Here is a 57,671-nt window from a genome sequence, read left to right as displayed (position 1 = left end):
GGAAAATTTGTTGCCCCAATGTATGATATTATAATAGACGAAATTCAAAAATCAGAAAGTGGAAAAGTTTTAGATGTCGGATGCGGAAACGGAAATCTGTTCATGATGCTTCCAGATGAAAAATATGAACTGCACGGCATTGATTTTTCAGAAAATATGATTATAGAAGCAAAACACTACTGCAAAACAAAAGCATCATTTACAGTTGCAGATGCTGAAAAGTTACCATTTGAAGACAATACATTCGATATTGTTGTTTGCAATGCTTCATTTCACCACTACATTCATCCAGACACCGTTTTAATGGAAATGCAACGTGTCTTAAAAGATGGAGGGAAGCTACTGATTGGAGATCCATACGTACCAAGTCTTGTAAGACCATTTATTAATGTATTAACAAAGTTTTCAGAAAACGGAGATTATCATTTCTATGGATTGGAAGAAATGAAAAAATTATTTAGAAAAAATGGATTAACACCAGTTTCTGCCCTTAAAACTGATGAACACACAGCTTTTCATATAGCCGAAAAAATTTAGAAAAAAAGTAAAATAAAAAAAGAGAAATAAAGAATTATTTCTTAATGGATTTTATTGCGCTTTGTGCACCTTGTTTAACAAAACCGCTTTCATCATCAAGCAATTTTTCAAGTGCTGGAATAGCTTTTTCATCACCGATGTTTCCAAGTGCCCATGCCGCTGCACCCCTTACTCTCCAATCTTCATCATCCAAGATTTCAATTAAAGGATCAACAGCAGGTTCACCCATACGGCTTAAAGCAGTGGAAGCTTCCCTTCTTACTAATTTATTGTTATCTTTTAAAGTTGAAACTAAAGCAGGTATTGCCTTTGGATCACCGATTGCACCAAGTAAAGTTGCTGCATGCAATCTGATATTTTTCTTTCTGTTAGATAATGCTTCAATTAATGAATCTAAAGATTCTTCTTTCCTTAATTCTAACTCTCCAACAGCATCCTCAACAACAAAGTCATCTTTGTCATTTAATAGTTCAATTAATTCATCGATAGTTCTTTCCATTTTAATCCCTCACAAATTCAATAGGAAAATCTATTATTAAATATGTAGTTACTTATTATTATATCCATTGAGATATAAATATATTTCGATAGTATACGAACAAAATTTAATTCAATTTAAATAGAAAAACATCAATATTATTAATAGTACAAAAAATTGTATTCAGGGAAAAATAATGTATAATATTGCAATTGTAAGTGGAGACGGAATAGGCAAAGAAGTCATGGAATGCTGTGAATATTTGCTCGATAAATTAGACTTAAATTTTAGTTTTGAATATGGTGAAGCCGGTTTTGAATGTTTTGGAAAAAATGGAACAACACTACCTGAAGAAACATTGAAAATAGCCAATAAAAGCGATGCAGTATTATTCGGTGCATCCACATCAACACCCGGCCAGCCAAGCCCGATTATCAATTTAAGAAAAGAACTTAATGTCTATGCAAACATCAGACCAATAAAATCATACAAAGGCGTCAACTGCTTGCGGGACGACATTGACTTTGTAATTGTAAGAGAAAATACAGAAGGCCTCTACTCTCAGGTTGAATACAGTGACGGCGAAAAAATGATTGCTGAGAGAATTATCACCAAAAAAGCTTCCGAGAGAATTGCAAAAGCAGCATTTAACCTATGCATAAAAAGAGGACAAAATAAAGTCACTTGCGTTCACAAAAGCAATGTATTGAAAAAAACAGACGGCATTTTTAAAGAGAGTTTCTACAAGGTAGCCAAAAATTATCCGCAAATCACTACCGAAGACTTTTATGTTGATGCGATGGCAATGTATCTGATTACACAACCTCAAAACTTCAATGTAATTGTTTCAAGCAACTTATTTGGAGACATTCTTTCCGATGAAAGTGCTGGTTTGATAGGAGGCCTTGGTCTTGCACCCTCCGGAAATATCGGCGATCACAATGGATTGTTCGAACCCGTGCACGGTTCAGCACCTGATATTGCTGGGAAAAACATTGCCAATCCCTGTTCCATGATATTATCAGCCTCAATGATGCTTGACTATTTGGGAGAATGGGAAATCTCAAATAATATTAAAAACGCCGTTGAAAAGGTAATAGCAGATTGTAAAATCAGAACTCCAGACCTTGGAGGAGACTCAAGCACCATGGATGTGACAAAAGCTATTGTTAAGGAGTTAATTTAATGTTAAATATTACTACTTTTTTAGATGCAAATTCAAAACGTTTAGACAAAGATGTTTTATATAACCCAACAACAGGAAATAAATATAATTCCTGTGAAATTCTATCAATTGTTTCCCAAATCGGAAGGGATTTAAAAGAATTAGGTGTGAAAAAGGAAGATAGAGTTTTAATATATTTGCCAAACTCAGAAGAATACCTATTTTCACTTTTTGCAATATGGAGAATAGGCGCAATAGCTATTCCAACCAATAGAGTATTTACTGCTTCAGAGCTTGAATACATCGCAAGTGATTCAAAAGCAATATTAATGATTACAGATGATGATGCTCAAAATATAATTGACATTAACACTTACATTCCACAAAATATTATTGAATTTAAAAATTCAGAAATCCTTGAAGCTGAAGCGACAGACTGGGATGATTTATGCCAACTCCAGTATACTTCAGGTACCACAGGCAAACCAAAAGGAGCAATGCTTACCCATGGAAACTATTTTACCGCAATCCACAATGAATGCGATGTTTTAACCTTAAAACAGGACGACGTATTTTTAGGAATTTATCCTATGGCCCATGTTGGCCTATCATGGGCAATATCAGCACTCAGAGCTGCAGCTTATTATATTTTAATAGAACAGTTCAATATGGATGAATATTTAAAGTTATGTGAAAATGAAAAAGTTACAGTTTTAAGTGGAATGCCCCCAGTAATTCATTCACTAACAACAATGGATGCTCGAAAACACCTGAAAACAGTTCGTGAAATCATTTCCGGCGGAGGGCCGCTTCACAAAAAGATATGGAAGGATTTCCATCAGACTTATCAAATACCAATCATTAATGCATATGGATTATCAGAAACTATTGTAATCGGAACAGGAACAGTCATCAGACCTGAAGATTACTGGGAAGCAGACAGATTTGAAAGCGTAGGCCATCCAGTTTGTTTTTCAGAAGTGAAAATTGTAGACGAAGCCGATTCATCAATAAGTTTGGAAAACTACCAGCAAGGAGAAATTGCCCTAAGGGGTCCTGCAATTGCAAAAGGTTATTGGGGAAATGAAGAAAAAACCAAAGCATCATTTTTGGAAGACGGATGGTTTTTAACAGGAGATATTGGATATCTTGATGAGGACAATCGTTTATTTATAACTGACAGGAAAAAAGACATGATTGTGATGAGCGGATGGAAAATATACCCAACAGAAGTTGAAGAAGTCCTAATCAAATATCCTGCAGTTAAAGAAATAGCTATTTTTAGTATTAATGACTGCCACAGAGGCGAAATACCTGTTGCAGCAGTTGTTTGGGAAAATGAGGATGACGAAGAAGGATTAATCAGCTATGCTCGTGAAAATTTATCCAGATATAAAGTTCCTAAAAAGATATTTGCACTTGACGAACTTCCAAGAGTAAATGGATGGAAATTACTTAGAAGAGAACTTAGAAAAATGTTCAAATAACCATATTCCTCCCCAATTAACATTAACGACAAGCACATATTTACAGAAAACTAATTTTTAAAAGATAGTGATATATCTGCAGATACTCAAAGTGAATTAATTTTTAATATTGTTAATGTTAATGAGTACCTCAGTTGATTAAAATCATAGTAGTGGAATAACATTAAATTAAATTAACAACTGCATTAAGAATAATGGCTCCAATTGCAAGTATGAATTATAGGTGCAAATGTTACAAAATTAATTCTATTTTGGCAAGTACAATGAAATCTCCATTTTGGAAATGAAAAAAGAGCTATGAGTACATTAAAAGTTCCAACCGGATTGTTTTCAAATATATGAAACACAATCATTAGTTGGAAAAAATATTCATTATTTTAAACGAAATTCTTTAAAATCGTCCAGTGAAGGACTATCCCCCACCAGGAATGGTATATTTGTCATTGATCCCATAAAATATCCCATCCCCCCTTCTTTTTTCACTTACATTTAAGAATGCATTATTGAATATTATGTTTAATAGTTTATAACCGTCCTTGTCAATGAAATCTGTTAGAGCAGTGTTGTTTTCTCTAATATTCAATGCTTCTTTTTCAATGTTAAAGCATGCCGCAAATATTATTTGTGTTGAATTTTCCTCAGCAGATTCGGGAGGATATTTTTCGGTTAAGTCTTTTGATTTTAAATAGTCCTGGAAGCTTTTCCATCCTTTTTTAATCTCTTTTCCTTTGCCTGTTAATTTACCATTTTTTAAAATGTCTTTATAGTTTTCACCATCGAATCCATTTTCATTTTTAATAGCATTAACAAATTCATTAAAGTCTTTTTCAAATTTATTAGCAACAGAAGTGTTATTGGTTTGTTTTGCCATGGCTTTTAAGTTGAATTTTTTATTTTTATTCATGTTTTTAAGTAGGTTGATTGCTAATGTTTCAGAGGTTTTCAATTCTCCTTTATTTGCTATTCTAAAAGTTATTTTTTTCATGACTTCCATGTCTTGTGGAGTTAATTTTTTACCCACCTCATATGAATCGTCCAAATCAATGGCACATTTGATTTGGTCTTTATTAATCAAATCAAGTATTGTGAGTGATAATGCATTCACACCAACACCTTTATTTTTTGAAAATAATATGGATGTCATAGGATATGAATCATCACAAGGTGGATTTTTAATTGTTTCATCAACTTGATTTTTATTGTTTAACCCTAACATTTTACTCAACCCCCATATTTTTATTCATCTTCGCATTTTAAAGATTCTTCATAAGATTCACGAATCTCTTCAGCTAATTCGTCATTGCCTTCAATGATCGGCCCGGTATAATCGCAATCTCTGCAAACACATTGTGACCAATTTTGAGGTATAATCCAGTCAACATTTCTAGATCCGCATCTTGGACAAATTTTATGCATTTTCATTTTTGAGTCTCCCATAATTTTTTATGTTTAAACAGTTACAAATAGTATTTAAAAGATAATATATAAAGTTTTTCGAATGTAAGTACCCACTTACACAGTAAAATAAAAAATTAAATGAAATTAATAAGTTATTTAACTAAAAAATCATTTTAGAAAAATGTTTAATAAAAAAAATATAGATGGAAAATCATCTATTTATTAAAGTTATCTTTTAATTGCCGGAATCAGCAATATGAATAGTGATATAATAGCTAAAAATATAAGATTTCCAGTTTCATACATCTTAGCAGATGCAATTTTTTCAAAATTGTCCTGTGAATCCTCATGTTCGACTACATCCATCTCTTCAGACTCAAAAGTCCTACTATTTTCATTGACAGAATCTGTTGAAATATATGCCTCATTAACCTTTTCGCCAACAGTCAATGCTTTAGTGACAATCAATAATGTTACAATACCATCATCAACTGACAAATCACCAATGTCCCAACTACCAGTTTTCGGATCAAATGTTCCTTTACTTGCAGTATGGCTAACATATTTTAAACCATTAGGCAACTTATCATGAATCTGGGTGTTTTTAGCCACATCAGGACCTAAATTGAGAGCACTTAAAATCCAGGTAACATAATCTCCCACATAAGCCTCCTCTTTATCTGCATCATTATCCAGTACTAAAAAAACATTTTCTGAATTGTTCTGCTGACTACTGCTGGATAAAACTGGTGAAGATTCACTTTCCTGCAGAGTTTCTTTTAAAGCAGATGCGTTTTCTGATTTCAAACTATCTGTCTGATTTTCATCAATTTCCTGAGCGTTGATAACTCCAATTGATAAAATGAAAATAATCAGAACAACAGGAATTAAAATTGAATTACTCCTTATTGTAAAACACCCCCTTTAAATCATAACCTCTGAAATTAATTTTTGATTGTTATCACAGTACTGTTTAGCCCCAATACTCTTGAATAATCAATTTTATCTGCAATTTTATTTAAAACACTGATGTTATCAAATTTGAGATCTTCATTCTCGACTACTGGATTGAAGTCAACTCCAGTGTCTTTAATTGAAATCAAAATATTATCCTCATTATTTTTAACTATAACATCAATTGTATCAACATTTTCATTAGTGTTTATAATATTTACAAGCATTTCTTCAATAGCCAAACTGACCAAAGTTGCAGATTTGTTTCCTGAGAGATAATCCTGAACTTCACGGGACAGATTAACTGCCTCCTTAATATCGCCGTTAATCGTATGCTCAAAGACATTATCGTCTCCGTGTTTGTTAATGAAAAATCCTGCATATTCTCCGTCTGTTTTCTTGTTGAAGTATCTTGAATAGGCAAAAATAAACAATATTGTAATTGCCTCAGCAATTGCAAATGAAATCCAAATTCCATTTCCGCCAATTGCAAATGACAGTACGAATGCCAAACCGATTGGCAATACAAATCCTTCAAGCAGCGAAATAATTGTGGATAACTGATTTTTCTGAATGGCTTGTGCATAGAAAGTATATAAAAATGTAATGGCTGTTCCAACATAACTTACTGCAAATATCCTGATTGCATTCAATACAACAGGAATGTCGGATGGATTTTTAACATTATACAGGAGCAGTAAGGATTGCGGACAAACAATAAATAAAACTGACAAGGCCAAACTTGCAACAACTACAATCTTTAAAGACCGATTAATAATGTAGTTAACGCCTGAAAAATCCTCTTCCTTAAAGTAAACAGATACAATTGGAGACATTGTCTGTGCAGTTCCGATTAAGAATATATACAATATAAATAAACTGTTATAACAAATACCAAAAGCAACAATACCGGATTTTCCAATATACATACCTAAAAGAATGTTAATAATGAACAATTTCAAAGTCAGGTATAATTGGGTGGATGATGATGAAAAACCGGATTTCACGATTTGTTTTAGATAATCAAATAATGCATTCAATTTCATTTTTATAAATCTTAATGTACGTTCTGATTTAAAGAAATAGTATGAGATGATTATTGAACCTACAGCATATCCTGTTGAAGTAGCTAGTGCAGCGCCTGAAAGTCCCATGCCAACAAATTTGATGTAAATAATATCACAGCAGATATTAACAATATTGGCTATTAGTATAGCTCTAAATGGCAATGTTGGAATACCATCTGCTCTTATAAAGTAAGATAAACTCATCATATAACATAAAAAAGGCATTCCAATAATCAATGCAATGAAGTATTGATTGACACTAGAAGTTAAACCAGGTTGTGAGATACACAATAGTTGTGAAATATTATTTGAAAAGAGCAATCCGATAACCGTAATCAATATTCCTATTGATAAAAGAGATGTAATGGCCACCGAAAAGTAACTGTTACTTTTCTCGTCATCGAATTCCGCTTTTGCAACAGAACAGAGTACGCTTCCTCCCAATCCAATCATCCAGTAGATAAGATTAACAAAGGTAATGACTGGAGCCACACTCTGAATAGGAGCCAGATTTCCGGCTCCAATTAGAAAGCTTACAATCAAACCATCTACAAACAGACAGATATTGCCTGCCATTGATGTGAATAAGGTTGGAAGAAAAAATTCCTTAAATTTTATTCTTAACAAATTATAGTTTCTCTCATACATTCTTTTAACCTCTAAACACTAAAGAAATCTAAATCATCCAGGAATTTAACAAAATTGTAAATGTATTCTTCAGATATGAATGGCCATTTGATACCTAAACGGTACAAAGCCTGGACAGTATAAGTATTGTCAACGGGCATCCAAATCTTTTTAACTTTACCGGAACCGATGGATGTGATTAAACCGGATACACCTTCCTGTTTAGATTTATCTGCAAGTGCATCATCTAATGCATTTTGATAATCGTCTTCCTCACTAGGTTCAATATCTAATCCCAATGGTTTTATAATGTCGATTATGTCTCCAAAGCAAATGCTATGGTGGTCGTAAGGATGGAATACAGTACATTCCTTAGGTGTTTTTGATAGGTTTACAATAGCCTTTGCAGTCATATCAATTGGGGAGAACTCCACATTATTCATTAGCATAGAATAAGGCATTTTTCCAATAGTCACAAATGCCTTTAAACGATTGATGAATCCGTTTGATTCAAAGTTAATCTGGAATTCACTGTCTGAGCTTCTGGCCATCAAGTTTCCAACCCTCATGATTTTCACGTCCAAATCATCGTTCACTGCAGCTTCCAATACAGCGCGTTCGGCTAAAAATTTGGAACTGAGGTACTGGTTGTCTACAGCCTGACCTATAAACAGATCGTTCTCGGTAAATTTAACATCGACAGGAGGATAATTGTTTATGCTTTCACCGGCAATACTGTATGTTGAAACCTGCACATATTTTGCATTTTTCATCTTTGCAAATTTAAGTCCATTTATCACTCCTCCAAGGTTAATGTCTTCAATATCGGTTCCTGAAGAAAAGTGTTTCACATTAGCAGCACAGTTAACTACTGCATCAATCTTTTCGGAAACGAGTTTTTCAAAGTCTTCGAAGCTTGTAATATCTCCTTCAATAACATGGAGCCTTTTGCCAAAGAGATCTTCATATTCATTGGAGAAGTAATAGAATAACAGTGATTTTAATCTTTCCTCTCCGCTTAAAACTTTATTTGCCCTAATAAAACAGTAAACCTCACCAGTTTCATTTTCCAGCAATTCTCTCAGGACATGTATTCCTAAAAATCCTGTAGCTCCGGTTAGCAGAACATTGCCTAGACTATCTTGCATTTCACCATTTAGGATTGTTTCAAGATTATTCTTCTTAAGCAAGTCATTAATTTGAGAATAATCATATGACAATTCTGTTTTCTTCTCTAATGTTTCATCAGATAAAATAAACTCTGATAATGCTCTTGGAGTTGGATTTGAAAACACGTCTCCATAATTCAGGTTATAGTTATGGTTTAAGGCTTCCATTGTAATTTTTGTAACAAGCAGGGATGTTCCGCCTATCTCAAAGAAACTGTCAGTGGCACTTACTTCATCAAGCCCTAAAATTTCAGCAAATAAGTTTGCAAAGAATGCTTCAATGTCATTTTCAGGAGCAACATATTCAGTAATTAAAACAGGTTCAGGCAAGTTTCTCAAATCGGTTTTGCCGTTAACGGTTTGAGGCATTTCATCAAGTTCCATATAGACTGTTGGAACCATATAATATACCAGTTTTTCAGCAAGTGATGATTTCAAATCTTCGATATCAATCGAATATCCGTTTTCTTCACGATTTTCATCTTTATAATCATCGTGAACTGTGAAATAAGCACATAAGTGGTCGTTGCCTTTAATTTTTTTAACAACCACTGCAACAGATTTGATTCCAGGATATTTTGAAAGGCCTACTTCAATTTCACCAATTTCTATTCTCAAACCTCTGAGTTTAATCTGGTTGTCCATTCTTCCGAATACATAATAGTCGCCGTCTTCAGTAACTTTAACAAAGTCTCCTGAACGGTAGAATCTGATTCCATTAATTACTTCATAGGCTTCTGCATTTTTCTCAGGACGGTTTAGATATTCCCTTGAAACACCTTTTCCTGCAATATATAGTTCTCCAATGACATTTGGAGGTAATGGATTTGAATCAAAGTCCATAACCCTTTCATGAACATTGAACAGTTCCTTTCCGATATGGATATCTGAACTTTCAAGCAACTGACCATTACAATAGACTGTAGTTTCGGTCGGACCGTACATGTTGAATAGTTTTCCATTTGAATTTTCACTGAGCAGTTCATATAACCTTTGGGAGAACGGTTCTCCTGCATGGATATATACTTTAAATCCGTACATTGTTTCCTGCATTGCTTCAATTTCCAGATACTGGAGCAGACGTGAAGGGGTTGCAATGTAAACATTGGCCCCGCTTCTGTGAATCAAATCCATCATTTCAATCGGATCTTTGTATTCCATATCATTGGCAAATACCATAGGAACTCCATTCAATAGGGAACCCATCAGTTCTTGCTGGAACACATCGAAAGCGACAGTTGTTGTGGATAAAACCTTATAATCTTCTTTTTCAAGATTGTGTACCAATTCATAGGTACAGACATTTCTTGGGTCAGGATATACAAAGTTTGCAATGTTTCCATGCTCGAGGATTACTCCTTTAGGAAGTCCTGTTGAACCTGAAGTGTAGATGAGGTAGGCCATGTTGTTGGCATGCACGTCCGGATTAGGATTTGAAGTGTCTTCATGCTTAAGCAGTTCATTGACATCCAATAGGTTTTCAGAATACCCACTTAAATCAATGCATTTTTTCTCAATTACATCATCCACAATAATGAATTTGGATTCACTGTCAGTCAGGACATGTTCAATTCTTTCAGAAGGATATTCTGAGTCAACCGGAATGAATGCGGCACCGGATTTTAAAATACCGAATATGGATGCAATCACATTACTGTTCCTATTCAATATGAACATTACTCTGTCTTCAGGACCGACACCTTTTTCGATAAGGCTGTGGGCAATCCTATTTGCTTTCTTGTTTAATTCATCATAAGTGAATTCACCGTCAGTGGCATATAGGATAATCCTGTCGGGGTGCATTTCCACCTGATTTTCAAATATCTTATTCAGTCTGTCTTCCGGAATTTCATCATATTCCAAATCATCAACGCCCCAATCATCATTTTCAATGATTGAAATATCCTTCATCAAGGTATTTTCATCGAATGTTTGGAACTTGTTTAAGACAATGCGGATACAATCAAGGAAAGTATCAATTAAAGTATCGGAGTACAATTGATCGTTGTATTCACAGAAAATTCTGTATTGGTTATCTACTTCAACCACATTTAGACTTATTTTAAATTTCAATCCATCATAATCAAGTGATTGTCTTTCAACATTCATTCCACCTATTTCAATATCTTCAATGATTTTTCCATGATATGCATATAATATCTCTGGTGTGATGTCGAATTCATTTGAAATTTCAGTTAATGGATATGAAGAGTAAGCCAATACATTCAGCCATTCTCCATTAACATATTCGAAGTATTCATTAATTGTCAAATCTGAATTTAACTTTAAAGCTAAAGGCAGGGTTTTCACCATCATGGCAAGTGTTTTTTGTTGGTTTGGATTGAACCGGCCATTTGTAATGGTTGCAATCAAGGTGTCTCTTTTATAAACAAATTTGTTTAAAACAAAAGAAGTTGCAGCAAGGAATAAATTATTTTGGCTGATGTTTGATTTTAAACAGAATTCATCAATAGCTTCTTTATCCAAGAAAATATCCTCAACTGCAGCTTTGCCTTGAGATTCATCACCATTGATGTCCTGTGCGATTACTGTCGCATCATCAAATTCTTTGATTTTGTTAGAGAAGAATAGTTCGGATTCTTTGTATAGGCTTGATTGTTCTATTTTGATTTCGTTCAATGAATATTCAAATCCATCAAGTTCTTCAAGTTCATAATCCTTGCCATCGTAGATTTTAGCAATTTCATCAAATAATATGTTAAGTGAAGTTCCGTCAACGATAATATGGTGGAAATCAGCCAGAAGCATTGAATCTCCAACTATTTTGAATCTAAAGAGAGGTCCTTCTTCCAGTTTGAATGGCTGTACAAATTCATCCAAATCAACTTCCCCGACCATTTCAATCATGTCATCGACTTTCAAGCTATCCCTTCTCTGCTGGTAAACTTCTCCGTTTTCCATTACAATTCTTGTCTTTAGATAAGGGTGATTATCAATCGCTTTAATTATTGATGATTTTAGTCTTTCAGCATCGATACCTTCATCGAATTCCATTTTCTTTGGAAGATTGTATGCAGTGTTTTCAGGGTCTTTGATACAGTCAAAGTAAACTCCAAGCTGATTTGAAGTCAATGGATATAATTCTTGGATATCTCCTTTTTCGTCATCGGCAATGTTAATTTCAGAAGCTATCTTTTCAATTGTCTTATAGCTTAAGATTTCTGTAACATTCATTTGAGCATTCAGATTGTTGTAAATTGCTGAAGTCAATTTAATCACGGACAGTGAAGTCAATCCTATGCTGAATAAATCAGTATTTACACCAAACTCATCAATGCCTAAAATTTCAGAAACCATATTGAACAGTTCCTTTTCAATATCAGTTCTTGGTTTTACGAATTCATCAACATCAATTTTAGGATCAGGCAAGTTTTTAAAGTCTGTTTTTCCATTTGGTGTTTTTGGGAATTCTTCAAGTTGTGTGAAATATGATGGAACCATATATTCAGGTAATGAATCGGTCAGGTGTTGTTTTAAATCGTCCATATCAATGGCCGCAGTTGCTGTGAAATAAGCGCATAAATGCTCAATGGAATTGATTTTTTTAACCACGACTTTTGAAAGAGTGATATTTTCATAGTTTGCAAGGGCTCCTTCGATTTCTGACAACTCTATTCTCAAACCTCTGAGTTTGATTTGAGTGTCGTTACGTCCCAATACATATAACTCTCCATCATAGTCTTTTTTACCTAAATCTCCAGTGTTATAGTAGGCAATATTATTTAATTGCATGAATACCTTTTCAGTCTGTTCCGGATTGTTCAAATATCCTCTGGCTATTCCGGCACCACCTACATAGATTTCACCGGATGCATATGGAGGTAACTGATTTCCGTCAATATCCATAACCTTATCCACTACATTCAGCATTTTCCATCCTGCAGTAACTTTAGGAGAATCAATTAGCTTATAATGTGATGCTATTGTTACTTCTGTCGGTCCGTATGAGTTGTAGATGTCTGCTGTAGTATATTTTGACAGCCTGTCAAATAGTACTGGTGGGAATCCTTCACCTCCCACAACAATAACATTGCAGTTGCCGACAACTTCCTGAATCTCTTCTAACTGCAAGTATTCGAGCAGTCTTGTCGGTGTTGAACCAAAACCTTCAGCATCAGTTGTTTTGAATAGTTCAACCAGTTGCAAAGGATCAATGGCCTGTTCATCATTAGCGAACACTACCGGCAGACCATTCAATATTGTACCGAAGATTTCCCTTAAAAATACAATGAATGAAACGGTGGAAATTGAAATGAACTTATTGCACTTATGATTCAACTCATAAATTGGAACATTTTCCTCCACATTGGCAATATAGTTTGAAATTCCCCTATGGGTAATCATCACGCCTTTTGGTTTTCCGGTTGATCCTGAAGTGTAAATTAAGAAACATAAATTGTCAGGAGTCAAATTAACATCAGGATTGGAATCATCATCTTCTTTGAGCAGTTCGTCAACATTGATTCTGTTTGAGCCGTCATATTCAATTTCTGATGAGGTGATGACAAATTTGGAATCACTGTCTTCAAGGATTTGGTTGATTCTGTTTTTCGGGTAATTAGGGTCGATTGGAATGAATGCTGCTCCAGCTTTGATGATACCAAAAACAGCGGCAATCAAATCGCTGTTTCTTCTCATCATAAACATTACTCTGTCTTCAACATCGACTCCTCTTTTGATTAAAGCGTTGGCAATCTTATTTGCTTTTTTGTTTATCTCATCATAAGTCAAATCACCGTCTTCTGCATAGAGAATTGTTTTATCCGGATTTTCAATAGCGATGTTTTCAAATATTCTGTTTATAATTCCTTCGTTTGCAAGTTTAATTTCAAAGTCTTCATCCAATTCCAAAGTCTCACAGATGGAAATATCTTTAAGCAATTCGTCCTCTGATGAGAACTTGTCAAATAAAACATCCATTGCTTTAAGGAATTCATCCATCAGTTCTTTTGAATAGAATGATTCATCATAGCTAATGTTAATCTTACCGCTTTCAAAATTGAATACCAGCTTATAGTCTTTGACATCATACTCATCTTCAAAGAATAATATTTCACTTTCAAAGTCTAATTTTCGATTGTTTAAAAGCGGATAATTCTTATATTCTTCAAATGATTGTTTGAAATCATCCAAAAACTCACGAACAGAAAGGTCGGTGTTAAAGTGATATCCTGCCGCAACACGATTGTATGCAATCAGAATGTCTTTTGAAAATGAAAATTTAACAAGATTAAATAAGAATGTTGCAAGCAATAGCTTTTCTTTTGATAAACGGTATTGATTGGCAAGATTTTTTAATTTATCTATGTCTATTGGTTTTGATATTATTTTATAGTTTACTTCATCACCGCTCACGTCAGGTGAAATGGCGGTTGGATTATCAAACGAGTTGATTAGATTATTGTAGTAATTTTCTGCCTTGAAAAACTCAACTACATTAACATCATAATCCCTGCATTTTTTAGATGAATCTTTACTGACTTGTTTTACCAAACTTTTAAGTCCTGAAGCCATTGCATCTATTTCATTTGAGCTGAAACAGGATTTGTCATATTCTATAAATATTGATTGCAATCCTTTTTCATCCGAATAGTTCTTGTTTATTCTGAAGTGAAGTGGGAATTTGATGTCCTTTTGTAGTGTTAGGAATTTTGAATCATAATCTGTGGAATTTGAAACAATTGAAATCATGGAAATGCAATCAGGATCAATTCCGACATTTCTCAAATCTGTTGTGTACTCACTGAACTGCAGTTTTGCATGAGATAAACCCTCTTTTAAAACGGATTTTGAATATTCAAGCAATTCCTCAAATGTTAAATCCTCATCATATTCAAGTCTTAATGGAATTGTGTTTACAAACATTCCAAGTGCATCATCCTGATTAAAGTATCTTCCGTGAACGGAGGTATTCAGTACAATGTCTTTAAACTGTTCATTGTCTTTTTTGGATTTTGAGAGGTATAAAAAATTAAGTGCCAATGCAGTGACAAAAGGGGAATATCCCAAATCTGGGGCCTTATCCAAAAGGACTTCAAAGTATCCAAGTTGCGAATCATCAAATGAATACCAATCCTGTGAATAATCCTTTAATGTATCAAGCCAATATTTCTTATCATCACTGGCTTCATCGGATTTCAAATAATCCAATTCAGCATTTACATATGTTTCATATGAATAATCTATTGGAACATATTCGGCATTGTTTTTTTGAGCTTCAATGTATTTTTCAATTTCCCTTGGAACGATTGAATAAAGTGAAGTTCCATCAAGCAGTATATGCTGGACAACCCCAATAAGAATGCATGAGGAATCATTTTTTAAAATGGCCCATTTGTATAGTGGGCAATCAAAGGTATCATCAAAGGGGTTTTCCAGATAATCTTTGATAAATTCATCAATGTTATCTGAAACATCGAATGTTTCAACATTCACCTCTCCATCAGTATAATATTGTTTAAAGTCCCCTGACTCATCATGTTTGATTTGCAAATTCAAATAATTCTGGCAAATAAATTCAACAGCCATTTTTACATTTTCAAAATCCTCAAAATCATAATCTTTTCTAAATTTCAGATAAAATGAGTCATTGTGAGGATTATTTATTTCAGAAAACAACAACATTTTCTGAGACGAAGATAAATCAAATAAATTCATTCCAATACCCCTGTTTTTTAATTTTAAAACTAATTATATTTATATTAAACAAAATATTTAAAATTAATATAAAACTAAAATAGTATTAGGGATTATCATGAATATTATTAAAAATTATAATGAAAAAGAATTAACATTATCTGTTGATGGTCGTATTGATACAATTACTTCTAAAGAGTTGGATAATGAAATTAATGAAGAGTTAGGCAATTTTGATTCTTTGATAATTGATTTTACTGACTTGGAATACATTTCAAGTGCAGGACTAAGAGTTTTAATTGCCACCCAAAAGAAATTAAAAGCAGACGATATTCCGTTTATTATTAAAAATGTTAATGATGCTGTTAATGAAATATTCAGAATGTCTGGTTTTGACAAAATCCTGAAGATAGAATGAATTCAATTACTCTGAAACCAGAATTAAACGAATTATATGTTTTAAATGAGTTTATTTTAAATGAACTTCCCGAAGAAAACCTTCAAGTCAATTTCATTGTTGAAGAGATATTCGTCAATATAGTCCATTACTCAAATACAGAATTCATTACAGTTAATGTTGAATATGAAAAACCAACATTGATTTTAGAGTTTATTGACAACGGAATAGAATTTAATCCTCTTTTAAAAGAAAATCCGAATCCTCCAAACAATCTTGACGAAGCCCAAATTGGAGGTTTAGGCATTTTTTTAACTAAAGAAATAGCTGATGAACTTGATTACCATTATATGAATGGTGAAAATCACTTGAAGATAATTAAAAAAGTGGAATGATGAAATCCAAACTGAAAAAAATAGGCATATCATTTGCAATAATGATATTGCTTCATTATGCGCTTTCTCCAGACATGTTTTGGAGCCTTGGGATACAAAGTCCTCATGTGGGATTATTATTTGTTTTAGGTTTGTTATTCGGACCTTATGGTGCTTTAGGTGCAGTATCAGCAAATATTATACTGGATTTATTGGATGGATTTACACTTATTGAAATACTTCCTTCAGCCATTTTTACTTTTGGAATTTCCTATTTGGCATACAAACTTTGGTACACTGGCTTTAGAACTGATAAAATTACAAAACCCTCATTAGATAACATGTACCATCTTGGTATGTTTTCATTAATCATGATAATATGCGGACTTATTTATTCTGCGGTGCATGGGACTTTAATGGGATTTATTATCGGCCATGAAATAGACGAATATGTTTCCGTCGTTTATTTTATGAACTTTATTAATATAGGATTTATCTTTGGAATACTATTCATTTGGATTTCTAAAAAAATCGATTTTATAGAAACTCCAAAAATATCCAAAAAGAAAGTTAACAAAAAGTTATATAAAATATTATTTTGTTCATTAATGATAGTAACCATTTTCACAGTAATTTCCTTTGTCCTGAATGTAAATGAAAACATTCTGCTTGGGGAACTAATACTGACTGGAAGTTTATTATTCGGTTATCTGACAAAACCTTTTGTAGATGAAATTCAGCCAAACGTTGAAAATACAATAACAGAAAAGATTATAAAAAATTTTCTCATAATAACATTAGTAATTGCCATCATGGGACTGGTAATTTCTTTTTTAAGTCTTAATTTTATAACACATCTAGATAATGACAACATCTACTTAATTTTAATGCCTGCACTTATACTTACTGATACAATCATAATTTTATTCTTTATTCCAGGACTCCTGATTTTAAGATATATTGAAAATAAGGTAATGAAACCGATTTTGGCATTTTCTGAAATCGAAGGATTCATTAATGAAAATGAAAAAATAGAAAGTGAAGGTTTGGTGGAAATCTATTCCAAATACATCAATGAGCAAAATGAAATCGGAACACTCGCCCTTTCATACACCGAACTGATTGAACACAACAATAATTATATTGAGAATATCCATAAAATTGAAGGTGAAAAGGAGCGCATAAAAGCTGAACTTGATATTGCAACAAAAATTCAGGCCGCAAACTTGCCAACCAAATCAATCGAAACTGATGATTTCAAAGTTAATGGTTATTCCCAACCTGCAAGAGAAGTTGGAGGAGACTTCTTTGACTACTACATGATAGATGATGACAATTTAGCCATCGTAATTGGAGACGCATCAGGTAAAGGAGTTCCAGCAGCAATTATTGCAATGATTACACAGGTAATCATCAGACAGATATTATATCATTATCAAGATCCGTCAAAAGTTTTACGCCTGCTCAACAATCAGCTGTGTGAAAAAAATTCCGAATCAATGTTTTTAACATTGTGGCTTGGAATCTACAACCGAACAACTAAAAAATTAACATTTTCCAATGCCGGACACAATCCTCCATTAATAAAAGAAGATGGTAAATTTAAATATTTAGAAATTGATACTGGAATCGTCTTAGGAATTATGGAAGACTTTGACTATGTATTGGAAGAGATTATTTTGGAAGATGAAATAGTATTATATACCGATGGAATAACCGATGCAAACAATGAAGATGATAAAATGTACGGTGAGGACAGACTTTTAAACTTCTTCGACGAATTTGAAGGTGAAGTCGATCCAATCAGACCGTTATTAAAGGACATCCATAATTTTACTAAAGATGCAGAACAATTTGATGATATGACATTATTATACTTAAGGATAAAATGATTAGATTAGCTTATTGTAATGTTGAGAATTTAGATTTAAAAAAAGCTTACGGCTTAGTTTCCAAAAATCGCCAGGAAAAAATTGATTTTTACAGATTTGATAAAGATAAAAAACTTAGTTGCGGAGCATATCTTCTTTTAAAAAAATTATTGAGCGAAGAAAACATCAACGACCCAATCTTTAAAAGCCAAAAATATGGGAAGGCATACATATCCAACTATAAAAACATTCATTTCAATTTAAGCCATTCCGGAAAAATTGTTTTGTGTGCAATATCAGATAAGGAAGTTGGAGTAGATGTTGAATATATTGACCCAGAAATTGATTTAAACATAGCTAAACATTATTTTTACAACAGCGAATATGAAAATATCATGAATGCAAAAAACAAATCAGAAGAATTTTTCAAATACTGGGTTTTAAAGGAAAGTTATATGAAATATACTGGACTTGGAATGAACCTGGAGCTGAAAAGCTTTGAAATAATAATTGAAGATACAATCAGACTTAAAAATGATAATAAAAACTTAAAATTCAACCTATTTAATATAAAAAACTATAAAATCGCAACAGCCAGCCATTATGAAGTATCCGAGTTAATTGAAGTAAATATTGATGAATTGTACTGAAAAAAATATCCGAAAATATTTCATTATATAATCCAAATCTTTTTTTGACCCCATAAATTAATTATTTTTTAATAATACTAATTCATTATTCTTTTTTTATAATTTTAATATGCAAGTGAGCACTTACATTCGAAAAACTTTATATAATGTACTTTTAATAAATACTAACAATGAAATGAACCTATTTCATTAAAATAACTTACGGAGGGCTGATATCATGAAAAAATTTAACTTAATATGTTTATTAACAGCATGTGTTTTTATTTTCATAGCAATTTCATGCGTTAATGCTGCTGACATCAATGATACAAGCATGATTGCCCATCAAGACAGCACCATGTCTGTAAATAATCATGTTAATACACCTACAACCGACCAAACACCAATTAGCGAAAAAGTTGATTTAACAAAAGACATACCAACAAGTGTAACCGTAACCAATGATAACAAAAGTCCGAACCACAATTCAAATATTAATCAAACAAAAGATCAATCAGGTTCAATGACTGAGTTAAAAAATCAATTAAAATTCATCAAAAGCGGAAGCACCTACACTTTCAATAAAGATTATCATTTCATATATGGAAAAGACATAATTCACGCAATCGTTATTATGGGAAACAATGTAGTTATTGACGGTAACGGCCACATTATAGACGGTAAAAACTATATGGACCACTTTTTTATAAGCGACAATAATGTTACAATTAAAAATCTGACCATAATACATTTTAAAAATAAATTCAATAGTCCTATTGTCTGGAACGGAAACGACGGAACCCTCAGCAATTGTAGTATCAGTGAAAATTCCGGAGTCATGGGCGGAGCAATAGAATGGAACGGAAAAAATGGAGTAGTCACAAATTCCAACTTCAAAAACAACACAGCTCAAAAAATAGCAGGTGCTATTTACATCAAAGGCGAAAATATGACCGTTCAGAATACAACATTCATCAACTGTGCATCAAAGATAGTTGGTGAAGCTATTTACGTGACACCTAACGTCAAACAATGGAAAGTAACCGGCAAATTCAACAATGTACTTCCAATTGTCGATGGTGGCGAAACAAATATTGACTTAAGCGTTTTATCCAAAACATGTGGAACAAACCTTAATGGAAACCAAATTGACCTTGTTCCATTATTATACAAAGCATTAGTAACTGGTAAAGCAAACTATTTAGACAACAACACCCTATTCTACGGCAGATACATTAATAACAATACCTACGAATTTGTCGTGCACAGAATTTTTAAAAATGAAATCATATACGAAAAACATTTCACTTTCCAAAATGTGAAAAATCAAAATGACATTTGCAATAATCTTATCTCAAATCAAAATCACATGAGCCAAATGCTAATTAAAAACGTGAACATTTGGGATTCTAGCCAATATGACAATGCAGTCGCCATTACCAGCAGTGTTTTGAATAATATTTTAAATTCAATACCTGCCAGTGAAAGAGGATCAGTCGTAAAAGCATTGAACATAAACTTCCAACAGACTTTAACAATTGGTTCAAAAGCAACCTGGAATCCAGTTTCAAGAGGTTTTGATGTATTAAACATCAACGGACACCACTCCAAAATCACTGGAGGATCAAAAAGTGATGAAGAAATCAAATTTGCAACACTTAAAGACGGCAAAATAATCTCAATATCCGATTTGACAGTTGATGGATTCAACACCGCCATTGAAAATTTAGGTGGCACATATTACTTAAACGGAGTCACACTCTCAAACAATAAAATGGATTATATGATTCAGAGGGATTGGGGTGCTGCAATTATCAACACAGGAGAATGCATCTGAACAACTGCTCATTCCTAAACAATTATGCGAAAAACGGTGGTGCAATCTTCAATCAAGGTACTTTAAGAATAAACAACTGCGGATTCCACGGCAATTATGCTTACGGCGAAGGAGATAATATCTGCAACGGAAAAGGCGGTAAAGTAATAGTTGATGGAAAAGACTGCAGTGACGGCACCGGAATTGTTCACTATGCCGAAAGTTATAGCGCAACCAAAACCAAATGGATAACTATAGGGGGCACAATATTAAGCATAGGTGCAGGTATTGCCGCAGGAATCCTTACAGCAAATCCAGTAGCAGGTTTTGCAGTAGGCGCAGCAGTAGGTGCTGGAATAGGTGCACTCAGCGCAGGATTAATTATAGAACACAAATTTGATATAAACTATGATAGAGCTACACTTGCTGCAACTTTAATAATCAGTGATGCATTAAGTGGTGCATTTGGAGGCTGTGCAGCAGGATCAATGAGATTAGCAATGACTTCAGCTACCTATGATGGAATTAACCCTGAATTCACATATTTGGAGAAATATTAGGTAATGTTGTTAAAATAACTGAATGTAAACAAAATGAAATGGAACATGGATACAACTAGTTTAGTTAAAAATCTGTTGATTGGCGCTTCTTTAAGCGCCAACATTACGGATTTATGCCCTCAAACATTATATTTATTAAATCATCAGCATAATAATTTGTTTCAAAATCAAGGTCATGATTATATATTTTCCACAATATAACAGACTGGAACAACATACCAAAGCACATAATAGCCAATGATTTAGGATTGACTTCCCGAATTACGCCTTTTTCTATTTTCAATTTGAAAAATGCTTCCAATTTATTCAATATTACATCAGTGATATCTGAAATTAAGATTTTTTTCTCAGGAATCTCCCTAACTTCTTCCATAGCTACCCTAAGTATACTGAAATCTTCATCTGAAAGATTTAAAATACCGAAAAATGAAATTTTGAGATATTCTTCAATTCCTTGATCCTCTTCAAACTCAAAGATTTCTTCCAACTGATTAATAAATAAGTCAAGATAATAATCTTTTGTAGATTCAACCAGATTATTCTTATTTTTAAAATTTCTAAAAATAGTTACTTCATTCACACCAGCTTCGGCAGCTATTTTTTTGGTAGTTGCCTTAGCAAAACCTTCCTCTTGAAGAATTTTAAATGTAGCTTTGATAATTTTTTCGTCAGTACTGCTATACTCTTTCATAATTATAGTTAAATTTTTAATAATATATATATAAATCAGTATATTTTTTGGTGATTTTTTCAAAAATTATTTGATGTAAAAGCCAAATTAATATTAAATATATTAATTTTGAAATATTATTTCATGAGAGATTTGTCCAATCTTGTGGAAAATAGAATCATAATCCCGGATAAACTAATTGATTATGGTTTCAATCATGATTATATTTTTGAAAAAATACTTTCCCAACCTAATTTCAAAGCTGTAATAACTTATGAAAATGATACTTTAACGGCCAGAGTAATTGATTTGGAGTTAGATGAGGATTATGTTTTAGTGGATGTCAAAACACCAATCGGAAGATTTGCAGCAGAATTAAAAATGGAATATGAAAGCATAATTGAAGACATAATTGACAAATGCACAAGACCCCATGTTTTTAAATTCCCACAATCAAAAAGATTGATGAAATATGTGGAAAATAAGTTTGGTTGCGATTTGGAGTTCCTATGGAAGAAATTCCCAAAGGATGCCATTTACAGAAACAAATTTAACAATAAATGGTTTGCTCTTCTGGTTGCACTTGACAAAACAAAAATCGGCCTTGAAGGTGAAGGAGAAATTGAAATAGTTGTTCTAAAACATGATAATGCATCCAAAGTCATTGACGGTGAGGTAATTTTGCAAGGATATCACATGAACAAGAAATACTGGATAACCATTCCACTGGATGAGAGAATAGGTGATGGGGAATTATTTAGACTAGTTGAAAATAGCTATAGTCTAATATCATGATTATTTAAAAATCATGGTCCCGATACCATCAGTGGTAAAGACTTCCAAAAGCAATGAGTGTTTTTTACGCCCATCAATGATGTGACAGGATTTAACCCCATTTTCAATAGCCTGAACACAGGTTTCTATTTTTGGAATCATACCTCCAGAGATAACGCCCTCCTCAATTAATCCAGGAACCTCATCAATTCTAATCTTTTGAATCAATGAATCTGGATCATTAGGGTCTCTTAAAACACCAGGAACATCAGTTAAGATAATTAACTTTTCTGCACCCATTGCACTTGCAACTTCGCCTGCTGCAGTGTCCGCATTCAAGTTAAGGCTTGTTCCATCTTCGGCAATACCTATAGGAGATATTACTGGAATATAATCATTGTCAATAAACATTTCAAGTAGATCAGTATTGATACAGTCGACTTCACCTACAAGACCCAAATCAACGATTTCCTCATCGATTCTGCTTGCTTCCTTTTTGTGGGCAAATATCAGACTTGAATCTTTTCCTGATAAACTGATTGCATCACCGTCATGTTTGATAAGTTCTGAAACAATTTCTGTTGAAATTTTACCGACCAATACCATTTCAATAATTTCCATTGTTTCTTCGTCAGTTACACGAAGTCCTTTAATGAATTTAGGTTCCTTACCTAACTTATCCATTGATCTGGAAATTTCAGGACCTCCTCCATGAACAATGATAGGTTTCATACCTACATATTTGAGTAAAACTGTATCACGAGCTGTAGATGACTTTGCCTCGTCATCCACCATTGCATGTCCACCATACTTAATTAAAATTTTTTCATCATGAAACTTTTTGATATAAGGTAAAGCTTCAATTAAAACATCTATATCTTTCATTTAATCACTAACAATAATATTTTATTTAATAGTTTATAAAATTAAGCATATGGATGAAGTTGAAAAATATCTTCTCGAACTTGGCGTGAGCAAAGTCGGTTATGCTGATGTTGATGGACTGGCCAGTGAATTCATTGATCTTCCAAATGGAATCAGCCTTGTTTTGAAATTGCCCAAAAAAGCAATGCAGTTAGTTGAAGATGAAGACTATAAAGAGTACTGGAAATGTTTTCATGCCCAAATTGCAAAATTAACCGAAATAGCCCTCAAAGGTGAAGAATACATTAAAAATCTCGGATACAATGCATTTGCCCTGACAATGAGCCGCAATGAATGTGATATGGAAAAACTATTGAGCATTCTCCCATATAAAACAATAGCTACAAAATCAGGTCTTGGATGGATTGGAAGATCAGCACTATTTGTAACACCCGAATACGGTTCTGCAGTAGCTCTTGGAGCAATATTGACAGATATGCCACTGGAATTCGGCGAACCTGTTACAGATTCAGAGTGTGATGATTGTGAAAACTGCCAGAAGGCATGTCCTGTCGGTGCAATCAATCCTCAAAAATGGAACGACCGATTGAATAGGGAAGATATTATAGATATTGAAGTTTGCGGCGAATACATCATTGACCAGTATAAAGCAGGTCTCGGTTGTACAAAATGCATGAGTGAGTGTAAACTCACTCAGGAATATTTAAAAAGAGAATAAAATGAGCATCTAAATGCCCATTTTGAATTTAAACCTGTATTCCTGGTTTACAATTTCCATTCCAATAAAGGAACCTTTCAAGATATCAGCAACTTTCTGCAAGTCACTAGCAGTTATTTCACTACCATTACCAATTGGAGAGAAAAATGTTATCTCATCATCGGTTATGAGGTAGTTCAACAGTTTTGTGTTTTCTTTTTGGTATTTTTCAACAATTGCTAAAATTTCTTCTTCAATTGATTTGTCAAGGTTTGCCATATTATCACCTTTAACTATAATTAATCAGATTAGTATTTAAAGTTTTATACTTGATTTTGGTGTTGAACTTCCCCGCCGTGTAGACGACGGGGATTCGCAAACCCCATAATATTATTAATTTTGGGGGATTTTTACTGCACCGTCGTCCCGACGATTTTCTAATCCTTTATCAAGGATGTTTTTTGCCGCATTAACGTCACGATTGTGATGAGCGTGACAATGCGGACAGTCCCAGTCTCGTATTTTAATATTTCCGAGTCCGCTGATTTTTTTGTTTCTTTTTTTACAGTTGCTGCAGATTTGAGTGGATGGAAAATTACGTGGAACTTTAACAAATTCCACATCTTTATCTTCGCATTTGCGTTCTAATTTGTCTAAAAAAGATCTTGGTGCGTTTAATTGTATGCCGTGACTTAAGCATTTGTTGTGTTTCCACGATATGACGTTTTCATTTTGAACTGCAACAAAAGAACTGTTTTTAACAATATACGCTACATTTTTATTGTAATAGTCCTCTCTTTTGTTTATTAGTTTGCGCATCCATTTGTTGTATAATCTGCGTGATTCCTCATATCTTATAGAACCTGGTTTGCGGCGGTCCATGTCTTTTTGATATCGTATGATGTTTTCTGTTTCCTCGTTTAGGTCAAGATTGGGTATCTCTTCACCATTGGATATGACAGCTAGTTTACTGCATCCGATATCAATTCCCACTTGCATAAGCGGACCGGTTATTGTTTCTGGAATGTGTATGTATTCTATGTTGAAAACTGCATAATAAGCATCGTTGACTCTTTTAACTGTAACATGTTTGATTATTACACTGGAATCGTTTGGGTCGCTTCCTTGTATTAGTAGTTCTTTGTATTTTTTGCTGGTTTTGAATTTTACTATTCCTAATTTGGCTAGTTTTATTTTGTAATATCTTTTTTTGTCTTTGGTTATTCTTACGTTGTTATTGTTGTTCATTATACGAAATGTGAATTTTTTTACTTTTTTACGTGTTTTTAAAACTGGATAATTTGATTTTAAATCATGATTATAAAATCTGTTAAAAGCGTTTATAAGGTCTCTTTGTGCTTGTTGTCTGCTGCTTGATTCTGCTTTTTTTAAAAAAGGATATTGTTGTCTTAACATTTTTAAAATTACACTGCATGAACTGTCATTGACTTTTACTTTATCATCATAACCATGTTGAATCAGTAATCTTCTAAAATTGTTTATAAATTCCAGTTCCTCATCATATATGAATCTGTATATGCCGATGTTGGACTCGATTTTGTTAATGCTGGCTGTTTTTTCTCCATTATCATTTTTATCCATTTTAGTGGGATAAATTCTAATTTCAATATTTTTATTAACAACCTCCATATTTTCAAAACCATCCATCCGCAGTTTTCAATCATTTAATAAAAAAATCACCTGATATTTTTTTACAAATGATATACTATTATTTCTAATGTAATAATATATAAACACTTACAGAGAGCACATGAAAAGTAATCCCCTCCAAAAAAAATGATTAAAAATGTATACCTAAAAAATATTTTAAGGAACAAAAAAAAGATAAAAATACATTATTTTAAGAAATAATCGCCAAAAATAACTATTTACACTAGTATACCCCATGTGCGATTCATCCTCGACTTAAAGAAGTCGAGGTATTCTCGCTTTTTTAAGATAAAAAAGTAACCTAAAACTTTTCACCAAACAGACAAACACCAGTTAGAAAACTCCATATAATCAAAGTATATACGGATAATCGCTCAAAAACAGGCATGTAAATGCTTTCGATATTGAAAAACATTATCCAAAATACAATAACACCAAAAATGCCTAAAACAAGTGTGATTTTTTGATAAAATCCAAAATCATTAATGGACCTTGAAATGAGAACAATTAAAATATTGCCTCCTAAAATTGCCATTACAGCACCCAATGTATGATAACCTGAAGTTAATGGGTTTCCGCCATGAATCAAACCGACAATAATTACTCCTAAAGCAGTTATTAAAGCAAGAATAGAACACACCATTTTATTTTTAATAATATTGTCTTTAAATTTGTAAAAATAGCCAAAAATGAGTGTTAAACCAATTAAAATAAAAGCGGAGTTCATAAGCCAAAATAACGGAGAATTTCCATTAGGAATGCCCAGCTCAGAAATGGTATGAAAAATGTAAGTATTAGTCAAAGAAGCTTTAAAGAAAGTTGCGGAAATAGCTTCAGCTATAATGTAGTATAAACTGCCAATTATCAAAACAATTCCGGCAACTTTATGCTTCATAATCTAAATTCCAAATTTTTTATTGAAGTATTTTTCTTTTACATCAAAGTTCAGCTCTTCAATGTCTGCACCGTCAAGAGCCCTTTGCAATATTTTATAGGCAGTCTTTTTAGGTACAGTAGTATTTTTAATATTTGATTTGACCCAAATCTTATCGAATCTTTTCTTTAAGCTGCCAAAGTCAAATCTCTCAGTAACATTTTTCAAATTAATGATATTTGCATAATTTACCGGATCATATGATGCATAGCTTTGGGAATCCATAACGATAGGATTTAAACCCAATATGTAACGCTGTAAATCATAATCAAGGAAGGACTCATAATCCCCTTCATATGCATAAACATGAGCCTTTGCAGAAAGGGCATCAATAAATACTAAAAATTGATTTGCCATCAATGCTCTTGAAGCAATTTCATCACAGAATTTGTGTGCAGTCTGAATATTGTCTTGAGAAGAACTTGCAACATAGGTTTCATAATCCTCAAACCTGAATGCTACAAGCGCAAACATGTATAAATCTATCCATTCATTTTCTTTCAGGAATTCATATGCCTTATCAGTTAATTCCAGATTATCATATGATTCTTCCTTATCAACAGCCACACTTAAATTTCTCGCATCCCTAGCTTCTTTTAATACGGGCAATACTCTTTCGACCAATTCCTGCTTTTTACCAGAAACTTTAAGACCATTATCTCTTAAAATGTCTTTCAGCTCGGAAACAACATACTTTTTGGATATTGCTTCAGCAGTTATTTCAATATTGGTTGAAACCTCAACATCCCCTTCAAGATAACCTTCACTAACCAAATAGTCAATGCATTCTTCAGCAGATGAAAATGTTCCAAATTGACCTTCATTTATAATATCTTCAAGTTCATAACCGCTGTTTAAAAAATTTAAAACATTAAAAACTTCTAATTTTTTTTCACTCACTTAAACACCTTTTATATTTCATCAGCAATACTGAAAAATTGCCGAATGTTATAATCAAGCTTCCAATCATGAAAGCATATAAGTTTGAAATAAATATCAAAATAATAGCTATGCCAACAACTGTTGCCATTATCATAAGTAATATATCTTTTTTGGTTAATTTAATGTTTTGCCTATAATATTGTTTGTTTGCCATAATTGACAAGTAGAAAATTACAAGAGATATAATCATTAGCACACTTGCAAAGTAGTGATTAACTTCGCCGGAATGGATTAGTTCCAATGCGACTGTAACAAGATTAATGCTTATTACAATGAAATAATGGCTAAACATCAGTCTTAAAGACCTATCAACCCGGTGATGTTCCATCAGGTTATGAATTTGGATTACATAAGACCCAAACATTGTTAAAACAATGAAAAATACCAGAATCGGGATAAAGTTGAAATTTGTAGTGTCGAAGAAATGAGTTAGTCCTACAATTGCCTCACCGAATGTAATGATTGTCAATAGCTCGAATCTCTCAACCAGATGCGGAAAACTGATGATACTATTATCAAATTTACCTCTGATGAAAAACGGCAGGAATGCACCAGTTAGAACAGCCACAACATTTATCCAAATCACATACTGTGACATGTTGAAAAATATGGTCAATAATGCAATTATATAAATTGTACAGACGACAGCTAAAATTGTTATTGAATTACCTGCAGCACCGACCATGGACTTTTCTTCATATGCCTGAATCGAATAAAGAACAACAACTGTTAAAAGTAAAATCAGCATTGCCAAATCAAACGGAAATGCCATTGAAGCCCAATCATGTGAAATTGTATTTGCCATGTAGATTACGGCAATCATATTAACGCAAGCAAGGGCATAATCAAACCACTTCCATTCACCATATCTGTTGACATAGTTTGTAAAGTAAAGCCAAGCCTGAAGAATTACAAAAGACGTAATAAGGTAAGCAAAAAAGTTGTTGGGAGATATAACTCCATTAACGGGTTCTGCAATCAATGCAGTCAATTTTGATATTGCATACACAAAAATTAAATCATAAAACAATTCAATTAGCTTAACAGGTTTAACTTTAACTTCCATTTTTATATCCCAAATAGTTGATATAGAATTATTTATCTGAAATTATAATTAAATGTTGTTTTGAACAACAATGACAATTTCATTTAGAAATTTTGAAAAAAGAAAAAATTAAGGATTGCATGCCTCATCAGCAGCACCCATGACAACACTAATTTCATCTGACAAATTTATCTCAGAAATATTTTTGTTTGAATCGAGTTTTGCAGTATAATAAGCTTGAGCATAATTCATTGTAAGGAAATTAACATCCTTAAAATCAATTATAAAATTATCTTCAGGTAGTTTATTTAAAATCTCAATTAACTCCACTGCATCTTCACTGGATTCAAGATGTGTACCAAATTCAGCACCTACATTAATAAGCATTTTAACACCTACAATAATATTTAAAATTCATCATTAATATAATTAGATAATATGAAAACCTGCCCAAAATGCAATAGAAAATTAAAAAAAGTATTCCACGGCGAACCGACAGAGGAACTGGCCATTGAATCGTTTGAAAATGAAGTGATAATAGGAAACTGCTGTAATCTAGACAATAACTACTATTGCGAATATTGTGATGAGTTTTTCTGCCTATAGTCCCAAAATGTCCTTATCGGGATTGGCATTCTTGAATAAGTTTATTTTTACATCGCTTTTCCAAGTGAATTTCAAAAGCCCCTCATGAACTGTTTGCAATTCTTCATCTGAAAAACCATCCAAATAATAGATTTTACCCCTAAGGCCAACATTCATCCTGAACTGTATGAAATGTCTGCTTACCATTACCGAAAAAGGATTATAGACAACTATATCGTCAGTGATATATTCAACCAATCTTTCTGTCTCGAATATGTCCTGAGTAATTACTTCAACATCATAATTTGGAAATTTCTCATGAATTAAGTACTCATAATCCATCCTATCACCATGAATAAATATTAGTTTAATCAATATTTAAATTATGGTTAATAAAAATGTGGAGTTAATGAGAGGGGAACCTGAAAAAGCTGTAAAAAAATTAGCTATTCCAATCATGATTTCAATGATTTTAACCGCATTGTACAATATCGTTGATGGAATTTGGGTAGCCGGACTCGGTCCGACAGCTATTGCAGGTATCGGATTTGTAACACCAATTTTTATGGTGTTGAACGGAGCAAGTGTCGGACTTGGAAACGGTGCAACAAGCAGTATTTCAAGATTTATTGGAGCAAAAAACCACGAAAAAGCTAATGAATCAACAACACATTCCTTAGTAATCTTTTTAATAGCTTCAATAATTTTAACAATTATTTTTATATTGGTGCAGGAACCGCTACTTAGAAGTTACGGTGCAACAGGCCAAACTTTAAAAGAGGCATTGGCTTATGCAACACCATTATTTTTAGGTTTGATTGCATTCATGTATTCTAATGGGTGCAGCGGAATCCTTCGTGGTGAAGGAGACATGAAAAGAGCAATGTATGTTGTGGTTGCTACTGTCATTTTGAATGCAAGTTTAGACCCTATATTCATTTACACATGCGGACTAGGATCTGCCGGAGCATCACTTGCAACAATTGTAAGCTCAGCAATTGCAGCTGCCATAATGTTATACTGGATTTTAATCAAAAAAGACACTTATGTTAATGTTAGCCTTAAAAATTTCAAATTTAACTCACATTTGACAAAGGATATTCTAAAAGTTGGAATCCCATCATCACTTGATATGTTAATAATGGCAATTGCAATGTCAATATATCTAATTGTAATTTCACTTGTTGGAGGAGATTACGGGATTGCCACATTCACATCAGGTCAGAGATTATACTTATTTGCAATAATGCCGCTAACAGCAATCGGATCAGCAGTTATTGCAGTATCAGGTAGTGCATTTGGTGCTAAAAATGGAGATTATCTTTCAAGGACACACAAATATGGTGCCAAATTTGGTTTAGCACTCGGAACAGTAATAACCTTGATTTTAGTAATATTTGCAACCCCATTGGCCACATTATTTGCATATACTCAAGAAACCGCCAATTTAGTTCCGGGAATTGCCCAATATCTCCAAATTGTATGCCCAACATTAATTTTAACAGGTATCGGAATACCATCCAGTTTCTTTTATCAGGGAATTGGAAAAGGTACCTACAGTCTAATGTTTACAATTTTAAGGGAAATCATCTTCGTGGTTCCGTTAATATATCTATTCGTATTTGTCTTTAATATGAACCTCATTGGAGTTTGGTTAGGACTATGTATCGGAAGAGCCATTGCAAGTGTTATAAACTATGCATTTGCAAGATACGAAGTTAAAAGAACACGTGCAAAATTTGGAAACTGATTCCGAATTTTTTTATTTGAAAAATATAACACCATTATTATAAATCAGATTAAAATTACAAACTGACCTAAAAATTGATTTAATCACCTTAAATTGCTTTAAAAAATTACTGCTTACTTTATTAACTTCTAATTCATATATAACAATTACAAAATTAATTAAAAAGGTTATACTATGGATAGAAAAGATTACGAAGTTAGAACAAAAGTTATAAGAGAAACATTTAATGATGAAAGGCAGTTAATTTGTATTGAGGATAAAGATGAACTCAAACTTGATGAAAATGTATACTCCGGAGGTGACATTTTTATAACAGATGATGGAGAATTTATTGATTTGGAGTTTCAAACAAAAGATTTTGATGAAAATGAACTTGTAAAATATGTTGAACTCGCTGAAAACCTTTACGAAAAACACGGAAAAAATATTACAATATATTTAATATGTCCAAAAGGAATTAATGTCAGCGTTAGAGAATGTGACATAAAATCAGAAGCCACATTTACAATCAAGTTAGCATGCATTCCCGAAGATCCATGCGAAATGGTTTTAAAACATATAAAAGACAAAATAAAAAGAAATGAAATACTCAATGGCGATGACCTTCACGCATTGTCAATGCTTCAGGTAGTGTGTAGAAAAGAAGACCGTAATTATTATAGAAGAGAGTATTTTAAAATAATTAATAGATTACAGTATTAATTATTTATTCCATTTTAAAATTGTTTTACCAAATTTAGAAATATAATCTTTATCAAAGGCTTCTTTAAGGTCATCCAAAGAGTTTATTTCACATATGTTGGTAATAAGTTTTTCCAGATAAGTGAACAATCGAGGATTTTTGGAAAGGATATTAACAACACCTACAAAATCCTCCCTTTCAGATCTGCTGTTTCCCTGAACAGTCAGTCCTTTTTCTAAAACTAGACGAGTATTAACCGGAATAGGATATTCGCTTACGCCAAATAAATTTATTGTTCCCTGTGGATTTATTAGATTTATTATCTGATCAATAGCGGTTTGTGAAGCACTTGAACCTACACATTCAAATCCGTGGTCAACAGTCAAACCATCAGGCACATCATGAATTCTATAAACTTCATCAGCAAAGGAAAACAAATCCAGATTATCCTGATGTTTTCCAAAAATTATTACCTTAGAATCTGGAAACTTCTCTTTTAAAAGCAATGTTGTGATGAAACCCAAGTTTCCATCACCCCAAACACCCAAAACATCTTTTGGAGTAACACAAATCTCTTCAAATTTTGAAATCCCCTGATAAGCAACAGAAATCAATTCTATAAATGCTGAAACATACAGATTAAAATCATCAGGAATTTTAACAACCCTGTCTGAGTCAAGTTTAATCAAATCAGAGGTAAAACCGTCAAATCCGCTTCCTCTAAATTTAGATTTATATGAATAATTCGGCCTACAAACATCATCTCCAAAAGGAGTGTTTGGAATCATTACTACCCTATCACCAGATTTAAAATTATTCTCACTGTCAAAGACAACTTCTCCAATTCCTTCATGAATTAATGCCATCGGCAATTTTTTATCTAAAATTTCAGCAGGCCTTGACCCCTGATAATATCTTTGGTCCGCCTGACAAATTGACAGATATGTCGGCCTTACAACTACACCGTCCAGTTCAATCTCATCAATGGATTCTTCAAAAAATTTTGGAGACTTTAATCTGTAGACAATATTAATCATGATTATCCTCAAGTATTGTATTTGCTAATTTTAAATCATAAGGGTATGTAATTTTAATATTTGTTACTTCTCCATCAACTAGATATACATCTTCACCTTTCAAAGTGAATATTTTACATGCATCTGTTAGAATATTAATTTCATCTTCCGTTAAACTACACATTAATGAATTAAGTTTGTTTATATTAAAGCTCTGTGGCGTTTGGCCTTGATAATAATATGACCTCACAGGGATATTTGAAATTGTCTCACCATCCACACTTTCAACAATAGTATCAGTGGCCGGAACGACAGTATCGCATGCGCCATATTTCTGTGCAGCATCAATATTATCCTCAATGATTCTATGGGTGACAAATGGCCTTACAGAATCATGGGTGATAATAATTGAAGAATCATCTATGCCGAAATTCTCTTCAATATAATTGATACTGTTAATTAAGGTATCATTTCTTGTTTTTCCACCTTCAATAACTACAATATTATCATTTTCACCTATATAATCTTTGATTAAATGATTTGTATGATTGATGAAATTTTTAGGCGTTAAAACAATTATTTTATCAATTTTATTATTTATTACAAACTTTTCAATAGTATGAACTATAACTGGCCTATCACCTAAAGTTAAAAATTGTTTGGGAGTATCAGTACCACCCATTCTTGATCCAATGCCTCCAGCCAAAATTGCTGCAAAAATCATCCAAAATTACTCCTTTTCAAATATTATCATATAATGAGACTTGCCACCGGGAATTTCAGCCCCAATTTCCTCATTTAAATAAACCTTTTTAAGACCATGACTGTTAAATTGCTCCTCCACAATACTTGAAGGAATTTTAACATCTAATGGAGGACCTATCTGCATTTCTACAGGTTTAAAATCCATTATGGCTATTTTTCCGTCATCTTTAATAATTCTTTTTAGCTCCAAAATGACATCATCACAATTATCCCTAAAACCATGAAATACATTAAGCATTAAAACAACATCAACTGATGCATCTTCGACATCAGGAATCTCCTTAGATAAATCTGCTTCGATATTAACCAAATTTTCAATGTTGTTTTCTTTTTTATAATCATTTAAGTTTTTTATGGATTCATTATAACTATCTACTGCATAAACATTACCGTCAGGAAGATAACTATCAATTGCTTTAATAGCAATATAACCGTCCCCACAACCTGCATCCATAAATGTCTCATTACCTTTGAAATTTAATTCATTTAATATTTCATCAGCGTTCAAGAAACTTGCACTTGACTTTCCGTGGTGTTTGTGTTCCATATACATCACCAACATTTCCTTAACTAATACTCTTTAAAAAATAGTATATAATAATTTTCAATGAAAAAAAGAAAAATTGGAGTCATCCACAAATTTAAATTAAATACTAGGAGTAAAGTGAAGTCCAAAATAATTGAAATTAAAAAAAAAGAAAATGATAATTAATCATTTTCCAAAAATAATTAAGATTCAGAAGTCTTTTGGTCAAACCATCCTTTTTTACTACCAATATAATATATCAACAATGCAGAGATTACTGCAACTAGTATATCTGCAAGAGAATCAAACACAGACACTGCTGATGAGAGAGTTCCCAATCCAAGTACAACAACATAGAAACCCATCAAGTTATTTACTGAATGAAGTGCAGCTCCAGCTTCCAACCCATTGGTTTGCCATGCCAGCAGACCAAAAACTAAACCGCTGATTAATATTGTAATTACACCAATTATATTGTATGGATGAAGCATAGCAAAAATTAATGCCTGAACAATAACTGCCAAGATTGGTATTTTAATCCATGATCCGAAAGTCTGCATTAAAAGACCACGGAACATATATTCTTCCGCAATACACTGCAGAGGAATAAGAATCACAGATACTACCAACACTATCTGGGAAACTTGCCCGGCATGACCTTTTGGTCCGTGGATAGCAAGGTCTACTACTGTATAAACAGCATATACTATTAACGGAATAATCAAACATTTAAAATATATTTTCCAATCCCATCCTCCACGTGATGAGGAATAAGAAGAAAATGGTCTGTCATGAACAAGTCTAGAAGCAATATATAATGCTGGTAGAAAAGCAGCAATGGACAAATATGAGAAATACACAGAAGCATCAGAGCTATTTAAAGTATCATATCCTCCCATAACGGCATTCAAGAAATTCATAGGCCCATATATTGTGCTGAAAATAGCCATCAGTATAAATTGAAATACAAACAACAACACAAACGAAACAATGATTGTGAGAATTGGCCTATACCAACGATATTTTTCAAAAGTTCTTCCAAAAGTAACATAATCTGGAAATTTATTTGTATCTTTTTCAAACATGATTAATGTTATTTTGTTTAGAACATATAAAAATTACCAATCAAAAAATAATTTTAATTGAAAAAATAGTCAAAAAATAGATTAATCATGTTATTATTTTTTAAACATGATTAGATAGTGAGATTTGCCTTCAGGAATGTCTTCCCCAATTTCTTCATTCAAATAAACTTTTTTAAGACCATGTTTATTGAATAATTCTTCCAATTCATCCGGAGAACTCCTCACCTTAGTTGGAGGACCATTAGGGACATCCCATGCTTTATAATCCATGATGGCTATTTTTCCATCTTCAGAAACAATTCTTTTAAGTTCACAAACAGCTTCATCAAATTTTCTTGATGCTTTAAACCCATGGAATACATTGACCATCAAAACTATATCAATTGAAGAGTCATCCACACCAGGAATTCCTTCAGTAATATCAGCTTCAATATTGATTAAATTTTCAACATTGTTTTCTTTTTTATATTTTTCCATATCCTCAATAGAAGCATCATAAATATCTACTGCATAAACAGTTCCTTTATGATTATAGTCTTCTAAAACTTTAATGGCATTGTGACCATCACCACAACCCGCATCCATAAATGTCTCATTTCCTTGAATATCCAATTCTTTTAATATTTCATCAGAATCCAGGAAAAAAGCACTTGAAAATCCATGAGCTCTATGTCCATTTTCAGGCATCATCATATTTTTCACCTAAATAATAATCTTTAAAAAATAGTATATAATAATTTTCAATATGATGAATTGTATAAAACGATGTAAAAATAGTTAAAAATGATAAAAAAAAGTTATAAGAGGATTATTTTTTCCAAGTTTGTTTAACTCCTCTTCCTCTTTTACTACCAGGTTTAGTATAACTTCTTTTTTGTCTGGTTCTTCTGTTAGTTCCTTTAACTTTTGCCATATTTTCCCCTCCTTACAATTGATAATAATAAAATTAGAATTATATATAACAAAAAAATATTTGTTTTCAAGATATTTAAAGCTTTTCTTTAAGTGGTGTATTCAGCATTAATTTTAACATAATCGTAAGTTAAATCACAACCCCATGCAGTAGCCTCACCATCACCTAAATCCATGTCAATATTGACAGTGACATTTTTGGACTGCATTATTTTTTCAGCCCTATCAAGATATGGAGTATTCTCAAATGCCAATATTTCACCATTTTTCACAAGATTTACCTCATCCTCATCATCTGCAATAGCTATTGTCACTATATCCGGATTTAAATCACAACCGGAATAACCTATGGCAGACACGATTCTTCCCCAGTTAGGATCACCACCGAATACGGCAGACTTAAAAAGACTTGAGGATATGATTGACTTTGCAGCAAGTCTTGCATCATTTGAATCTTTTGCACCGCAAACATTAGCTTCTATGAATTTTGTGGCTCCTTCACCATCACGAGCCATTTTTTTAGCCAGATCGATGCAGAGATAATTTAATGCCTCCTGGAAATTGGAATCTATTTTTCCGCCTTTTACAACTTCAACACCTGATGACCCATTTGCCATCATCAGACATGTGTCATTTGTACTTTCATCACCGTCAACAACAATCATGTTAAAGCTGATATTAGCTGCCTGTTTTAATGCTTTATTAATTTCTTCAGAAGGAATAATAGCATCAGTTACGATAAAAGAAAGCATAGTGCCCATATTCGGTGCAATCATCCCGCTTCCTTTTGTAATACCTGCAATTTTTACTGTTTCACCAGTTGTTAAAGTGACTTCAACAGCACACTCTTTTGGAAAAGTATCTGTAGTCATGATGGCCTTTGCAGCCGCAAGAGAATTTTCAGGACTGTTTCCCAGTTTGGAAAGTGATTCATAAGCTACTTTTGAAATTACATCAATTGGCATTTCACGTCCAATAACTCCAGTTGAAGATATTGCAATTTCACTTTCTGGAATTTTTAAATCCTTGGAAACTAATTCAACCAAAGTTTCACAATCTTTAAATCCCTGTTCACCTGTAAAGCAATTTGCATTTCCACTATTTACAAAAACAGCGGAAATAATTCCATTTTTTAACACATTTTTGGTATACTTAACCGGAGCTGCAACAACTTTATTTGAAGTGAATACGCCCGAAGCAGTACTGTTTGGACATAATATGATAGTAACTCCAAATTTGCCTTCTCTTGCTCCAGATACTTTAAGATTTTCAATGGCAGAAAATCCCCCATCAAGATTTCTAATAAAATTCATAATTATCACAAAATAAGTTAATGGGAACCGTCATCTTCATTAGAATATTTAGGTTCTCTAATAATGCCCAGTGACTGATTTTCATTATAGTCAATCTGGTCAGATTCATTGTAAGTAACCCCATTAGAATCATTGAGGTTGCTTGTCATTTCAACAGTGACATTTTCAACCTGAGTAGCATTATCCACACTTCCATCATCAAAGCTCAAGGTAACACCAATTCCTGCACCAATGATAAAAGCTACTAATGCCATAATCACGATTAAAACTGTTTTACTACTCCTTTTTCCTTTTACCTGTTGTTTTCTTGGAGGAGCATGACTGCGATTATTAATTGATTTGAAAATACGTTTATTATTTTTTCGACGTTTGCGATTAGATGAGCCATTTCCTGCTCTTAACACTCTTTTATCGTCTTTTTTTCGTCTCATATTATTTTTCTCTTTTTCTTAATTTCCTATGCGACAACTGCATAAACCAAAGCCAGTATTATTCCAACAAAACCGAACATTCCCAATCCTAAAATTGACATAACATATACGAATATGAATACGAATATGAAAACACCAATCAATTTGGATTTTTCATTTTCCACAAGGTTAATTAATGTTCTGGTAAATTCAGATGGGATATTGTATGCATACAGTCCATTAGCCAATTCAAAAACAACTAATGATAATGGAGATGTTGCTTCTATATCATCAACCAATTGGGCTCTCTCACCTGCTTCACGTCTGCTTCTGCCAACACCCGCCCTAATTTTTGCACCGTTATCAAGTGCAAACCAGGCAGCGTCCAATCCTGCACGAATAGCCAAATCTTTTGATGGGAATCTTGCAATAAAATCATCCCCACCTTCCCTATAACCTTCCAGTTCACCATCACACTCTGATTCAATGAAATTCTTTATTCCGGTCATAAGTTCAACAAGTTGGTTCCTACCATGTTTATTAATGAATTTGGTAGAATCGATCAAATCAATGAAAAGATAATTTTCCAAATCGACAGGACGAGATTCCTTAAGTAAAAACGGTTCATCAAAGACCAATGCATATTCCCCTCCAAGTTTTGTAAATGCAATACCCGGAAAAGTTCCAATACTTTGAGTATAATGAATAGCTCTTTCAATTGAAGCAGCACCAGTCATTCCAACAGCTGAAACAACTTGATTACCTTCAGATAAACCAATACCTATCAGTTCAATAGCTACACGAATAGCGTCATTTTTACTTAACATTTTTGCAACAAGTTCAGTTGCGGTTTTTTCGACAATATCTCCTTTTTCATTTTGAATAATCTTATCAAATATATTAATTAAATTAGATGGATACTGAAGTTCAACATAAAGATAGCGGTCACTACCCATAATAATATTGCTTACCAATGCGTATTCTTCTATTTTATTTTCCGCAGGAGTCAATTCATGAAATGTATAATCTGCAGGGATGTTTTCCGCACCGACATCACGAATAAGATTCTGCAAAATAGAATCTGAAGTGATTTCTGCCTTTTCAAGTTCAAATAGGATAGTTTGAGTATAATTGAATAGCTCCACGTATTCAGTCTCTAAATTATTGGTTGGAAAAAATTTTGTTCCAACGGCAATAGGTTTTAGTTTAGTAAATAAACTAATAAAAGACTTAGTTAAAAAACTAGTCATCGAAAGCATCTCCTTTCTCAAGTTCTATTTCAAAATCACCTGGTTTTTCTAAAAGCATATCCGGTTTGACAGATACGAATGGAAATTTCCAAGAACCAAGTCTTCCAGCAATAGTACTTGCAATATTTCTTGAGTTCTTTTTGATGAATACCTCATCATGGGCACTTACACGAACTAAAATATTATAAGGAGCATTTTCAGTTACTTCATCAGCAAGTAAAATATTTAACTCAAAATTACCTGGTTTAGTAAATAAATCATTACGTACAGCAATCAAAGGTTTTTTCTCAAGACCTAACCTGTCAGCAACAGTAACGGAAATATTTCCCGCATTTTTTACTGCAAGCTTATAATCTTTAGGATGAACCAATACAAAAATCACGTATGGAGCTGCAATTTCAACATCATCCACCATTTCTACAATCTTATTAAACATAGGTATTTTTGAGAAAATGTTTTCAAGTTTGGATTCAGTGTTATTAGCATTATCAATACGAATAATTGCTTGTTTAGCTATATTTAATGGAGATAAATCCAATCCTTCTTTTCCAGTATATATTTCCCACTTTTTAAAGTTTAACTCTTTTATAATTTCATCACAGATGTGCTGAAGGATATTTTTATCTCTTTTTGGTTGTTTCGGTTTTCCAAATGTGAGTCTGCCTTTATCGATTACAAATGGAATTCTCATTGAAGAAATATTTCTAAATTCAGCAGCATAATCTCTGAATTTATCATTAGATAATACTTTAGCTTTTTCGCTAGTAGCAATTTCAAGAATAAAATGATCAGCATCATTTCCGGCAGGAACTTCTTCCACGTTTTCACTGTCAAGTAATTTTAAGAATTTTTCTTTATCATCAATATCATGACGAAGTGATGCATCAGCAATAATTACAAATTCATCTTCACTTTCTTCTAATGCTTTAACAGCTGCAAGGATATTAGCCATTTTCGGTTGACCATTTTCATTTTTAACATAATGAGCTACATTAGAAGCATCAACGACAACTTTCATAATATCACCTAAAACTTAACAATTTTTAATTCAGTATAGTATTTATATTTAATTCAATATTTAAATTTATATTTACATTACATTTCTTGGATATTTTCCAAATAAAAACTTTTCGCCACCTACATTATTTAGAAAAATTTCAATTTCATTATCTGATATTTCGTAAACAATATAAGAATTCCTATTTTTTCCCCTTAATTTATTAGATGATAATGACCCGGCATTAACAATCAGAGTTTCGTTAATTTTCCATATATTCGGGACATGCTTATGCCCACATAAAACAATGCCGACTTCATGAGTAGTTAATGTTTTTAAGATATCGCCAGCATCAGATAAAACATTGCGTTCACGACCGGTTTGAGGAATAGGGATTACATGATGATGCAAAGCCACGATAGAAAAATTTTCTTTAATTACACATTCATCCAATTGATGTTCCAACCACATGTGCTGAGGAGTTCCAATATGGCCCCTGTCTTCATCCGGAGAACTGCTGTCCAATCCAACAACAGTGAAATTTTCATCCAAAGTTAATTTCCAGCTCCTCTCACCAATTAGCTCTTCAAAACTTTGATAACCTAAATTACGGGAATCATGGTTTCCTGGAACTGCAAATAATGGAGCTTCAAACATGGACAAATATCTTGTAGCCTGTTCAAATTCACTATAATATCCATTTTCAACTATATCTCCAGTTAGAATAATCATATCGGGATGTAAATGATTTATTTCACTTACCGCCTGCATGAATAAATCCTCATCAAAACTATCTTTACTGATATGCAAATCAGAAATATGTGCAATTACAGTCATTTTATCTATTGATTTAATTTCATGATAGCTTCTGCTAAATCTCCTTTGCATTCTTCAAGTGCAGCTCTTGCTTCATCAGCGGAAACATTTGCACTGTTGGCTACCATTTCAACATCTTCATCAGGAATTTCAACTTCATATTCCAATTCTACTTCACGGGCTTTTCCTTCAATCTGATAAGTTTCCTGACCCATTACATTCATTAAACTTACACTAGGATTATCAATAATTAATTCTTTATCATCGAAACGGATAATTACTTCACGGGCACCTTCAAGGTCTTCCATTTTCATACCCATTTTTTTCATTTGCCTTTCCATCTGTTTCATTTGTTTTTTATTCATACCAGGTATCATAATTAATCCTCAATAAAATAACTATTTATAATTATATTATTAATTATATATTAAAAGTTCGGTAGGAAAATTAAAAAAAAATATGGATTAATCAGTAAATCCATAACCTTCAGTTTCAAATGTCTTTGCAACATCTTTCAACACTTCAGGAATATTTATCTGTTGAGGGCATTCCTCAATGCAACTTTCACATTCACTGCAGTCTGAAGCCAATCCAACATCGGGAAGTTTTGAATAATTCAGATAAGCATTTCCAAGTTGTGACCAAGGATTTCCATCCTTATTAACAATCTTTTCCTTATTGTATAAATCAAAGATTTTTGCAATGTCTATCTCTTCAGGACATGTATCAACACAGTATCTGCATTTTGTACAGTCTACTGTGATGTTACTGTTAATGATTTCTGAAACTTCCTCAAGCATTTTAAGTTCATCATCATTTAGAGGATCTGCATTATTAAACTCGAAGATATTATTTTCAAGCTGTTCAAGATTACTTGCACCGGTTAAAACAACACATACATCATCCAAATTGGCCACAAATCTCATTGCCCATGAAACAACTGATTTTTCCGGATTATATTCTTTCATTATTTTTTCCGCTTCTTCAGGCACATCGGCTAAAAATCCGCCTTTATAAGGTTCCATAATCATTACATGTTTATTGTATTTTCTTGCGACTTCCCAACATTTACGGGATTCGATTCCTTCATCTTCCCAGTCAAGATAATTAATTTGAAGCAAGACAAATTCGAGTTCAGGATGGTCAAACAGAATCTCTTCTAAAAATTCTGCATCCCCATGAGTGGATAAACCTATATGTTTTATAAACCCATCTTCTTTTTTCTTTTGGATAAATGAATACAAATCAACGTTCTTCCAAGCAGTTTCAGTAAATCCACTTACATTATGCAGCATATAATAATCAAAGTATTCCACACCACAATTTTTAAGTTGCTCTTCAAAAAGAGGTTCTAATTGAGATTCTTCAGTGATTACAAATAAAGGCAATTTGGTTGCAATTTTAAATGAATCACGAGGATATCTTTCAACAACACATTTTTTAAATGCCTGTTCCCCTATTCCTTCATGATAAACATATGCTGTGTCAAAGTGGTTGAATCCTGCATCCATATATGCGTCAACCATCTGATTAACCTGTTCGTAGTCAATACTTGTAAAGTCATTTTCATCCAGAAGCGGAAGCCTCATCATTCCCATACCTAATTTATTCATTCAAATCTCCTCACAGTGTCTTTTTCTCTAAGTAACATGAACTATAAAATTTTCAATGATTTTATCATAAATATCTAAATTATTCACATTAATATCTTTATCAATACATATTAATATATAATTGAAATATTATAACTATTTTTATGAATAAAAACAGATGCAGTTGGGTAACTGAAGATGAAGTTTATATTAAATACCATGATGAAGAATGGGGAATTCCAACATATGATGATGCGGAATTGTTTGAAATGCTGGTTTTAGAGTCATTTCAGGCAGGTCTTTCATGGATTACCATACTTAAAAAAAGAGAAAACTTTAGGAAAGCTTTTGACGGATTTGATGTTTTAAAAGTAGCCAATTATGGTGAAGATAAAATTGAAGAACTCAGAAATAATAAGGGAATAATACGCCACAAAGGAAAGATTACTTCAGCCATTAACAATGCCAACATATTTATTGAAATTCAAAAGGAATTTGGAAGCTTTTCCAACTACATCTGGTCGTTTACAGATGGAAAAATCATTAAAGCAGAATATGAAACTGAATCTGAATTGTCAAAACAAATTTCAAAAGATTTGAAAAAAAGAGGTATGAAATTTGTAGGACCAACAATAATTTATTCCTATCTTGAATCAATTGGCATTATTGACAATCACGAAAAAAAGTGTTTTAAATATTAATATTAACACCATTAACTTATACATCCAAGAAAATCAAAAGATGTTTATCATAATGAATTATGATAGTTTAAATGTATTGTAACTATCCAAAACATTCACATTAACTGATTTGAAAATTAAATAGACCTCACCATTTAACTTTAAATCTAGATTTTCAAATGAATTTCTAGTTAAAATTCCTTTAAATATAATCCCTTCAACATCTGTTTCAACATTAACAATCGGCCCGGATTCTTCTATTTTCGTTATTTTTCCTTTGAGTTGATTTCTTGCAGAAGATTCAAAAGTGGATTTTGCGAATATAATATTTTCAGGCCTAATTGCAACTAAAACATTTTCTCCAATCACTTCATGAGATGCAAGGCGACAATATTCATCATCAGTGCTTTGAATTTGAATATTTTCATTTAATTTAACTGTAACAGAATTTTGTTTAGTATTTACAATTTCACCGTCAAATATATTGTTTACACCTACAAAACTGGCTACAAAATCATTTGCAGGTTTTGAAAACACTTTGTTGATATAGTCCAATTGATGTAAAACACCATTTTTCATAACACCAACTTTATCTGCTAAATTCCAGACATCATTAAAGTTATGAGTTACATGAAGAAATGTTGTTTTATACTCCTTTCCAATATCTTTAATCAAAGATGTTAACTTTGCTTGCGTTGCCACATCCAATGCCGAGAAAGGTTCATCCATCAGAATTATATCCGGACCAACAATTATTGCACGAGCAAGAGCAGTGCGCTGAGATTCACCACCGCTTAATGTTAAAACATCCCTATGTAATATATGGGAAATATTCATTTTTTCCGCTATTCTTTTTACTTTATTATCAATTTCTTCTTTTGTGAGTGACTTATCTCTTTTTAAGCCATATGCAATATTCTCATAAACATCCATATTTGGGAATAATACATGATCTTGATAGACAATGCCAATATTTCTTTCTTCAGGAGCAACATTGTTCAATACTTTTCCATCAAGTTTAATAGTGCCACTATCAGGCCGGTAAAAACCAATAATTGTTTCCAGTAAAACAGATTTACCCGAACCTGTGGGTCCAATTAAAACTACATATTCGCCCCTTTCAATTTCCAAACAAATATCCTTAAGGTGAAATTCACCAAGATTAACATTTAAATTCTCAACTTCCAAATACATGATTTTTACCTATTGATTATAAGTTTCGGGAGCATATTTCTCCATAATAGCTATTGTGATTACAGATATTAGAACCAATACAATTCCTGCCGTAATTGCCATGTCCATATTTCCAGTAGATAAGTGCAAATACATTGTAATTGATAATGTATCAGTTTTATGTAAAATTCCTCCACCAACAAAGAGTACTGCTGCAAATGTGCCTATACAACGAGCCAAAGTAATAATAATTGTTGCAAACAAACCTTGTTTTGATAGAGGAAGAGTAATATTAAAAAATGTTGCAACATCACTATAACCCAAACTTCTTGAAACAAACTCATATCTTTTGTCGATATAATTAAATGTCGAATGTAACATTTTAATCGCATAGGGAAGTGCAATAAAAAATTCAGCAATTATTATTCCAACAGTGTTGAAAACAAACTTTATTCCAATAGAATCTAACATTCCCCCAATACCATAATTTCCTAAAAACATCAAAAGAGCAATACCCACTACAATTTCTGGCAGTGCCATTGGAATATCTAAAATAATCCTAAAAAGCCATTTTCCTGGAAAATCTAATCTAGACAAACTATATGCCATGGGAATACAACATAAAACTACTAATGTTGCAGAAATTAGTGAAGTGTAGATAGTCAATCCAATAGAATATGCAAATTCAGATGAGAAAAGAGATTCTATAAAACCTTGGGGAGTAGTAACTAATACCATACTTCCAATTACTAAAAATAAAACCAAAGTAATAATAACAGTTATAGAAATAAACAATATTTCAAATTTCGAACGCATAATCTCCTTTCCGTCGTTAAATTAAGAAAAAGAAAATAGAAATAATTATAATAATTCATATCCCCATTTTTCAAATAATTTGTGTGCACTATCATCTTCAGTGACAAAATCTACAAATGCATGTGCTGAATCTTTATCTTCAGCAAATGTAGTAACAGCAATTGGAATAGTGCTTATTTTATTTTGTTCATCTGGAATTTCAATTACTTCTAACTTACCTTGATTATCAGACCATGTAGTCATTGCTTTCCATATGATAGTAGCATCGATTTCACCAGAAGTTATATAAGTTACTAATTGATTTACAGTTGTAGTTGTTACAATAGGATCTACAGTTACATTGCTTTTGTTTAATATTTCTTGTGAAGATTTACCAATAGCTGGTCCTTCAGCTTCTCCCAACCCCACTTTTACATCATTACGCGCCAAATCTTCTACGCCAGTGATGTTTTTAGGGTTTCCGGATTGTACGACAATAACAGGAATATTTTTTGTAACATTTTTCACAGTGCCATTTTCAACATATCCATTTTCTACAGCTTCACCCATGTACTTATATGCTGCAGGGAAGAAAACATCACCATTTTTCTGAGTTTCCATTGTAGTAAAAAGTTCTCCACTTCCACCATATCTCATATTAACTTCAATATTAGGATATTTTTCATTAAAAGCTTTTACCAAGTCATCACCCAACTCAGAAAAACCGGCCCCAGCATAAACAACAATAGAACCGGATTTATCATTATTATCTGATGCAAATGTAAATGATGCTCCGATTACAGCCATGATTAAAATAATTATAGTAATTAGAAACAATGTATAATTTTTCATTTTATAACTCCGAAATATTAGAAAAAAATGTTGTGAATGTTAATTCAACACATTATAAATTTTAAAATGATGAATATAAAAGTTTTGTTATGAAAACAAGAATTGTAAATTACATCGAAAAATAAAATATTTATTAAATAATCTTAAAATTAAAAATAACAAAGATATAGTAAATTTACGAATATAATTATGATTCTCATCAGTAAATTAAATATAAAATAAGAAATAATAGAAATAGAACTATCCTTCCAATAAAAGAATATCTTTAGGGTCTACTTTTATATATTCAGGAACCTTGAATTCATGGTCGTCAATGTGTTTATCATATTTCCACCACAATCCATTTGCCAAGGTTATTTCCCATTCAAAAGGCATTTCCAATAGTGTTGCATTTTTTGTATCGAATGCATTTATATCCTCTTTTTCAGCAGCGGAAAAATCATGAGCCCTTATTCCCATATGAGTTATATTAGATGAAATTTTTTCAGGTACTTCAAAAGTAATTCCCCACTCTACTGATTTGATATGATAATCATCTATAATTTCTACTTCGGAAATATTTTTACATCCCAAAAGTCTTGCAACCTGAACTTTCTTTGGATTTTCAAAAATGTCATAGGTATCTCCTTTTGCTATAATCTTACCTTCATCCAATACAATTAGCTTATCACAAAACTGGAACGCCTCATCACGATCATGAGTAACCATAATAGAAAGGCCATCAAAATTTTTTAGTAACTTTACAAGTTCAATACGCAATTGCTCTTTTAAAAAAGTGTCCATAGCACTAAACGGTTCATCAAATAATATCACATCAGGACCATATGCCAATATACGAGCCAAAGCTACTCTTTGTTGCTGACCTCCAGACAATTGTCGAGGATACCTTTTTTCTAATCCGCCTAACTGAAAACGATTTATCATATCTGATAAAATGTTTTTGTCATAATCTTTAGGCAAACCAATAGCAACATTTTCTTCAACAGTCATATTAGGAAATAAAGCATAATTTTGAAATAGATAACCTACATTTCTATCTTGAGGTTTAAGATTAATTTTTTTATTAGAATCAAAATAAACAGTTTCATCGCCAGTGTTTAAACTTACAATACCTTCATCAGGGTCTACAATACCTGCAACGGATTTTAATGTCATACTTTTACCACAGCCAGAAGGACCAATAATCCCCAAACACCCTTCTTTCAATTCAAAATCAACTTTCAGGTCAAATTCTTTAAGTTCTTTTTGAATATCAACTTTTAATAATTTATTACTCATAATCTACTCCCCACAAGTACTACTTCCATTGCCTTTCCTTACGTATGGAAATATAATCCATAATGAAAATAGCTATAAACGATATGATAACAATGACAATTACATAATTAAAAGCTTCTCCCATATTTCCTGCAGCCACTTCAGAGTAAACTGCCATTGGGAGAGTTCTGGTTTGACCGGCAATATTACCTGCAAGCATAGCGGTAGCACCGAATTCTCCTAAACCACGAGCATAAGCAAGAATTCCACCACTAATAATTCCAGGCAATGCATTTGCAAATAAAACTTTCCAAAATATTTTCCATTCAGACATACCTAATGTACGCGCAGCATCCAATAGGTTTGAATCAACTTGTTCAAATGCACCTCTTGCAGAACGGTACATTAAAGGAAAAGACATGACTACTGCTGCAATAACAGTTGCAGACCATGAAAAAGCTATTTTCACGGTGAAAAAGTCTATGAAAAACCTTCCTATCGGCCCTCTAACTCCAAAAATGTACAATAAAAAGAACCCTACTACAGTAGGAGGTAATACAATCGGTAATGTGAAAATACCATCAAGCACTATTTTTATTGAATCATTTTTAATCTTAACAATACCCCAAGCAACAATCAAACCTACAAAAAAGGTTATAAGAATTGATAGACTTGCAGTTTTCATTGAAATGAAAATCGGGGACCAATCAGCCATGTCGTTAATCTCCTTTAAATTATTTTACTATTCACTTGTATGATATGATATCAAATCTATTCGTGGATAGCAAATCCGTATTCAACAAAGACATCTTTAGCTTCTTTAGTTTGTAAGAAGTCCATAAATGCTTTTGCAGCATCAGCGTCTTTTGCATCTTTAATCATAGCTACAGGGTAAATAACAGAAGTGTTTAAAGATCCTTCAGGAGCTTCACATACAACTTTTACACCATCATTAGATTTCGCATCAGTGGAATATACAATACCACAATCAGCAGATCCTTGAGCTACTTGGTTTAATACTGCAGTTACATCAGTACCTAAAGAAAATTTAGATTCAACTGAATCCCAAATACCTAGGTTTGTTAATACTTCTTTAGCGTATTGACCTGCAGGTACAGATTCAGGATCACCAATAGCAATATTACCGCTTACATTTTTCAAATCATCGAATGATGATATGTTAGCAGTGGAGTCTTTTGGTACGATTAAAACAACTTTGTTTTCTAAGAACTGAAGATTAGTAGTGTTGTCAATATAACCTTCATCAACTAACTTATTCATTTGTTTATTAGCTGCAGACATAAATACATCTGTTTCCAGACCATTCTCTATTTGAGATTGTAAATCCCCACTAGAAGCATAAGTTGGAGTAACTTTTACACCAGGATATTTTTCTTGGAACATAGGGATTAACTTTTCATCATAAACATTTTTTAAACTTGCAGCCGCTGCTAAGTTAACTTCCTTACCATCTAAATTAGTATTAGATCCGCCTAAAAAGTCAAATAATCCAGCACTGACTACTGAGCTTGCACAAACAATAGCTATTAAAGCTATAACTGCAACAAGTAAAACCTTTCTCATAGATTTCATTTTTTTCCTCCTTAATAATATAATAAGCACCTATCAGACATTAAACGATAATCAAAGATTAGAAAAAAATAATAAATTCGATGAAAAGAATAATAATTCCATTTCATTACAATTCCATATCATTTGTTTCCCAATTTTAAATTACAATTTAATTATCATGATTAGTATATAATATTCTAATTAGTATGATATATAAATATTTTCTTAACGATAACCATTAAAAATCAATGCACTGAAAATAAATACAATAAAATTAATAAAAAATGAAAATTATTTAAAAAAAATAATAAAAAATTTATAAAAAAAAATATAACAGTGATATAATATTTATTCATCGAAATAATGTAAATTTATAATCAATTAAAAAAAATAGATTCGTAACAATTGAAACAAAAAGAAAAATTTATTAATAACTCCTCTTTATAATATAACAAAAGGGGGAACATATTTATATGTCAGATATTAAAATAATTGATGATTTTTTAGAAAGAGCTGAAGTTTTTTATCTAGCGACTTCAATTGGAGATCAACCTAAATGCCGGCCGTTCGGATATCACTATTTGGATGACGGCAAAATCTATTTTACTTCAGGCACATTTAAGGATGTTTTTAAACAGATCCAAGCAAATCCAAAAGTTGAAATTGCAGCGTATGATGGAGACAAATTTTTAAGATATTACGGTATCGCAAAAATAGTCAAAAACGACAAGATTGTTAAACGAGCCTTTGATGAGTTGCCGGAAGTTGGAAAAATCTTTGAAAAAATGAATTTAGAACTTGGCGTTTTCTACATAGACCATGCCACAGCAGAAATTAGAAATGAACTGGATATTGAAAAAACATATAAATTTGAACATGAATAATCACATTCAAATTAAACATGTTTAACATCAGTATAACCGGATATTTCAGAATTGAATGTGCATAAATCATCAATGTTTAAATCATGAACATCATTATGCCCAGTAATTCTTGCAAATGTTTTTAGCTCTTCGGTTGATACTTTCAAGTAGTTTTCAACACGTTTTGCAGAAACATCTATTTTTAATCTTTTTCTTAACTCCAAATCCTGAGTTGCAACACCTACAGGACAGTCCCCAGTGTCACATATCTTATATTGCTGACATGCAGCTGCAATCATGGCGCTGGTACCTACTGCAATTGCATTAGCACCCATAGCCAGAGCTTTTGCAAAATCAGACGATACACGTAATCCTCCGGTTATTGTTAAGTCAATACTACTATCATGTTCATCCAGGAACTTGCGAGCTCTTGAAAGGGCATAAATAGTTGGAACAGATGTTGAATCCCTAATTAATTGTGGGCTTGCGCCGGTTGATCCTCCCCTTCCATCAATAGTTATAAAATCGGGTTCTGCATATAACACATATTCCAAATCATCTTCGATTCTGCCTGCAGCAAATTTTAAACCAATCGGACGACCTTCAGAACGATTCCTCAACTCCTCAACCAAATCTTTTAAATCATCTTTTGTTGAAATTCCAGGAATTGTTGCAGGAGAGTGAATATCTTTTCCCAACGGTTTTCCTCTAACTTCAGCAATTTCGGAAGTTACCTTTTCACCTTGAAGCTGTCCTCCAAGACCCGGTTTGGTGGATTGGCCTATTTTGATTTCTATCGCATCAGCATTCTTTAAATTTTCATCACTCACAGAATATTTATTTGGAACATATTCAAAAATGTATTTGTATGCATTTTCCATCTCTTCAGCTAAAATCCCGCCTTCGCCGCTGCACTGGGCTGTTTTAATAGCTGCACTCCCCTTTGCAAGAGCAATTTTGGTTTCTCTTGAAAGAGCTCCAAACGACATATGCGTTATGTAAATAGGGCTTTCAATTACCAATGGTTTTTTTGCATTTTTACCTATGATTGTTTGAGTATTAACTTCAACATCACTTTCCAGGGGTTGTGGGTTTAATTGACAACCTAAAAGTAAAATATCATCCCAATTAGGCATTGGAAGTTCAGTATACATTGCCGCAACAATAGACTCACCAGTAATAGCCATCTGATGGATTGCATCCATAGCCCTTATGTCTTTATCTGATTTGGCATAATTTTTGTCATATGATAACTGCGAATTCTTCATTTCCAAATTTTCTGTTGATTTTGAGTTTTCAACTTCAACAAACTTTGAAATATCCTGTTTACAGATTGGACATTCATCCAATTCATTTAACAAAATGCCAGTTGCCTCTTCATTGTGGATATGGCCACAAATTGTACATTTATATATCATATAACCACCTCAATATACCTATTCACAAATTTCGTTAATAATTGCCAGTGCATTAAGCGATCTTGGAAAACCAATATATGGCATGGCCACAGTTATTGCAGATATTAATTTCTCCTTGTCGTTTCCAACAGCCAAATTACCTTGAGTATGTCCTCTTAACTGATTTTCACAACCTCCAAGAGATGCTATAAAAATAAATGTGATTAATTCTCTTTGTTGATCATTTAGGCCATCGCGAGTATAAAAATCACCGAAACAGAACCCTTCTAAAAATGTATTGAAATGTTTTTGGTCTTCAGGAGTATTTAGTCTCATCACTTCGATGTTTTCAGCGCCAAAATATCTTTCCTGAAGTTCTCGGCCTTTTTCATGGCGATTTTTGGAATTTGTATTGGATTGTCCTTCCAAAGGATAATCAATGCCTTCTTTATCTAAAACTTTTGTTACAACTCCAAAGAAATTATGTGCTTTTCCAAATCCGACATATGGAACTGACTGATAAACTAATTCTTTAACTTCAACAGGAGTAATTTGATTGTTGATTGCTTTGAATAATATTTTTTTAAAGGCTTTAGGTGATTGAGTTGCAATCAATGAAGCCAAAATAACCAAAACAGATTCTTTTTCATCCAATGTAGAATATTCCAATACTTCACCAAAAGCGAAATTTTTAAAGATTTCGTGAAATTCAGGATCATTTTTTTCAAATCTTGTGAATTTATCAAATAAAGTATTCATGAAAATAAATATTAAAAAAAGTCATTTATAATATTTTCATTCAAATTACTTGAATTTTGAACAAGCAACTTTATATTGTAAAGCAAAAAAATATTATAATAGGTGATAAATTGTTAGAAGAATTTTTACCATTTGTAGGATTAATTGTTTTTGGAAACATTGAAAACCTAATTTTAGCATCCCAGGGCGTTGTTCAGGGCGTGAATGCTAAAATATTAGGCGGATTGAGTATAATCGCAGTAATCATCTGGTTATTCATTGGAACTGTTGCTACCGATGTTGCAATACAATACTCCAGTTATATTACATTCATTGGAGGACTCGCAATAGTTATTTTAGGTATTATATCAATTCGTGATGCTGTAAGAAATATTAAATCCAAAAAAAGGAGTGAATAAAATGATTGATTTGAAACCTTATGCTCCATTTACTGGATTACTCATTTTTGGAAACATAGAAAACTTAATTCTAGCATCCCAAGGTGCTGTTGCACATGTAAATCCTTTTACATTAGGCGGATTAAGTATACTCGCAGTAATTATTTGGTTATTGCTTGGAACATACGGAACAAAAATCGCCATTAAATATGCTGATTATATTGAAATATTCGGTGGAGTGGCCATTATTATTTTAGGTGTGGAGTCCATGCTTGAAGCTATGGGCTTATAATCGCTATTTTTTAATTTAAAAAAAGATAGAAAATAAAGGAGTTAATCTCCTTTATTCCAGTTTACAATACCATAAACAATACATAAAAGTGTAGATAATATTATTCCAAGATATACCCCCCAAATCCAAGGGTCTTCAATTCCTAAAATCGCCATTATGCATCACTTCCTTTTGTATCGATTTGTTCAAATGCTTTATCGACTACATCCTGAGCAGGAGGTTTTGTAAGTAAACTTACAACAATTGTAAATAAAGCTGAAACAGGCACAGCTATTAACATCACATCTATAAATGGCCATGGTGCTGCCGGCAATATTGTTTCTACACCTAAAATGAATTTGCAGATTCCAAGTCCGACTGCAGTCTTTTTAAATACAAACATCAACCAGAACAAACTTACGAATGTTCCGGAAACAATTCCTGCAATGGCACCGAGTCTTGTAATTCCTTTCCAGTAAAGTGCGCCTAAAAATACTGGCAAGAATGCTGCTGCACAGATTTCAAAGAATAGGCTTGTACCTAATGCAACCACACTTCCTGGAAGAGAGTATGCCATTACTAATGCCAAGATAATAGCTATTAAAATACCTACTCTTGAAATTGAAACCTGGTCTAATTTCTGTTTGGATTTATCCCTTAAAGTTGCATAAATATCCACACCGAATGCAGTTCCTTGAGTATGCAATTGTGAGGATATTGTTGACATTGCAGCTGCAATCAAGGAAAGTAGGAAAATATATACAAACCATTCAGGCAGCGCCATTGTTATAAATGTTGGAATGACCTTATCAATGTTTCCTCCAACCACATCAACTGCGATTTTTCCAAGCTTATCAAAGAAATAAACATTTGAAAGGGATCCTACAATATAAGCAGTAGTCGGCATGATTGCAATGAAAATACCTCCAATTAAAACAGACCTGTTTAATTCCTTATCTGATTTAACTGTCATGAATCTTACAATCAATGAAGGTTGAGCAAGTACACCAATACCTACACCGATAAGAGTGGATGAAACTAAAGACCACCAGAACGGTGTTCCAAACTCAGGGAACGATGTCCAACCCGTACCCCCCGTTGCAAGAGCATCGGCAGGATATAAATTAACCATACCTGAAAGTGCAGTATTTGCTGTGTCAACTCCTCCAAGCAACCAATATATAAATACAAGCAAGAATACCATTGCAACAACCATGATGGTTCCTTGAAGTGCGTCAGTATACATTACACCACGGATTCCTCCAAACAATACATAAAAAGTAATAATTATTGATAAAATTAAAAGTGCAATACTAAAATCAATTAACAATGATGATTCTAAAAATCTTGCAGCTCCAATCAATACTACTGCCGCATAGATTGGCATTGCACAGAAAATGATTAATCCGGAAGCATATTGAATAAATTTACTGTCAAAACGTTTTCCTAAAAATTCAGGAAATGTTAATGAGCCTAAAGCATGACCCATCCTACGGGTTCTTTTTCCTAAAAATACAAATGCGATAAATACACCTATGATAATGTTTAAGAATGCCAACCATAAGACACTCATACCATATTCACTAGCAACTCCTCCAAAACCTACAATAGCTGCTGTCGAAATAAAAGTAGCCCCATAACTCATTGCCATAATAAATGGGTGTGTATCTTTACCAGCAATCATAAAGTCTTCAGAGGAATTGGTTTTTTTGTATGCATAATAACCTACAAAAACAAGAGCAAATATGTAGATTATAAATACAATTGCTAAAATCATTACGTCCATAAATAATTACCTCTAAAAATATTAAAAAAATTAATATTACATTTATTAATATTATTGAGAAATTATTTAAACATTACTATTAAAGTACATTAATGTACATTTTTGTACAATCACATTATTACAAAACTAGTGTTATTAATGATGCCCTCATCAACACCATTTTCATCATAATCAAACAGCAGATCAATTGCCTGACCTACTGAAATATCATCATCCCCCTCAATATGAACATTGACCCCCAAATCCAAAGATAACTGATTGAATACAACCATCTTTAACATCAACAGTATTTCACTTTTAAATTCACCATCCAAATTATCAACAATATCCATACAGTCCCTAAATCTGCCCAGATACAGTTTTAATAAAAAAACAGGAAGAACTCTAAACCTATCATAACCAACAATATTTAAAAGCTTATTTGCGCAGTTATTGACAATTTCATCCTTATTCAATGCTATCGCAACAACTGATTTTTCAAATAGGGCATCTTCAAATTCATCATCAACCGATAAGGCCCCATTACAGAATATCAAAGCCTTATTGAATTCACCCAACACCTTATAAAACCTGGCAACATCAAGCATCATTTGTTTATCTTCCTTATCAATGACTTTTTCAAATTCTTTTAGAGTATCCAACGCTTCAATTTTCTCATCTAATGCAATATGACATCTAATTTTTTCATACAACAACAACTCATCCCCAGAATCTTCGCCCAAAAGCGAATCAATGAGAAATAATGCTTTATCATATCTTTCCAGTTCCATCAGACATGAAATCTTAAATATCAATACATAATCATAATCCTCATCGTCTTCATCAACCTCATCAAAATAATTCAATGCCTTTTCATAATTTTCATCATTAAACTGAAGTCTACCTTTGTTAATTTTTGAATTCATGTTAATCACCAAATTAATTTTTAATTAAAGGATTATAAATAGTTTTTTAAAAAAATAAAGTAAATATTGCTTTTATTTTGTAAAATAACAGCCACATGACAATATTTACCTTAAACTATTAAAAATGAATCATAATGAAGTTAAAATATTAAACAAAATTAAAAACTTTATATTAAATGAACATTATAATTAAACAATGGTAGAAAAATCATGAAATAGGGATATTATGTTTTGGAATGAAAAAGCAGAATGTATGGAAAAAGAAGAAAAAGAAAAGATTCAACTGAAGAGACTGCAGGAAACTGTTAAGTTAGCATATGAAAATGTTGAATTTTATAAAAAAAGGTTTGATGAAATAGGCCTCAAACCCGAAGACATTAAAACATTGGAAGATATCAAAAAAATTCCTTTTACAACAAAAACTGATTTAAGAGAAGCTTATCCATTAGGTTTACTGGCAGTTCCTCGTGAAGAAATTGTGGAAGTTCATGCATCTTCAGGAACAACAGGAAAACCAACCGTTACTGCATATACCCAAAATGACTTGGATATTTGGGGAGAATGTATTGCACGTGGATTGAAAATGGCAGGTGCTGAAAAAGAATACATTATCCAAAATGCTTACGGATATGGTTTATTTACAGGCGGTTTCGGTATCCACCATGGTGGAAACAAAATGGGCGCCATCACAATACCAATTTCAGCAGGAAATACCCAAAGACAACTTGATACAATGGTTGATTTCCAAAGTGACATTCTAACATGTACTCCATCTTATGCAATGTATCTTGGTGAATCAAGAGAAAAATCAGGAATCGCTCTTGAAGACATAAACTTAAAAGCAGGAATTCATGGAGCAGAAATGTGGACCGATGAAATGAGAAAAAGAATCGAAACATCTCTTGGAATTAAAACATACAACATTTATGGTTTAACAGAAGTTATGGGTCCTGGCGTTGCTCAAGAATGCAGCCAGCAAAATGGAATGCACATTCAAGACGATCAATTTTACCCGGAAATAATTAATCCAGAAACAGGTGAAACCTTAGATTACGGTGAAAAAGGTGAACTTGTCCTTACATCCCTTACAAAAACTGGAATGCCTATTTTAAGATTTAGAACTAAAGACTTAACTTCACTCATCGGTGAAAAATGTGAATGCGGAAGAACCACCGTGAGAATGACAAGAATTACTGGAAGAAGCGACGATATGCTTAAAATCAAAGGAGTTATGGTGTTCCCATCACAAATTGAAAAAGCATTGCTTAAAATAAAAGGCGTTAGCCCTAATTACATGATTCATGTAACCAGACCAGATATATTAGACCAAGTTGAAGTTAAAGTGGAGGCATCAAAAGAATTATTCTCCGATGAAATGAAAGAAATGGAAAGAGTGGAAAAACAAATCCAAGCATCAATCAGATCCGAAACAGGTTTAAGAGTAGATGTGACACTTTGTGAACCGGAATCACTTCCAAGAAGTGAAGGAAAAGCTGTTCGTGTAATTGATGAAAGGAACTTATCATAGGTGGTAAAATGGCAGTAAAACAAGTTTCAATTTTCGTAGAAAACAAAGAAGGAAGAATTAAAAAAGCTATTGACACATTAGCTAAAGAAAACATTAATATTCGTGCACTTTCAATAGCAGACACTACAAAATATGGAATTTTAAGATTAATTGTTTCTGATAATGAAAAAGCAATAGAAGCTCTTGAAAGAGATGGTTTTATTGTAAAAGAAAATGAAGTAATTATTTTAGCAGTTCCAGATGAACCTAATGGATTGAACTCCACATTAGCTGTTTTTGATGAAAAAGGAATCAACTTAGAATACTTATATGCATTTGTAAGTAGCAAAACAGATGAAGCTATTGTAGTTATGAGATTGGAAAATATGGAAAAAGCTATTAATGCCTTAGCTGATAGCAACATTAAAATATTAGATGAAAACGATATTAAGGAAATATAGAAAAGATTAAATTCTTTTCTTATCTTATTTTTTATATACTACTAAAATTAAAAAAATAGTAAAGAAAATAGCTATAATTCTTTTAATAAATTAGCTATATCTTCTTTTGAGTAACCTAAACGTACAAAAATACTTTTTAAAGGATCATTTTCAGGAATAACTCCCAATTCTCTCCAACTTTTAAAATCATTTTTCAATATTCCATTTATTAAAAGTTGAATAGTAATTAAATCATCACTTTTAACAGCTATAAATGCATCTTCATCTTCAAAAACATTATCTGGGTCAATTAATGTTAAATTACCTGCAATATCTTTTTTTACAATAGCATTATCAATTTTGTACGCCATAATAACCACAACTCATTATCTATTGAACCTCTCCGACCTGTAGAGGTCGGAGATTCTCGGGCTGTAAGTCTCTCAGTGAGTCTTAGGATTACCGAGCTATCCCTCTGGGTCTCAGAGTTCATATATTATTATATTATTTTCCATAGTTTAAAATGTTTATGGC

General features: G+C 32.6%; 59 protein-coding genes (1 of these 59 running past the window's edge). 20 read left to right on the top strand and 39 right to left on the bottom strand.

Going from position 1 to position 57,671, the window contains the following annotated elements:
• A protein-coding gene (locus IJL02_RS00845) for a class I SAM-dependent methyltransferase (RefSeq protein WP_292808124.1) crosses the window boundary here: on the top strand, window positions 1-537 show its 3' portion. 75 nt of this gene lie to the left of the window's left edge; only the last 537 of its 612 coding nucleotides appear in the window; its start codon lies beyond the left edge, outside the window; it ends in the stop codon at window positions 535-537.
• A gap of 34 nt (window positions 538-571) precedes the next feature.
• Here IJL02_RS00845 and IJL02_RS00840 read toward each other — a convergent pair whose 3' ends face one another.
• Window positions 572-1,036 (bottom strand): HEAT repeat domain-containing protein, encoded by a 465-nt coding sequence (locus IJL02_RS00840; protein WP_292808123.1) that lies wholly within the window; start codon window positions 1,034-1,036, stop codon window positions 572-574.
• A 175-nt stretch (window positions 1,037-1,211) separates the two neighbouring features.
• Between IJL02_RS00840 and aksF the strand changes: the two genes are divergently transcribed.
• A complete protein-coding gene (aksF, locus tag IJL02_RS00835) occupies window positions 1,212-2,201 on the top strand; it encodes a homoisocitrate dehydrogenase (RefSeq protein WP_292808122.1) in 990 nt (329 codons plus the stop codon).
• On the top strand, window positions 2,201-3,667 hold the full coding sequence (locus tag IJL02_RS00830; RefSeq protein ID WP_292808121.1) for a class I adenylate-forming enzyme family protein: 1,467 nt from the start codon (window positions 2,201-2,203) through the stop codon (window positions 3,665-3,667). Before aksF ends, IJL02_RS00830 begins: the two co-directional genes overlap by 1 nt.
• A 412-nt stretch (window positions 3,668-4,079) precedes the next feature.
• Here the strand turns inward: IJL02_RS00830 and IJL02_RS00825 are convergent, their stop codons facing one another.
• The 5 genes from IJL02_RS00825 to IJL02_RS00805 all read right to left on the bottom strand — a co-directional run bounded on the left by IJL02_RS00825 (window position 4,080) and on the right by IJL02_RS00805 (window position 15,560).
• Window positions 4,080-4,883 carry a DUF2207 family protein gene (locus IJL02_RS00825; protein WP_292808120.1) on the bottom strand — a complete coding sequence of 268 codons (804 nt, stop codon included), beginning with the start codon at window positions 4,881-4,883 and terminating at the stop codon, window positions 4,080-4,082.
• A 20-nt stretch (window positions 4,884-4,903) separates the two neighbouring features.
• A complete protein-coding gene (locus IJL02_RS00820; protein ID WP_292808119.1) occupies window positions 4,904-5,089 on the bottom strand; it encodes a hypothetical protein in 186 nt (61 codons plus the stop codon).
• Window positions 5,090-5,293: 204 nt separating this feature from the next.
• The gene (locus tag IJL02_RS00815; protein ID WP_292808118.1) at window positions 5,294-5,872 is read right to left on the bottom strand and encodes a DUF11 domain-containing protein; all 579 of its coding nucleotides are present in this window, start codon (window positions 5,870-5,872) and stop codon (window positions 5,294-5,296) included.
• Between the two features lie 137 nt (window positions 5,873-6,009).
• Window positions 6,010-7,734: an MATE family efflux transporter gene (locus IJL02_RS00810; RefSeq protein WP_292808117.1), complete on the bottom strand. Its 1,725-nt coding sequence runs from the start codon at window positions 7,732-7,734 to the stop codon at window positions 6,010-6,012.
• Window positions 7,735-7,745: 11 nt separating this feature from the next.
• Window positions 7,746-15,560: a non-ribosomal peptide synthetase gene (locus IJL02_RS00805; protein WP_292808116.1), complete on the bottom strand. Its 7,815-nt coding sequence runs from the start codon at window positions 15,558-15,560 to the stop codon at window positions 7,746-7,748.
• Window positions 15,561-15,657: 97 nt separating this feature from the next.
• Between IJL02_RS00805 and IJL02_RS00800 the strand changes: the two genes are divergently transcribed.
• The 6 genes from IJL02_RS00800 to IJL02_RS00775 all read left to right on the top strand — a co-directional run bounded on the left by IJL02_RS00800 (window position 15,658) and on the right by IJL02_RS00775 (window position 21,186).
• Entirely contained in the window at window positions 15,658-15,957 is a 300-nt protein-coding gene (locus IJL02_RS00800) for an STAS domain-containing protein (protein WP_292808115.1), read from the top strand.
• On the top strand, window positions 15,954-16,331 hold the full coding sequence (locus tag IJL02_RS00795; protein WP_292808114.1) for an ATP-binding protein: 378 nt from the start codon (window positions 15,954-15,956) through the stop codon (window positions 16,329-16,331). The genes IJL02_RS00800 and IJL02_RS00795 overlap by 4 nt, the downstream gene beginning before the upstream one ends.
• Window positions 16,331-18,202: a PP2C family protein-serine/threonine phosphatase gene (locus tag IJL02_RS00790; RefSeq protein ID WP_292808113.1), complete on the top strand. Its 1,872-nt coding sequence runs from the start codon at window positions 16,331-16,333 to the stop codon at window positions 18,200-18,202. The genes IJL02_RS00795 and IJL02_RS00790 overlap by 1 nt, the downstream gene beginning before the upstream one ends.
• On the top strand, window positions 18,199-18,831 hold the full coding sequence (locus IJL02_RS00785) for a 4'-phosphopantetheinyl transferase superfamily protein (RefSeq protein WP_292808112.1): 633 nt from the start codon (window positions 18,199-18,201) through the stop codon (window positions 18,829-18,831). The genes IJL02_RS00790 and IJL02_RS00785 overlap by 4 nt, the downstream gene beginning before the upstream one ends.
• Window positions 18,832-19,048: 217 nt before the next feature.
• Window positions 19,049-20,647, top strand: coding sequence for a hypothetical protein (locus IJL02_RS00780; protein ID WP_292808111.1), 1,599 nt, complete (start codon window positions 19,049-19,051; stop codon window positions 20,645-20,647).
• Window positions 20,638-21,186: a hypothetical protein gene (locus tag IJL02_RS00775; protein ID WP_292808110.1), complete on the top strand. Its 549-nt coding sequence runs from the start codon at window positions 20,638-20,640 to the stop codon at window positions 21,184-21,186. Before IJL02_RS00780 ends, IJL02_RS00775 begins: the two co-directional genes overlap by 10 nt.
• 103 nt (window positions 21,187-21,289) lie before the next feature.
• On the opposite strand, the gene IJL02_RS00770 is transcribed toward IJL02_RS00775, so the two are convergent.
• Entirely contained in the window at window positions 21,290-21,877 is a 588-nt protein-coding gene (locus tag IJL02_RS00770; protein WP_292808109.1) for a TetR/AcrR family transcriptional regulator, read from the bottom strand.
• Window positions 21,878-22,000: 123 nt separating this feature from the next.
• Here IJL02_RS00770 and IJL02_RS00765 point away from each other — a divergent pair, with 123 nt between their 5' ends.
• Complete coding sequence (locus IJL02_RS00765) at window positions 22,001-22,651, top strand: MmcQ/YjbR family DNA-binding protein (RefSeq protein ID WP_292808108.1); 651 nt, start codon at window positions 22,001-22,003, stop codon at window positions 22,649-22,651.
• Here the strand turns inward: IJL02_RS00765 and argB are convergent, their stop codons facing one another.
• Window positions 22,652-23,515, bottom strand: a complete 864-nt coding sequence (argB, locus tag IJL02_RS00760; RefSeq protein WP_292808107.1) for an acetylglutamate kinase — start codon at window positions 23,513-23,515, stop codon at window positions 22,652-22,654.
• A gap of 49 nt (window positions 23,516-23,564) precedes the next feature.
• Between argB and IJL02_RS00755 the strand changes: the two genes are divergently transcribed.
• Window positions 23,565-24,233, top strand: coding sequence for a reductive dehalogenase domain-containing protein (locus tag IJL02_RS00755; protein WP_292808106.1), 669 nt, complete (start codon window positions 23,565-23,567; stop codon window positions 24,231-24,233).
• A gap of 9 nt (window positions 24,234-24,242) precedes the next feature.
• Here the strand turns inward: IJL02_RS00755 and IJL02_RS00750 are convergent, their stop codons facing one another.
• The 6 genes from IJL02_RS00750 to IJL02_RS00725 form a co-directional block, all read right to left on the bottom strand.
• Window positions 24,243-24,491, bottom strand: coding sequence for a hypothetical protein (locus IJL02_RS00750; protein ID WP_292808105.1), 249 nt, complete (start codon window positions 24,489-24,491; stop codon window positions 24,243-24,245).
• A gap of 114 nt (window positions 24,492-24,605) precedes the next feature.
• Complete coding sequence (locus IJL02_RS00745; protein ID WP_292808104.1) at window positions 24,606-25,880, bottom strand: transposase; 1,275 nt, start codon at window positions 25,878-25,880, stop codon at window positions 24,606-24,608.
• Between the two features lie 304 nt (window positions 25,881-26,184).
• The gene (locus tag IJL02_RS00740; RefSeq protein ID WP_292808103.1) at window positions 26,185-26,778 is read right to left on the bottom strand and encodes a DUF998 domain-containing protein; all 594 of its coding nucleotides are present in this window, start codon (window positions 26,776-26,778) and stop codon (window positions 26,185-26,187) included.
• Window positions 26,779-26,781: 3 nt separating this feature from the next.
• Window positions 26,782-27,717: an SAP domain-containing protein gene (locus tag IJL02_RS00735; protein ID WP_292808102.1), complete on the bottom strand. Its 936-nt coding sequence runs from the start codon at window positions 27,715-27,717 to the stop codon at window positions 26,782-26,784.
• On the bottom strand, window positions 27,710-28,825 hold the full coding sequence (locus tag IJL02_RS00730; RefSeq protein WP_292808101.1) for a low temperature requirement protein A: 1,116 nt from the start codon (window positions 28,823-28,825) through the stop codon (window positions 27,710-27,712). The genes IJL02_RS00735 and IJL02_RS00730 overlap by 8 nt, the downstream gene beginning before the upstream one ends.
• Window positions 28,826-28,933: 108 nt before the next feature.
• Window positions 28,934-29,191, bottom strand: coding sequence for a hypothetical protein (locus IJL02_RS00725; RefSeq protein WP_292808100.1), 258 nt, complete (start codon window positions 29,189-29,191; stop codon window positions 28,934-28,936).
• A 51-nt stretch (window positions 29,192-29,242) separates the two neighbouring features.
• On the opposite strand from IJL02_RS00725, the gene IJL02_RS00720 reads away from it, so the two are divergent.
• Entirely contained in the window at window positions 29,243-29,410 is a 168-nt protein-coding gene (locus IJL02_RS00720) for a hypothetical protein (protein WP_292808099.1), read from the top strand.
• Here IJL02_RS00720 and IJL02_RS00715 read toward each other — a convergent pair.
• Window positions 29,405-29,731 carry a hypothetical protein gene (locus tag IJL02_RS00715; RefSeq protein ID WP_292808098.1) on the bottom strand — a complete coding sequence of 109 codons (327 nt, stop codon included), beginning with the start codon at window positions 29,729-29,731 and terminating at the stop codon, window positions 29,405-29,407. The genes IJL02_RS00720 and IJL02_RS00715 overlap by 6 nt on opposite strands.
• Window positions 29,732-29,774: 43 nt before the next feature.
• Between IJL02_RS00715 and IJL02_RS00710 the strand changes: the two genes are divergently transcribed.
• Both IJL02_RS00710 and IJL02_RS00705 read left to right on the top strand, forming a co-directional pair.
• A complete protein-coding gene (locus tag IJL02_RS00710) occupies window positions 29,775-31,139 on the top strand; it encodes an MATE family efflux transporter (protein ID WP_292808097.1) in 1,365 nt (454 codons plus the stop codon).
• Window positions 31,140-31,313: 174 nt separating this feature from the next.
• The gene (locus IJL02_RS00705) at window positions 31,314-31,841 is read left to right on the top strand and encodes a hypothetical protein (RefSeq protein WP_292808096.1); all 528 of its coding nucleotides are present in this window, start codon (window positions 31,314-31,316) and stop codon (window positions 31,839-31,841) included.
• Here IJL02_RS00705 and IJL02_RS00700 read toward each other — a convergent pair whose 3' ends face one another.
• The 12 genes from IJL02_RS00700 to IJL02_RS00645 form a co-directional block, all read right to left on the bottom strand.
• A complete protein-coding gene (locus tag IJL02_RS00700; RefSeq protein WP_292808095.1) occupies window positions 31,842-32,858 on the bottom strand; it encodes an alcohol dehydrogenase catalytic domain-containing protein in 1,017 nt (338 codons plus the stop codon). It lies immediately after the preceding gene.
• Entirely contained in the window at window positions 32,851-33,561 is a 711-nt protein-coding gene (locus tag IJL02_RS00695) for a 2-C-methyl-D-erythritol 4-phosphate cytidylyltransferase (protein WP_292808094.1), read from the bottom strand. The genes IJL02_RS00700 and IJL02_RS00695 overlap by 8 nt, the downstream gene beginning before the upstream one ends.
• Window positions 33,562-33,567: 6 nt before the next feature.
• Window positions 33,568-34,149 carry a class I SAM-dependent methyltransferase gene (locus tag IJL02_RS00690; RefSeq protein ID WP_292808093.1) on the bottom strand — a complete coding sequence of 194 codons (582 nt, stop codon included), beginning with the start codon at window positions 34,147-34,149 and terminating at the stop codon, window positions 33,568-33,570.
• Between the two features lie 182 nt (window positions 34,150-34,331).
• Window positions 34,332-35,213: a CPBP family intramembrane glutamic endopeptidase gene (locus tag IJL02_RS00685; RefSeq protein WP_292808092.1), complete on the bottom strand. Its 882-nt coding sequence runs from the start codon at window positions 35,211-35,213 to the stop codon at window positions 34,332-34,334.
• A gap of 93 nt (window positions 35,214-35,306) precedes the next feature.
• The gene (locus IJL02_RS00680) at window positions 35,307-35,906 is read right to left on the bottom strand and encodes a class I SAM-dependent methyltransferase (protein ID WP_292808091.1); all 600 of its coding nucleotides are present in this window, start codon (window positions 35,904-35,906) and stop codon (window positions 35,307-35,309) included.
• 308 nt (window positions 35,907-36,214) lie between these two features.
• Window positions 36,215-37,438 carry a bifunctional ornithine acetyltransferase/N-acetylglutamate synthase gene (gene argJ, locus IJL02_RS00675; RefSeq protein ID WP_292808090.1) on the bottom strand — a complete coding sequence of 408 codons (1,224 nt, stop codon included), beginning with the start codon at window positions 37,436-37,438 and terminating at the stop codon, window positions 36,215-36,217.
• A gap of 17 nt (window positions 37,439-37,455) precedes the next feature.
• Entirely contained in the window at window positions 37,456-37,869 is a 414-nt protein-coding gene (locus IJL02_RS00670) for a hypothetical protein (protein WP_292808089.1), read from the bottom strand.
• Between the two features lie 26 nt (window positions 37,870-37,895).
• Window positions 37,896-39,098, bottom strand: a complete 1,203-nt coding sequence (locus IJL02_RS00665) for a hypothetical protein (protein ID WP_292808088.1) — start codon at window positions 39,096-39,098, stop codon at window positions 37,896-37,898.
• Window positions 39,091-40,116, bottom strand: a complete 1,026-nt coding sequence (locus IJL02_RS00660) for a Zc3h12a-like ribonuclease (RefSeq protein WP_292808087.1) — start codon at window positions 40,114-40,116, stop codon at window positions 39,091-39,093. Before IJL02_RS00660 ends, IJL02_RS00665 begins: the two co-directional genes overlap by 8 nt.
• 72 nt (window positions 40,117-40,188) lie before the next feature.
• A complete protein-coding gene (locus IJL02_RS00655) occupies window positions 40,189-40,932 on the bottom strand; it encodes a metallophosphoesterase (RefSeq protein ID WP_292808086.1) in 744 nt (247 codons plus the stop codon).
• A gap of 5 nt (window positions 40,933-40,937) precedes the next feature.
• Window positions 40,938-41,288, bottom strand: coding sequence for a nascent polypeptide-associated complex protein (locus IJL02_RS00650; protein WP_292808085.1), 351 nt, complete (start codon window positions 41,286-41,288; stop codon window positions 40,938-40,940).
• A gap of 87 nt (window positions 41,289-41,375) precedes the next feature.
• The gene (locus IJL02_RS00645) at window positions 41,376-42,524 is read right to left on the bottom strand and encodes an aldo/keto reductase (protein WP_292808084.1); all 1,149 of its coding nucleotides are present in this window, start codon (window positions 42,522-42,524) and stop codon (window positions 41,376-41,378) included.
• A 143-nt stretch (window positions 42,525-42,667) separates the two neighbouring features.
• On the opposite strand from IJL02_RS00645, the gene IJL02_RS00640 reads away from it, so the two are divergent.
• Complete coding sequence (locus IJL02_RS00640; RefSeq protein WP_292808083.1) at window positions 42,668-43,204, top strand: DNA-3-methyladenine glycosylase I; 537 nt, start codon at window positions 42,668-42,670, stop codon at window positions 43,202-43,204.
• A gap of 57 nt (window positions 43,205-43,261) precedes the next feature.
• On the opposite strand, the gene IJL02_RS00635 is transcribed toward IJL02_RS00640, so the two are convergent.
• From IJL02_RS00635 to modA (IJL02_RS00610), 6 genes are all read right to left on the bottom strand, one after another.
• Window positions 43,262-44,377, bottom strand: a complete 1,116-nt coding sequence (locus IJL02_RS00635; protein WP_292808082.1) for an ATP-binding cassette domain-containing protein — start codon at window positions 44,375-44,377, stop codon at window positions 43,262-43,264.
• A gap of 9 nt (window positions 44,378-44,386) precedes the next feature.
• Window positions 44,387-45,172, bottom strand: a complete 786-nt coding sequence (locus IJL02_RS00630; RefSeq protein ID WP_292808081.1) for an ABC transporter permease — start codon at window positions 45,170-45,172, stop codon at window positions 44,387-44,389.
• A gap of 45 nt (window positions 45,173-45,217) precedes the next feature.
• A complete protein-coding gene (gene modA, locus IJL02_RS00625) occupies window positions 45,218-46,003 on the bottom strand; it encodes a molybdate ABC transporter substrate-binding protein (protein ID WP_292808079.1) in 786 nt (261 codons plus the stop codon).
• Between the two features lie 240 nt (window positions 46,004-46,243).
• Window positions 46,244-47,281 carry a sulfate/molybdate ABC transporter ATP-binding protein gene (locus IJL02_RS00620; protein ID WP_292808077.1) on the bottom strand — a complete coding sequence of 346 codons (1,038 nt, stop codon included), beginning with the start codon at window positions 47,279-47,281 and terminating at the stop codon, window positions 46,244-46,246.
• 19 nt (window positions 47,282-47,300) lie between these two features.
• On the bottom strand, window positions 47,301-47,975 hold the full coding sequence (modB, locus tag IJL02_RS00615; RefSeq protein ID WP_292808075.1) for a molybdate ABC transporter permease subunit: 675 nt from the start codon (window positions 47,973-47,975) through the stop codon (window positions 47,301-47,303).
• 56 nt (window positions 47,976-48,031) lie between these two features.
• A complete protein-coding gene (modA, locus tag IJL02_RS00610) occupies window positions 48,032-48,853 on the bottom strand; it encodes a molybdate ABC transporter substrate-binding protein (protein ID WP_292808073.1) in 822 nt (273 codons plus the stop codon).
• A 452-nt stretch (window positions 48,854-49,305) separates the two neighbouring features.
• On the opposite strand from modA (IJL02_RS00610), the gene IJL02_RS00605 reads away from it, so the two are divergent.
• Entirely contained in the window at window positions 49,306-49,716 is a 411-nt protein-coding gene (locus IJL02_RS00605; RefSeq protein WP_292808071.1) for a pyridoxamine 5'-phosphate oxidase family protein, read from the top strand.
• Between the two features lie 11 nt (window positions 49,717-49,727).
• On the opposite strand, the gene IJL02_RS00600 is transcribed toward IJL02_RS00605, so the two are convergent.
• Together IJL02_RS00600 and IJL02_RS00595 are read right to left on the bottom strand one after the other, a co-directional pair.
• Window positions 49,728-51,113, bottom strand: a complete 1,386-nt coding sequence (locus IJL02_RS00600; protein WP_292808069.1) for a glutamate synthase-related protein — start codon at window positions 51,111-51,113, stop codon at window positions 49,728-49,730.
• Window positions 51,114-51,131: 18 nt separating this feature from the next.
• Window positions 51,132-51,851 carry a carboxymuconolactone decarboxylase family protein gene (locus IJL02_RS00595; RefSeq protein WP_292808067.1) on the bottom strand — a complete coding sequence of 240 codons (720 nt, stop codon included), beginning with the start codon at window positions 51,849-51,851 and terminating at the stop codon, window positions 51,132-51,134.
• Window positions 51,852-51,961: 110 nt separating this feature from the next.
• Here IJL02_RS00595 and IJL02_RS00590 point away from each other — a divergent pair, with 110 nt between their 5' ends.
• Together IJL02_RS00590 and IJL02_RS00585 are read left to right on the top strand one after the other, a co-directional pair.
• Window positions 51,962-52,249 carry a hypothetical protein gene (locus IJL02_RS00590; RefSeq protein WP_292808065.1) on the top strand — a complete coding sequence of 96 codons (288 nt, stop codon included), beginning with the start codon at window positions 51,962-51,964 and terminating at the stop codon, window positions 52,247-52,249.
• Between the two features lies 1 nt (window position 52,250).
• The gene (locus tag IJL02_RS00585; RefSeq protein ID WP_292808063.1) at window positions 52,251-52,520 is read left to right on the top strand and encodes a hypothetical protein; all 270 of its coding nucleotides are present in this window, start codon (window positions 52,251-52,253) and stop codon (window positions 52,518-52,520) included.
• A gap of 41 nt (window positions 52,521-52,561) precedes the next feature.
• Here IJL02_RS00585 and IJL02_RS12490 read toward each other — a convergent pair whose 3' ends face one another.
• From IJL02_RS12490 to IJL02_RS00575, 3 genes are all read right to left on the bottom strand, one after another.
• On the bottom strand, window positions 52,562-52,675 hold the full coding sequence (locus tag IJL02_RS12490) for a symporter small accessory protein (RefSeq protein ID WP_342765164.1): 114 nt from the start codon (window positions 52,673-52,675) through the stop codon (window positions 52,562-52,564).
• Window positions 52,675-54,285 (bottom strand): sodium:solute symporter, encoded by a 1,611-nt coding sequence (locus IJL02_RS00580; protein WP_292808061.1) that lies wholly within the window; start codon window positions 54,283-54,285, stop codon window positions 52,675-52,677. The genes IJL02_RS12490 and IJL02_RS00580 overlap by 1 nt, the downstream gene beginning before the upstream one ends.
• A 110-nt stretch (window positions 54,286-54,395) precedes the next feature.
• On the bottom strand, window positions 54,396-55,190 hold the full coding sequence (locus IJL02_RS00575) for a tetratricopeptide repeat protein (RefSeq protein ID WP_292808059.1): 795 nt from the start codon (window positions 55,188-55,190) through the stop codon (window positions 54,396-54,398).
• A 226-nt stretch (window positions 55,191-55,416) separates the two neighbouring features.
• On the opposite strand from IJL02_RS00575, the gene IJL02_RS00570 reads away from it, so the two are divergent.
• Together IJL02_RS00570 and IJL02_RS00565 are read left to right on the top strand one after the other, a co-directional pair.
• Complete coding sequence (locus tag IJL02_RS00570) at window positions 55,417-56,718, top strand: phenylacetate--CoA ligase family protein (RefSeq protein WP_292808057.1); 1,302 nt, start codon at window positions 55,417-55,419, stop codon at window positions 56,716-56,718.
• Between the two features lie 8 nt (window positions 56,719-56,726).
• Window positions 56,727-57,158, top strand: a complete 432-nt coding sequence (locus tag IJL02_RS00565; protein WP_292808055.1) for an amino acid-binding protein — start codon at window positions 56,727-56,729, stop codon at window positions 57,156-57,158.
• A 71-nt stretch (window positions 57,159-57,229) separates the two neighbouring features.
• Here the strand turns inward: IJL02_RS00565 and IJL02_RS00560 are convergent, their stop codons facing one another.
• The gene (locus IJL02_RS00560; protein WP_292808054.1) at window positions 57,230-57,508 is read right to left on the bottom strand and encodes a hypothetical protein; all 279 of its coding nucleotides are present in this window, start codon (window positions 57,506-57,508) and stop codon (window positions 57,230-57,232) included.
• Window positions 57,509-57,671 lie beyond the last annotated feature (163 nt).

Origin of the sequence: Methanobrevibacter sp. (assembly GCF_017427765.1) — an archaeon.
GTDB lineage: Archaea > Methanobacteriota > Methanobacteria > Methanobacteriales > Methanobacteriaceae > Methanocatella.
The sequence above is the reverse complement of the archived record's forward strand: the minus strand, read 5'-3'. Positions and strand labels throughout refer to the sequence as shown.

Excerpts from the sequence above, each read along its gene's own strand:
- IJL02_RS00840 (WP_292808123.1), bottom strand. The coding sequence starts at position 1,036 with ATGGAAAGAACTATCGATGAATTAATTGAACTATTAAATGACAAAGAT.
- aksF (WP_292808122.1), top strand. The coding sequence starts at position 1,212 with ATGTATAATATTGCAATTGTAAGTGGAGACGGAATAGGCAAAGAAGTC.
- IJL02_RS00830 (WP_292808121.1), top strand. The coding sequence starts at position 2,201 with ATGTTAAATATTACTACTTTTTTAGATGCAAATTCAAAACGTTTAGAC.
- IJL02_RS00825 (WP_292808120.1), bottom strand. The coding sequence starts at position 4,883 with ATGTTAGGGTTAAACAATAAAAATCAAGTTGATGAAACAATTAAAAAT.
- IJL02_RS00820 (WP_292808119.1), bottom strand. The coding sequence starts at position 5,089 with ATGAAAATGCATAAAATTTGTCCAAGATGCGGATCTAGAAATGTTGAC.
- IJL02_RS00810 (WP_292808117.1), bottom strand. The coding sequence starts at position 7,734 with ATGTATGAGAGAAACTATAATTTGTTAAGAATAAAATTTAAGGAATTT.
- IJL02_RS00805 (WP_292808116.1), bottom strand. The coding sequence starts at position 15,560 with ATGAATTTATTTGATTTATCTTCGTCTCAGAAAATGTTGTTGTTTTCT.
- IJL02_RS00800 (WP_292808115.1), top strand. The coding sequence starts at position 15,658 with ATGAATATTATTAAAAATTATAATGAAAAAGAATTAACATTATCTGTT.
- IJL02_RS00795 (WP_292808114.1), top strand. The coding sequence starts at position 15,954 with ATGAATTCAATTACTCTGAAACCAGAATTAAACGAATTATATGTTTTA.
- IJL02_RS00790 (WP_292808113.1), top strand. The coding sequence starts at position 16,331 with ATGAAATCCAAACTGAAAAAAATAGGCATATCATTTGCAATAATGATA.
- IJL02_RS00785 (WP_292808112.1), top strand. The coding sequence starts at position 18,199 with ATGATTAGATTAGCTTATTGTAATGTTGAGAATTTAGATTTAAAAAAA.
- IJL02_RS00780 (WP_292808111.1), top strand. The coding sequence starts at position 19,049 with ATGAAAAAATTTAACTTAATATGTTTATTAACAGCATGTGTTTTTATT.
- IJL02_RS00775 (WP_292808110.1), top strand. The coding sequence starts at position 20,638 with ATGCATCTGAACAACTGCTCATTCCTAAACAATTATGCGAAAAACGGT.
- IJL02_RS00770 (WP_292808109.1), bottom strand. The coding sequence starts at position 21,877 with ATGAAAGAGTATAGCAGTACTGACGAAAAAATTATCAAAGCTACATTT.
- IJL02_RS00765 (WP_292808108.1), top strand. The coding sequence starts at position 22,001 with ATGAGAGATTTGTCCAATCTTGTGGAAAATAGAATCATAATCCCGGAT.
- argB (WP_292808107.1), bottom strand. The coding sequence starts at position 23,515 with ATGAAAGATATAGATGTTTTAATTGAAGCTTTACCTTATATCAAAAAG.
- IJL02_RS00755 (WP_292808106.1), top strand. The coding sequence starts at position 23,565 with ATGGATGAAGTTGAAAAATATCTTCTCGAACTTGGCGTGAGCAAAGTC.
- IJL02_RS00750 (WP_292808105.1), bottom strand. The coding sequence starts at position 24,491 with ATGGCAAACCTTGACAAATCAATTGAAGAAGAAATTTTAGCAATTGTT.
- IJL02_RS00745 (WP_292808104.1), bottom strand. The coding sequence starts at position 25,880 with ATGGATGGTTTTGAAAATATGGAGGTTGTTAATAAAAATATTGAAATT.
- IJL02_RS00740 (WP_292808103.1), bottom strand. The coding sequence starts at position 26,778 with ATGAAGCATAAAGTTGCCGGAATTGTTTTGATAATTGGCAGTTTATAC.
- IJL02_RS00730 (WP_292808101.1), bottom strand. The coding sequence starts at position 28,825 with ATGGAAGTTAAAGTTAAACCTGTTAAGCTAATTGAATTGTTTTATGAT.
- IJL02_RS00725 (WP_292808100.1), bottom strand. The coding sequence starts at position 29,191 with ATGCTTATTAATGTAGGTGCTGAATTTGGTACACATCTTGAATCCAGT.
- IJL02_RS00720 (WP_292808099.1), top strand. The coding sequence starts at position 29,243 with ATGAAAACCTGCCCAAAATGCAATAGAAAATTAAAAAAAGTATTCCAC.
- IJL02_RS00715 (WP_292808098.1), bottom strand. The coding sequence starts at position 29,731 with ATGGATTATGAGTACTTAATTCATGAGAAATTTCCAAATTATGATGTT.
- IJL02_RS00710 (WP_292808097.1), top strand. The coding sequence starts at position 29,775 with ATGGTTAATAAAAATGTGGAGTTAATGAGAGGGGAACCTGAAAAAGCT.
- IJL02_RS00705 (WP_292808096.1), top strand. The coding sequence starts at position 31,314 with ATGGATAGAAAAGATTACGAAGTTAGAACAAAAGTTATAAGAGAAACA.
- IJL02_RS00700 (WP_292808095.1), bottom strand. The coding sequence starts at position 32,858 with ATGATTAATATTGTCTACAGATTAAAGTCTCCAAAATTTTTTGAAGAA.
- IJL02_RS00695 (WP_292808094.1), bottom strand. The coding sequence starts at position 33,561 with ATGATTTTTGCAGCAATTTTGGCTGGAGGCATTGGATCAAGAATGGGT.
- IJL02_RS00690 (WP_292808093.1), bottom strand. The coding sequence starts at position 34,149 with ATGGAACACAAACACCACGGAAAGTCAAGTGCAAGTTTCTTGAACGCT.
- IJL02_RS00685 (WP_292808092.1), bottom strand. The coding sequence starts at position 35,213 with ATGTTTGAAAAAGATACAAATAAATTTCCAGATTATGTTACTTTTGGA.
- IJL02_RS00680 (WP_292808091.1), bottom strand. The coding sequence starts at position 35,906 with ATGATGATGCCTGAAAATGGACATAGAGCTCATGGATTTTCAAGTGCT.
- argJ (WP_292808090.1), bottom strand. The coding sequence starts at position 37,438 with ATGAATTTTATTAGAAATCTTGATGGGGGATTTTCTGCCATTGAAAAT.
- IJL02_RS00670 (WP_292808089.1), bottom strand. The coding sequence starts at position 37,869 with ATGAGACGAAAAAAAGACGATAAAAGAGTGTTAAGAGCAGGAAATGGC.
- IJL02_RS00665 (WP_292808088.1), bottom strand. The coding sequence starts at position 39,098 with ATGACTAGTTTTTTAACTAAGTCTTTTATTAGTTTATTTACTAAACTA.
- IJL02_RS00660 (WP_292808087.1), bottom strand. The coding sequence starts at position 40,116 with ATGAAAGTTGTCGTTGATGCTTCTAATGTAGCTCATTATGTTAAAAAT.
- IJL02_RS00655 (WP_292808086.1), bottom strand. The coding sequence starts at position 40,932 with ATGACTGTAATTGCACATATTTCTGATTTGCATATCAGTAAAGATAGT.
- IJL02_RS00650 (WP_292808085.1), bottom strand. The coding sequence starts at position 41,288 with ATGATACCTGGTATGAATAAAAAACAAATGAAACAGATGGAAAGGCAA.
- IJL02_RS00645 (WP_292808084.1), bottom strand. The coding sequence starts at position 42,524 with ATGAATAAATTAGGTATGGGAATGATGAGGCTTCCGCTTCTGGATGAA.
- IJL02_RS00640 (WP_292808083.1), top strand. The coding sequence starts at position 42,668 with ATGAATAAAAACAGATGCAGTTGGGTAACTGAAGATGAAGTTTATATT.
- IJL02_RS00635 (WP_292808082.1), bottom strand. The coding sequence starts at position 44,377 with ATGTATTTGGAAGTTGAGAATTTAAATGTTAATCTTGGTGAATTTCAC.
- IJL02_RS00630 (WP_292808081.1), bottom strand. The coding sequence starts at position 45,172 with ATGCGTTCGAAATTTGAAATATTGTTTATTTCTATAACTGTTATTATT.
- modA (WP_292808079.1), bottom strand. The coding sequence starts at position 46,003 with ATGAAAAATTATACATTGTTTCTAATTACTATAATTATTTTAATCATG.
- IJL02_RS00620 (WP_292808077.1), bottom strand. The coding sequence starts at position 47,281 with ATGAGTAATAAATTATTAAAAGTTGATATTCAAAAAGAACTTAAAGAA.
- modB (WP_292808075.1), bottom strand. The coding sequence starts at position 47,975 with ATGGCTGATTGGTCCCCGATTTTCATTTCAATGAAAACTGCAAGTCTA.
- modA (WP_292808073.1), bottom strand. The coding sequence starts at position 48,853 with ATGAAATCTATGAGAAAGGTTTTACTTGTTGCAGTTATAGCTTTAATA.
- IJL02_RS00605 (WP_292808071.1), top strand. The coding sequence starts at position 49,306 with ATGTCAGATATTAAAATAATTGATGATTTTTTAGAAAGAGCTGAAGTT.
- IJL02_RS00600 (WP_292808069.1), bottom strand. The coding sequence starts at position 51,113 with ATGATATATAAATGTACAATTTGTGGCCATATCCACAATGAAGAGGCA.
- IJL02_RS00595 (WP_292808067.1), bottom strand. The coding sequence starts at position 51,851 with ATGAATACTTTATTTGATAAATTCACAAGATTTGAAAAAAATGATCCT.
- IJL02_RS00585 (WP_292808063.1), top strand. The coding sequence starts at position 52,251 with ATGATTGATTTGAAACCTTATGCTCCATTTACTGGATTACTCATTTTT.
- IJL02_RS12490 (WP_342765164.1), bottom strand. The coding sequence starts at position 52,675 with ATGGCGATTTTAGGAATTGAAGACCCTTGGATTTGGGGGGTATATCTT.
- IJL02_RS00580 (WP_292808061.1), bottom strand. The coding sequence starts at position 54,285 with ATGGACGTAATGATTTTAGCAATTGTATTTATAATCTACATATTTGCT.
- IJL02_RS00575 (WP_292808059.1), bottom strand. The coding sequence starts at position 55,190 with ATGAATTCAAAAATTAACAAAGGTAGACTTCAGTTTAATGATGAAAAT.
- IJL02_RS00570 (WP_292808057.1), top strand. The coding sequence starts at position 55,417 with ATGTTTTGGAATGAAAAAGCAGAATGTATGGAAAAAGAAGAAAAAGAA.
- IJL02_RS00565 (WP_292808055.1), top strand. The coding sequence starts at position 56,727 with ATGGCAGTAAAACAAGTTTCAATTTTCGTAGAAAACAAAGAAGGAAGA.
- IJL02_RS00560 (WP_292808054.1), bottom strand. The coding sequence starts at position 57,508 with ATGGCGTACAAAATTGATAATGCTATTGTAAAAAAAGATATTGCAGGT.